Genomic DNA, 57,671 nt, shown 5'->3' with positions numbered 1-57,671 from the left:
CACCTCCGCCACCATGTCCACCAAGGGCACCCCCGCCGCCCGCCGCCGTGAGGTTGCCGAGGTCGCCTCCACCCTGTTCGACACGGAGATCTCCCCGGACCGGGTGGTGGGTGAGACCCTGGTCCGCGCGACCGGCGACACGCCCCCCACGCGTGCCGAACTCGCCGCCCACGTAAGGGAGAACACCCCTTCGCTGGAGTACGACGCACTCAAGGCCGACCCGTTGGCCCGCTGGGTCGAGACCGCCTTCGGCCTCACCGAGACCACCGACGAGGACGGCACCCGCCTGCTGGTGCGCGCTAAGCCCACCACCGTGGAACTCGCCGCGCGCGCCCTGCGCGAGGACGCCTTCGACATCCCGCGCGACGCACCCGAAGACGGGCCCTACACTGCCTGCGCCAAGGCAATCCGGTCCACTCTCCGGGCCGGCACACAGGTCCGCGACGCCGACGACCGTGCACTGTTCGCGTTCCGCCTCCACCAGTTCCTCTCCAAGGGCGGCTCGGCGTACGTCTCCCTGGAGCCGGCGGACAGCCGCCACATCACCCGCACCTACCAGCAGCGGGTGCCCGGAGAGCCGGAGAAGCTCCTGCTGCCGCTGTCCTTCTGCCGTGAGTGCGGCCAGGAGTACCTCACCGTGGCCCGAGAGCAGAGCGACGACGGCACGATCTCCTTCCGCACCAGGGAGGACGCGGACGACGAACAGGGCTACCTCTACCTCTCGGCCACCAACGCCTGGCCCGAGCGTGTCACGGACGCGATCGACCAGCGCCGCTTCCCCGACAGCTGGCTCACCCTCGACCCGAAGAAGGGCACGCCCGTCCTCACCGCGAGCCGCAAGAAGCGCGCCCCGCAGCCCGTGTGGGTGAGGCCCGACGGCACGGCGGTGAACAAGGACGGGGACGGCCTGTACGCCGCCTACCTGCCCGCCCCGTTCCTGTTTTGCCTGGAGTGCGGGGTCAGCTACGAGCAGGTCAGGGAACGCGACTTCGCCAAGCTGATGACGCTCGACCAGGAGGGCCGCTCCACCGCCACCTCCGTCGTCAGCGCTTCCATCGTCCGCCACCTCAAGAGTCTGCCCGCGAGTGAACTCGACGACGAGGCCCGCAAGTTGCTCACGTTTGTCGACAACCGACAGGACGCCAGCCTGCAGTCGGGGCACTTCAACGACTTCGTCATGGTCACCCAGCTGCGCGGCGCCCTCTACCGCGCCATGCTGAAGGCGGGAGAGGCGGGCCTGCGCTGGAAGCGGCTGGGCGAAGAGGTCGTGGCCGCCATGGGGCTGGCCCGTCACGAGTACGCCAACAACCCCACCGAGGTGGAGGCGCTCGCCGAGGAGACGCTGAACGCACTGGCCCAGGTGGCCGAGTACCGGCTCTTCCTCGACCTGGAGCGCGGCTGGCGGATCACCATGCCCAACCTGGAGCAGACCGGTCTGCTGGGCCTGGAGTACGCGGGGCTCGACCAGATCGCCCAGGACGAGGAGCGCTGGCAGCGCGCCGCCGGGCCGCTGCGCACCGCGACCCCTGCCACCCGGCTCGACCTAGCCCGCGTCCTCATGGACGAGCTGCGCCGCCAGCGCGCCGTGGACACCCCGTACTTCACCGAGGCCAAGTTCAACGAGCTGCGCAAGGAGTCCGCCAAGCTCAGCGACGCCTGGGCCATCGCCGAGACCGAGTCCGCGCCCCCCGCGCCCGGCGTCGCGGTGGCCCGCTCCGGCCAGCCGGGCCGCTCCGGGCGCACTCGCAGCGAGCTGAACCTCACCGGCCGCACCGCCTTCGGCCGCCACGTCCGCAAGCCGGAGACCTTCCCGGGCTGGGGGCACGACCTCTCCCTCGACGACGCCCAGAAGGTGATCCGCGACCTGCTGGAGGTTCTCGCCGACGGCGGTGTCCTGAGCCGGATCACCCAGGGTCGGGGCGAGGACCCCGGCTACCAGATTCACCACCCGGTGATCCGCTGGCACGCCCGCGACGACGAGCACGGCGCCGTGGACCGGCTGCGCCGCACCTACCGCACCGGCCGGGGCCCCCGCGTCAACGCCTTCTTCAAGGGTCTCTACAAGGAGGTCGCGTCCACCTTCGCCGGACTGCACGCCGCAGAGCACACCGCGCAGGTTCACCCGGACGTCCGCGAGGAGCGGGAGAAGCTGTTCAGCAAGGGCGTGCCGCTGCCCTTGCTGTACTGCTCGCCCACGATGGAACTCGGCGTCGACATCGCCAGCCTCAACGCCGTCAACCTCCGTAACGTCCCGCCGACCCCCGCGAACTACGCGCAGCGCTCGGGCCGCGCGGGCCGCTCGGGCCAGCCCGCACTGGTCACCACGTACTGCGCGACCGGCAACAGCCACGACCAGTACTACTTCACCCGCTCCGACCAGATGGTCGCGGGCACCGTCGCCGCGCCCCGCCTCGACCTGGCCAACGAGGACCTGCTCGCCTCGCACGTGCACGCCATCTGGCTCGCCGAGACCCGTTTGGAACTCGGCCGCACCATGACCAAGATCCTCGACACCGACGGGAAGACCCCCTCGCTGGAGCTGCTGCCCGGGGTGCGGGAGCAGATCGGCACGCCGGCCGCCCAGCAGCGCGCCCTGGCACGGGCTCGCGCCGTCCTCGCGGGCTGTGTCGACGCCCTGCGCGAGACGTCCTGGTGGCACGAGCAGTGGCTGGAGGACACCGTCGCCAAGGCCCCCGGGCGTTTCGACGAGAAGTGCGGACGCTGGCGGAACCTCTACCGCAAGGCCCTGGAGGAGCGGGAGATCCAGCATGACAACATCCGCAACCGCACGGCGACCGGCCGCTCCCAGGCCCAGGCCGTCCGCCGCCGCGCCCAGGCGGAGAACCAGATCGCGCTCCTGGAGAACAGGCAGGGAGGCGAGCGCACGGTGCTGTCCGACTTCTACCCGTACCGCTACTTCGCCTCCGAGGGCTTCCTGCCCGGCTACTCCTTCCCCCGGCTGCCGCTCGCCGCGTACATCCCCGGCACCGGCCGCACCAGCCGCGGCTACGACGGTGACTACCTCCAGCGCTCCCGGTTCATCGCGATCCGCGAGTTCGGGCCGGGCGCGCTGATCTACCACGAGGGCAGCCGGTTCAAGGTTGACCGGGTGCAGCTGCCGCCGGACACCAGCGGCGAACTGACCACAGAGAGTGCCAAGGTGTGCCAGGGCTGCGGCTATCTGTCCCCCGAGGAGCGGCGCGAGGACACCTGCCTGGGCTGCGGCAGCTCGTACGGCGACCCCCGCACCGGGCTGCTGCACCTGCACACCGTCTTCACCCACCGTCGTGACCGGATCTCCTCCGACGAGGAGGAGCGCCAGCGCACCGGCTACGCGGTGGAGATCTCCTACCGTTTCAAGCAGCACGAGGACGGCCGGGACGGTTCGCTGCGCGCCGAGGCCAAGGCCGCGGCCGGCCGCCTCCTCGCCGAACTGGTCTACGGCGACAGCGCCACCGTCCGGCTCACCAACCTGGGCTACCGCCGCTCGGTCGCCAAGGGCGAGATCGGCTTCTGGCTCGACCCCGTCACCGGCCAGTGGCTGGCCGGCTCGACCGGCAGGCAGAGCACGAGCGCGCCCGGCCGGGAAACTCCGGTGGAGGACGAGGGCCTCGTCGACGCGGAGAAGGTCGTGCGCAAGATCCCCGTCATCCCGTACGTCCAGGACACCCGCAACATCCTCGTCCTCAAGCTCGCGGCCCCCGTCGACAAGGACACCGCGATCACCCTCCAGTACGCGCTGGAGCGGGGCATCGAGGCCGAGTTCCAGCTGGAGGACTCCGAGCTGGACACCGAGGAGCTGCCGCCGCACGACGGTCCCCGCGAGCGGCTGCTGTTCATCGAGAGCGCCGAGGGCGGCGCGGGCGTCCTGCGCCGCCTCCAGGCCGAGCCCGACGCGCTCGCCCGCGCCGCCCGCCGGGCCCTGGAGATCGCGCACTTCGACCAGGTCGGGCGCGACCGGGGAGCCGAGAAGCGCAACGGTGACCCGTGCGAGAAGGGCTGCTACGACTGCCTGCTCTCCTTCGGCAACCAGCGCCACCACCGGATGATCGACCGCCACCTGGTGAAGCAGCTGCTGATGGATCTCGCGGGCGGTGAGGTCGGCTCCAGCCACGCCGGCCGCACCCGCGACGAGCAGGCCGACGCGCTCATCGAGGGCGCCGACTCCTCCCTGGAAGGGCGGTTCGTCGCCTACCTCAGGACCCACGGCCACCGCCTGCCCGACCACCAGCAGGTCAGGCTGAGCGCGGCCCTGTCCAAGCCGGACTTCGTCTACGACACCTCCTTCGGCCCCGTCGCGGTCTTCGTCGACGGCCCGCACCACGACCACGCGGAGACGACGCTGCGCGACGAGGAGGCCGCGGAGCGGCTGAAGGAGATCGGCTGGGAGGTCATCCGTATCCGCTACGACGACGACTGGTCGAAGGCCGTGGCCGACTACCCTTCGGTGTTCGGCGAGGCGCGCCGCTGATCTCAGGGCCCGGGGCGGACCCCCTTCGGTCCGCCCCGGGCCCACGGACTGCACGCGATCCGCCCGGCCACTGCCCCGGCTGACCCGCCCGAATCACCCCTACCGCCCCGACCCCGGAAGGCCCGCATGACCACCGCCGCCCAGCCGACCCGGCAGTACGCCGTCGGCTCCCTCGTCCACGCCCGGGGCCGTGAGTGGGTCGTGCTGCCCGACTCCACACCCGACCTGCTGGTCCTGCGCCCGCTCGGCGGCGCCGACGACGACATCGCGGGCGTCCTGCCCGGCCTGGAGACCGTCGTCCCCGCCACCTTCGCCCCGCCCACCCCCTCCGACCTCGGCGACCAGCAAGCCGCCGGGCTGCTGCGCACCGCCCTGCGCATCGGCTTCCGCTCCGGCGCGGGCCCCTTCCGGTCGCTCGCCTCGATCGCCGTCGACCCCCGCCCCTACCAGCTGGTCCCGCTGCTGATAGCGCTGCGTCAGGACACCGTCCGGCTGCTGATCGCCGACGACGTCGGTATCGGCAAGACCGTGGAGGCCGGGCTGATCGCCGCCGAGCTGCTGGCGCAGGGCGACGCCCGAGGCCTGGTCGTGCTGTGCTCGCCCGCCCTGGCCGAGCAGTGGCGGGCCGAGCTGTACGGCAAGTTCGGCATCGACGCCCGTCTCGTGCTGCCGTCCACGATCGGCCGTCTGGAGCGTGAGACCCCGTACGGCCAGTCGGTGTTCCGCCCGGACGGCGCGTACGTCGTCTCCACCGACTTCATCAAGTCCCCCCGCCACCGCGAGGACTTCCTGCGCCACTGCCCCGATCTGGTGATCGTCGATGAGGCGCACTCCTGCGTCTCCGACACCACGGTCGGCGCGTCCGCCCGTTCCTCCCAGCAGCGGTACGCGCTGCTGCGCGCCCTCGCCGACCGGACCGACCGCCACCTCCTGCTGGTCACGGCCACCCCGCACAGCGGCAAGGAGGAGCCCTTCCGCCGCCTGATCGGCCTGCTCGACGACCGTCTGGCCGCCGTCCCCCTCGACACCGACGCGGGCCGAAGGCTGCTCGCCGAGTTCTTCGTGCAGCGCCGCCGCGCCGACATCCGCGAAGACTTCCAGGACGGCGCGCACTTCCCGTCCTCCCGGGACACCGCCGAGACCGCCTACACCCTGCACCGCGACTACAAGAAGCTCCTCGACGAGGTCCTGTCGTACGCCCGCGAGACCGTACGCGCGGCCGACGGCGCCCTCCAGCAGCGCCAGCGCTGGTGGTCCACCCTCGCCCTGCTGCGCACCCTGTCCTCCTCTCCGGCCGCCGCCGTGCAGTCCCTGAACACGCGCGCCGGCGTCGAGGAGGCGGACACCCCCGCCGAGGCGGACCGCACCGGGGAGCGCACCGTCTCCGACCCGGCCGACAGCGAGGCCCCCGAATCCGCGGACGCCGTACCGGGCACCCGCCTCCCCAAGGCCCCCGGAGCCACGGCCACCGGCACCGACGCCACCAGCGCCGAGGCCGACGACGAGGAGAAGGCCCGCCTGGTCGCGATGGCCGAAGCGGCCAAGAAGCTTTACGGCCCGACCCGCGACGCCAAGCTGAAGAAGCTGATCGCCACCGTCTCCGACCTCCTCGACCAGGGCTACCGGCCCATCGTCTTCTGCCGCTATATCGCGACCGCCGACTACGTGGCCGACCACCTCAAGAAAATCCTCAACAAGAAGGGCACCGAACACCCGGTCGCGGTCGCCTCCGTCACCGGCGAACTCTCGCCCGACCAGCGGGTCACCCGCATCGCCGAGCTGACCGGCACCGACGAGGAGGGCAACCCCGCGCCCGAGCGTCGCGTCCTGGTCGCCACCGACTGCCTCTCCGAGGGCGTCAACCTCCAGGAGTCCTTCGACGCGGTCCTCCACTACGACCTCGCGTGGAATCCGACCCGCCACGAGCAGCGCGAGGGCCGCGTCGACCGTTTCGGCCAGCGCACCGACGTCGTCAAGGCGCTCACCCTGTACGGCGCCGACAACCCCGTCGACGGCATCGTCCTCAACGTCCTGCTCCGCAAGCACGAGCGCATCCGCCGCGTCACCGGCATCTCCGTGCCCGTGCCGCAGGAGTCCGAGAGCGCCATGCGGGCTGTCTTCGAGGGCCTGATCCTGCGCGGCGAGCGGGCGGCCTACGAGCAGGAAGGGCTGTTCGCACAGGAGGAGGTGGCCGAGCAGCTGGAGATCGCCTGGCAGTCCTCCGCCGAGAGGGAGAAGCGCTACCGCTCCCGCTACGCCCAGCTCACCATCAAGAAGGACGAGGTGGCCGCCGAGGTCGACGAGGTCCGTGCCGCGCTCGGCACCGGCGAGGAGGTACGGGACTTCACCCGCCGCGCCCTGGGCGCCCTGAGCGGTATGCCCGCCCCCACGAAGCAGGGCGGCTTCACCGCGCACACCGACGCCCTTCCGGAGGGCCTGCGCGACACCATTTCGCATGCGCTCGGCCCCCGCCACCCTCGCCCGGTCGTCTTCCACGACGCCCCCAGCGCCCCGCGCGGCGAGGCCGCCCTCACCCGCACCGACCCGGTGGTCGCCGCCGTCGCCCGCTTCGTCCTGGACGCGGCCCTCGACGACGCCGGCAAGGTCCCGCAGTCGCAGCGCCCGGCCCGCCGCTGCGGAGTCATCCGTACGAAGGCCGTGGAACGGAACACCACGCTCCTGCTCGTGCGCCACCGCTTCCAGCTGAACCTGCCCGCCCGCGACGGCTCGGTGCGCGAGCAGCTCGCCGAGGACGCCCGCGTGGTCGCCTACCGAGGCCGGCCCGACGCCCCCGAGTGGCTTCCGGAGGACGAGGCCGTGGCCCTCCTCGACGCCCGCGCCACACAGAACACCGACCCGAAGTTCGCCACCGAGCACATCGCCGAGATCCTGGCCGCCCTGCCCGCGATCATGCCCGAACTACGGGACCAGTCAGCCGAGTTGGGTCGCACCCTGGAGGCCTCGCACCGCAGGGTCCGCACCGCCTCCCGCGCCCGCCTCGCGGGCCTGAAGGTCGTCCCCCAGGGCGACCCGGACATCCTGGGCGTGTACCACTACCGCCCGGCCCCGACGTTCCCCCAGGGAGTGGGCGCATGAGTACCGCCAGGACCCTCGTCACCGACACCGTCGCCACCGTCGGCGGCCTCCTGCCGTACGACCTCCTGGTCCGGATCAAGGAGGGCAAGGAGCAGACCGGCTCCAAGCCCGCCGACTACCGCCTGTACGCCAAGGGCGACTCGGTACGGGACGCCGCCGAGCGCTCCTGGGGCTACCTGCGCGGCGTGTGGGCCGCCTACCAGGACGCCCTGGCCCGCGACGGCGCCGACGCCGACCCCGGCGTGCACGCGATCGGCGTCACCACCGAACGCTGGCTGCTGCCCCTCTTCGAGCAGCTCGGCTTCGGTGCCCTCACCCCCGTCCCCGCGCCCGGCCTGCCCTCCCACGACCGGGAGAAGGACTTCGAGGTCAGCCACCACTGGGCGCACGTCCCCGTCCACCTCACCGGCTGGAACGTCCCCCTCGACACACGCACCTCCGAACTGGCCAAGCAGGCCCCCCAGTCGATGGTGCAGGAATACCTCAACCGCTCGGCGGACTCCACCCTCTGGGGCGTCCTCTCCAACGGCCGCCAGCTGCGTCTGCTGCGCGAGTCCGCCTCCCTCACCGGCGCCGCCTTCATCGAGTTCGACCTCCAGGCGATCTTCGACGGCGACCGCTCCGACGACTTCGTCCTCCTGTGGCGGTTGCTGCACCGCACCCGCTTCGAGCCCCGCGCCGAGGGCGAGCCGGCCGCGACCTGCCCGCTGGAGAAGTGGCGCACCGAGGCCATCGACAGCGGCACCCGCGCGCTGAAGGAACTCCGCAAGGGCGTCGAGAAGGCCCTGACCGTGATCGGCACCGGCCTGATCACCCACCCCGACAACGCCGACCTGCGCGACGCCCTACGCACCCGCGACAAGAACGTCCGCGACGACCTCCACCCTGCCCTGCTCCGCCTCGCCTACCGCCTGCTGTTCCTCTTCGTCACCGAGGACCGCGACCTGCTCCTGCACCCCGACGCCACCGAGCAGGCCCGCGACACGTACGAGAAGTACTTCTCCACGGCCCGCCTGCGCCGCGTCGCCCGCCGCACCGGCACCCTCCACGGCGACCGGTGGCAGGCGCTGCGGCTGGTCATGGAAGGCCTCGGCACCCCCGGCGGCCGCCCCGAACTCGGACTCCCGGCGCTGGGCGGCCTGTTCGAGCCCACCGCCACGGACGCGATCCTGGACGGCCTCAGCCTGTCCAACCAGTCCCTGTACAAGGCCGTACGCGCCCTGTCCGAGGTGTACGACGCCAAGCTGGGCCGCCCCCGCAAGGTCGACTACCGCCACCTCGGCGCCGACGAGCTCGGCTCGGTCTACGAGTCCCTGCTCGAACTGGAGCCGCGCCTCGGCGAGGGCAACGAGTACGTCCTGGCCAAGCTGGACGGCAACGACCGCAAGACCTCCGGCTCCTACTACACCCCGTCCCCCCTCATCGACTGCCTCCTCGACTCCGCGCTTGACCCGGTGATCGAGCAGGCGGTCCGCTCCGGTACGACGCGGAAGGAGCGCGAGGACGCCCTGCTCGCCCTGACGGTGTGCGACCCCGCATGCGGCTCCGGTCACTTCCTCGTCGCCGCCGCCCGCCGTATCGCCCGCCGCCTCGCCGAGATCCGCACCGACGACCCCGAGCCGAGCGCCGAGGACGTACGGCACGCGCTGCGGGACGTCATCGCGCGGTGCGTGTACGGCGTCGACCTCAACAAGATGGCCGTGGAGCTGGCCAAGGTGTCCCTGTGGATCGAGGCGATGGAACCGGGCCGGCCGCTCACCTTCCTCGACGCCCACATCAAGCACGGCAACGGGTTGCTGGGCACGACGCCGAAGCTGCTGGCCGGGGGCCTGCCGGACGACACGTTCAAGCCGCTTGAGGGCGACGAGCCCAAGCACGTCACCGACCTGAAGAAGCGCAACGCGGCGGAGCGGACGGCGTGGAAGGTCGCGCTGCGCCACGGGGCGAAGCAGGACGCGCTGTTCGCGGAGGAGGAGGTGCTGGCCGAGTCCAACGCGGAGTTCGGTGAGAAGGTCTCGGCGATCACGGGGACGGACTCGCAGGAACTGGAGGACGTCCGGAACCAGGCCAAGGCATACCGCGAGCTGACCACCTCCCCGGACTACATCCGGGCACTGGAGCTGGCCGACGCGTGGTGCGCGGCGTTCGTCTGGAAGAAGACGAAGACGGCGACGCCGCCCGCGCTGACCACGAAGTCCTTGCTGACCCTGCACTCCGAGGACGGCGGCGCGAGCCTGCCGGGCGGCACGGTGGAGGAGGTCGTACGGCTGCGGGAGGAGTACCGGTTCTTCCACTGGCACCTGGAGTTCCCGGAGGTGTTCCGGGTTCCGGCGGATGCGGAGGCGCCGGGGGTGGACGAGCGGACCGGGTGGAAGGGCGGGTTCAGCTGTGTGCTGGGGAATCCGCCGTGGGAACGGGTCAAGCTCCAGGAACAGGAGTTCTTCGCCACCCGTGACGAGAAGATCGCGAACGCCGCGAACAAGGCGGCCCGTGAGCGCATGATCGACGCGCTGGCCGAGAGCGAGGAGGAGACGGACCGCACGCTGCACACCGAGTTCATCGACGCGCGCCGCCTCTCCGAGGGCGTCAGCCATCTGCTGCGAGACTCGGGCCGCTTCCCGCTGGCCGGACGGGGTGACGTCAACACGTACGCCGTCTTCGCCGAGGCCGCCTCCCTGGGCATCGCGCCGACCGGGCGGCTGGGCCTGGTCCTGCCGACCGGCATCGCCACCGACGCGACGACGGCGCCGTTCTTCTCGGACCTTGTGCGTACCGCGCGGCTCGCGTCGTTCCTGGATTTCGAGAACGAGGCGTTCATCCTCAGCCGGGACGTGCATCACTCGGTGCGCTTTTCCCTGTTCACCGTCACCGGCGTCGGCGCGCGCGTCGACGAGGCGTCCTTCGCCTTCGGCACCCGGTACATGGAGGACCTGGACGGCCGGCGGTTCGCCATGCCCCCGGAGGAGATCCTGCTGGTCAACCCCAACACGGGCACCCTTCCGGTGTTCCGTACCCGGCGGGACGCGGAAATTACCCTTGGGATCTACCGCCGAGCCCCGGTGCTGATGAAGGAGCCGGACGAGAACGGCTGGGGCGGGACTAATCCGTGGGGCCTGACGTTCATGCGCATGTTCGACATGTCCAACGACTCCCATCTGTTCCGGGGCAAGCAGGAACTGGAGGATGAGGGCTGGCAGCTGACCGGCAACGTCTTCACGCGCATCGATGAAGAGGGGAAGACACGCCGCTATCTCCCGCTGTACGAGGCGAAGATGCTCCACCACTTCGACCACCGTCTCGGCACGTACGAGGGCCAGACTCAGGCCCAGGCCAACGTCGGCACCCTCCCGCGTGTGACGCTGGAACAGCACGACGACCCCGACTTCGCTCCGATGCCCCGGTACTGGGTGCCCGAGTTCGACGTGGACTCGGGGAAGCGGGACAAGAAGCTGAACCCGATCATGTGGCCCGGAGTCAAGACGCGGCTGGCGGACCGGGAGTGGTGGAATGGGTGGCTGATGGGATGGCGGAACATCGCCCGGTCCACGGACTCGCGAACGATGGTGGCCACTGTGCTTCCCCCATTCGGGGTCGGTCATAGCTACCCGCTGATGTTTCCCCGGGATGCGGAATCTGCGGCTCTGCTCCAGGGATGCCTTTCCTCGTTCGCTTTCGACTACGTCATTCGGCAGAAGATCGCGGGCACGAACCTGACGTTCGGATATCTCTACCAGCTCCCAGTTCCGCGGCTCGCAGACTTCCAGGCGACCCTCGGAGGGACACGTTGGTTCATTGATCGCGTTGTAGAACTGGCCTACACCAGCACTGACATGGGGGGCTTTGCAAAGGACCTCGGCTACTCGGGAGCATCCTTCAGGTGGGATGAAGAACGCCGTGAGCTGCTGCGCGCGGAGTTGGATGCTGCGTTCTTCCAGCTCTACGGCGTCGCCCGTACTGACGTGGAGTACGTGATGGACACGTTCTCCAGGATCAAGAGCGATGACGAGGCCGCCCTTGGCGGCGCCTACCGCACCAAGAACCTCATCCTCGACCTCTACGACCGCATGGAAGAGGCCCGGGCAACCGGCGACGAGTACCGAACCGTGCTGGACCCGCCGCCGGGGAAGGGCCCGCGTCACGCGGCCTGAGCGCCGCAGTCTCGGGCGGGCGGGTCAGAACCCGTCCCGCCCGAGGTCCGCGACGAACCCGGCCCACGCGCCCCGCGTGAACGCGAGTTGCGGACCACCGCTCCGTTCCTTGGAGTCCCGCACGCGGACGGCGGTCCCGTCGGCGGCGACCTCGACGCACTCGCCGCCTTCGTCACCGCTGTAGCTGCTCTTGAACCAGCTGAGCCGTATGGGCTGTTCGGTGTTCATAGGTCTCCCAGCATCTTCTCGATCAGGCGCAGGGACTCGCGCGGAGTGAGCGCCTGTCCCCGGATGCTTCCATGCTTCGCGGCGAGAACACGTACCTCGTCCGGGTCGGTGATCAGACGGCTGATGTGCTGGACCTCCAGGTAGGCAACCTGTGGCTTGCCCTTCGGGGTGAGCAGAGTGAACGGGCCGCCCATTCCGGCGTGATCCTGACTGGTCGTCGGCATAACCTGGATTTCCACGTGGCGCAGATCGCCGGTCTCGAGCAGGTGCTCCAACTGCTCACGCTGAATGTCCAGTCCGCCGAACGGTTGGCGCAGCACACTCTCCTGGATGATGGCACTCACTGTCGGCGGTGGCCAGCGAGTCATCAGCTCCTGACGTGCCATCCTCGCGGTGACGCGCTGCTCGATCGTCTCCTCGTCGAAGAGCGGCTGTCGGCTGGCGAACACAGCCCGTGCGTACTCCTTGGTCTGCAACAGCCCCGGCACCGCCTGGTTGGCGAAGTAGCAGAGTTGGACCGCCTCCGCCTCCAACCGCGCATAATCACGAAACCACTCCGGATGCCGCACCCTCCTCCGCGCCCGCGCCCGCTCCACATCCTCCGCCGCAGACGCCAGCAGCCCCCCGCACTCCAGCAGCTCATCCACCGCGACCAGCAGTTCAGGTTGGGGCGTCCGCCGCCCCCGCTCCACGGACGAGATGGTCTCCTCGCCGTACCCGAGTCGGTCGCCCAGCTCCTTCTGGCTCATCCCGGCCCGTGCCCGCGCGACCTTGATCTGCCGCCCGAGCGCCCGGAACAGGTCGGCCACCTCGTCCGTACCGTCCGCCTCACCGCCGGTGGGGACCCCCGAACCGCCCGCCCGTGCCGCCATCCCGTACCACCGCCCACTTCCGTCGTACCAGGGGCGAACCGCCGAACGTCCGGCCAGGTCACTGCCGTACGCCCGGACATCCCGCCCTCCGCCCCGGGACAGTCACCCTGCGTACCGCCCCGCACCCTCCACACAGTAGAAGCACTCCGTCACTCTCGGTGAGGTGATCCAGCAAACCGTCACCGTCACCGGTGAACCGACCGCCACCACCACCACTTCCGCCTCACGTTCCCCACCAGCAGACACGGCGCCCATACCGCCCGCCACGCCGCCGAACGCTGGCTCGCCGACCATCGGGACTGCCCGGAGGCCGCGGCCGACGACGAGGACGCGGCCACGGCTTCACTCCTCATCGCGGAACTCACCGCCAACGCTGCCCTGCACGGCCGCGTGCGGGGCCGTCACGCCCGCCTCGCCCTGACCCTCACGGCCGGCACCCTGCGCATCGAGGTCACGGACACCCGGGGTGACCGCCTGCCCGAACCGGCACCAGGCAGAGACGGCGACGGGGATGGGGACGGCGAGTCGGGGCGCGGCCTGCTCCTCGTCGCCTCGCTTGCCGATGCCTGGGGATGCGAGCCCCATCATCCCGGCGGCAAGACAGTCTGGGCCGAGTGCGGCCGGCGTGAACCCGCGCTCAAGGGGGCGCGTGAACTCAACTATGCATCCAATGCGCGGAGTTGAGGATTGACGATGATCGTGAACGGCCTTCACGCTTAACAGGTAATCGTGAAGGCCGTTCACGGGGAGATGTCATGGCAGGCACGCCCGAGGCGGAAGACCAACTCGTCGGACTGTTCGAAGTGGCGGAGATGGCGGGGGTCGGCCGGACGGTTGTAGCGAATTGGCGCGCCCGTGACCAACACTTCCCCGCTCCCGTGGCGGACCTGCGGAGCGGTCCGGTTTTCCGGGCGAGTCAGATTCAGCGCTACCTCAAACGGAGGAAGAAGCACATGGCACCCACAGCTCATGTCATCTCGACCATCAATCTGAAGGGCGGCGTCGGGAAGACCACCACCACGGCCGGACTCGCGGAGTTCCTCTCCGCGGAGTTCCGCAAGCGGGTCCTGGTGGTCGATCTCGACCCGCAGACCAATCTGACCACGGTCCTGATCGGGGAGGAGAAGTGGGAGGAGCTCAACGACGAGGGATACACCCTGGCGACCCTGTTCAAGGATGCCCTCCGGCCCGAGGACGAGCCTCTGGAGTTCGACCTGGAGAAGACACTCCAGCGCAATGTCTCTTCGGTGGATGCGGTGACGAAGGTGGATCTCCTGCCTTCTTCGCTGGATCTCATCGACGTCCAGGATCGCCTGGCGTCCATGCCCAGGGGGCGTTTCCATGCTAACAACCCCACCGATCTCCTGCGCAAGGCGATCCGGAAGATCATTGACGACTATGACTACGTGCTCGTCGACTGCCCTCCCAATCTCGGCATCGTCACTCTGAACGGTCTGCGCATCTCCGAGGGATACATCATCCCGACCATCCCTGATGTCCTGTCCACCTACGGCATCCCTCAGATCCAGCGGCGTGTGCGGGCCTTCGCGGAAGACCTGGGGGAGACCATCAAAGAGATCGGCATCGTCATCACAAAATACAAGGCCAATTCGACGGTCCACTGGAACACCGTCAGGCGACTTCAGGGCGACAAGAAGCTCCCCGCCGTGCTGCCGACCTTCATCCCCGAGAAGAACGACATCGCCGGTTCTGCGGAGTTCGTCGGCCGCGGTACCCTGCGGCAGAAGTACGGCTACCAGGGCGGGTTCGACGCTTTCCGCGGCATGACGCAGGAGTTCATCGAACTGGTCGAGGAGAAGGCGTGACCGAGCAGAGCGACAGTCGGCCCGACGACAACGGTCTCCTGAATGCCCAGGTGCGGGAGGCCGAAGAAGCGCTGACCAAACTCGGCGCCTCCGACCCGGAGCTCGCGGCGACGCTCGCACGTGTCCTCGGCGTGGTGGCGTCCGAAGCCGCACGCACGACACGCTTCGCCCGAGCACTGGCCAAGGCGCTGACGCCTCCCGATGCGCAGACCGCACCTCGGCCGGCAGAACGCCCGAGGCGTAGCCGGCGAGCTCCGGGAGTGATCGACCCGTTCGCGGTGTTCGCCGAAACCGGCGAGACGGGACTCCGTTCGAGCCTGAGCGAGCTCGGCCTCGAACAACTGCGGGACATCGTCTCCGAACACGGGATGGACCACGACCGGCTGGCACTGAAGTGGAAGGACCCTCAACGGGTCATCGACCGCATCGTGGAACGCGTCGAATCGCGGACAGCCAAGGGAGCCGCCTTCCGGGGGCGGCCGGAGCAGCCCGCTCTGCAGCACGATGAGGGCGCCGGCCCGGCGGCCGAGGACTCGTCGACGTGAGGTGAGCCGGGCGCGACGAGCGGCTTCGCCCACGACGGAGCCGAGGGGGCGGGCGATGCGGTCAGAACCGGGAGCCGAACAGCCCGCCCGCCTCATACCGCGAACGCCGCCCTGCACGGCCGGCACCCTGCGGATCGAGGCCACGGAAGCCCGGGGTGACCGCCTGCCCGAACCCGGGCAGGGCGGGGATGACGAGTCCGGGCGCGGTCTGCTCCTCGTCGCCTTGCTCGCCGGTGCCTGGGGACGCGAGCCCCACCACCCTGGTGGCAGGACGGTCTGGGTCGAGTGCGTCTGGCGGCCGGCCGCGACTCGGCAGTAACATGCGTGAGAAGAATAGAACGCGCGAGCTATTTCCTGTTCGGGCCCCGAGGACCGCGCTGCCGGGTCATACTGAGGCAACGCGCCACGAGGCCGGAACCAGACGCCCTGCGTCCTTCGAACATGTACGACGGAGTAGAAGGATGAAGACGATGATCACGGACGAGCAGCACCGCCTGCTGCTGCTCTGCGCCCTCAGGCACGAGGGCGCGACACTCGACTGGAAGCTGCTGGCCAGAGTCGCGCAGCGGCCGGGCGGGCTCGACGAGCTGTACCGGGGACGGGTGCCCGAGAAGTCCAAGGCGGCCGCGAAGGCCGAGGAACTGCTCGGCGCGACGCTCGGCTCCCTCCAGGACGAGGAGGCGAGGGTGGCCGTCGAGGCAGAGGCCGCCGAGCGGGCCGGTGCCCGCCTGGTCACCGTCCTGGACGACGACTATCCGGCGAACCTCCGCCTGATCCCGGACCTGCCGCCCTTCCTGTGGGTCCGCGGGAAGCTGGAGGACCGGGACGCCCGGTCCGTGGCCGTCGTCGGGACGCGGGACGTGAGCGAGGACGGAAGCAGGCGGGCGGCACGGATGGCCCGCGGGCTGGCCGAGCACTCAGTCGTGGTGACCTCTGGTCTGGCCCGCGGCGTCGACACCGCGGCCCACACGGCGACCCTCGACGCGGGCGGTCGCACGGTCGCCGTGATCGGCACAGGGATCGCCGCGCCCATGTACCCGGCGGAGAACCGGGGCCTCGCCGAACGGATCGTCGCCGAGGGCGGCGCCGTCGTCTCCCAGTTCTGGCCGACGTCCGGTCCGGCCCGCTGGACCTTCCCCCGCCGCAACGTCACCATGAGCGGCTTCACCCAGGGCACGGTCGTCATCGAGGCCTCCCGCACCTCGGGGGCGAAGATGCAGGCGCGCATCGCCTCGGAGCACGGCAAGCGGGCGTTCCTGCTGCGCTCCCTGGTCGCCGCCCAGCCATGGGCGGCGAAGATGCTGGAGGAGGGGCGCGCGACCGTGGTCGACGAGCTGGCCGACGTACTGGACGGGCTGGCCGGAGCGGAACAGATGCGCAAGGCGGGTGAGCAGCGCCAGCAGCTCGCGCTGGCCATCCTGTGAGACACGTCGAGGGACTCGAACCCCTTGGCTTCCCGCACTGCGCCCGCTGCCCGTACTACCTGGGAGGCAGCGCCTCCATATGTGCCACGTGCGCGGCTCGCTCCTTGGAACCTGTTCCCGACGCCCACTGTCCCGTGTGCAGCCAGGCGCTCGGAGTGGCACGCCGGTGCACCAACGCGTTATGCGGACTGCCTACGCACGAACGTGGGTTCAGCCGAGTCGACGCCGTCGCGATGTTCTCGGGCGACCTGGAGAACGCTGTGCGGCGCCTGAAGTATGACGGGGCCTGGGGTTGGGCCACCATCTTCGGGCGCCTGGTCGTCGGGTGGATGGAGCGCAACCCGGACCGGATGGACGGCGTCGATTCAATCGTCGGCAACCCCACCTGGACGGGCCGCACTCCGATCCGGCACATCGAGGAGATCCTGAAGGCCGCCGCCGTCGAGGACGCAGCCGGCCGCTGGCCTTTTCCGGCCTCCCCGGTCCTGGTCAAGCCCGTGGACACCGACCGCTCGGCCGGGAAGAACCGTGAGGCCAAACGCCTCGCGGCCGCCGCCCACGCCAAGGCCATCCGCATCGAGCGGCGCGTACAGGACCGCACCGTCCTGCTCTTCGACGACCTGTTCACCACCGGCCAGCAAATGCAGGCCGTTGCCCGCCTGCTGCGCGAGGCGGGCGCGGCTGAGGTGAGAGGCCTCGTCCTTGCTCGCGCCCCGTGGCGAGGGGCGGACCGCCAGGGGGCACTCTTCGACTCGTGACCATCGACCGGTGCTCCCTGAGCCCTGTCTCAGCCCGCGTCCCGGCTCTCCCAACGGTCCCGAAGCCACATCAAAGCCTCGACGAGCAGCTCTCGGTTGCGGTCGTTCTCCAGCACGGACAGCAGGAAGCTGGGGTCCGGCCCCGGCTTTCTCTCCTGGAGGTCGACACCTTCAAGTTGGTTCAGGAGCCTGAGGAATTCGGCACGCAGGGCGTGGTCGGTGAAAGGCTCATGTACGGCCAGAGTCTGGAAGGGGACGTACGCAGTGCCGCCCCCGGGGCTCGGGAGCAGGCCCATTGGCGAGATCCCACTGCCCGGGGTGCCCGCCTCGCCCAGCGTGAGGTTCGCGCCGATGACGTGGTCGTTTCCCAGGTGGAGGATTGAGCCGCCGATTTCTTCCCAGAGGTCGAAGAGGGCGCGCACCGCCTCCACCGTCCCGAAGGAATTGTTTCTCGCGAGCTGACGGAAGAACCGCCTCTCGGGGGAGTTCTCCGCCACGAGCTGAAGGAAGAACGGGTCGGTGTGCGTCTGCTCAACCTGGCTTTCCGGGGTGGGCTGCGCTGCGTTCTCCTCGCCGTCGGCCTGGTCGTCTTCAGCTCCGCCGACCAGCAGAGCGAGGCCGTCTGCGGAGAGGCGCTGCGCCGGATCGGCGGCCCCGCCGGCCGTGAAGCGCACGCCGTCGGCGCTCAGCCGGGCCCGGACGTCTCCTCCCGCGTCCTGAGGCGTCCAGCGGAAGCCGTCGGAGACCTTGCCCTCGGCAGTGAGCACCCGGTAGGCGTTGGCCACCCCCGGCGTATTGGCCAGATGGTTGCCCACGGCCTGGGCGCCGGAGCCGATGAACGCCGCGAGATCGCCGTACGACGTCCAGGTGCCGTGGGGGAGCGCGGCGAGCACCTGGTGGGCCAGGTTCCAGTCCCGGCTCCGCTCTGCTCGGCCGACTCCGCGCAGCGGGGCCGGCCACAGCGCGATCGCGCGGTCGGCGAGTTCGTCGGCACGGGCGCGGATCTCGTCCGCGCCCCACCGCTCTGTGGCCGCGATGCGGCGGTTCATCTCCAGGTGGCTGCCCTGGAGCAGGCCCTGCTTGCGCTCGAAGGGGTGATTGGACAACTCCGCGTTGACCGCGGTGAGCGTCAGGTTCCCGAGCGTGTGCTGGAGTCGGGCGTGCAGGTCCTCCGCGCTCTCGCCGTCGACCACGTCCTCGCTCAGCATCCGGAGCCACTCGTCGCCCGGCGACTGCGGCATGACGTGCTCGATGGTGAGCTGCGCGGTGGCGAAGTCGACTGGTTCGGGATGCTCGTAGCTCTCCTCCAGTCGCTGAAGCACCATCTTCCGCTGGTGTCCGCGTCCGAACTTGTAGAAGGGCGCCGTCCGGACCTTCTCGCGCAGTTCGTCGTCGTCGGGCCAGAAGCGGTTCTCGGCGGAGAGGAGCTGGTGCAGTCCGTCGGCGACGGCCACGTCCAGCGGGAGCTGTCCGGGCACCGCCTGGAAGATCCTGTTGAGGTTGTTCGTCGGCACCCGGCACATCATCCGGCGCACCAGGAAGCTCTCGATGTACGACATCGCGCGCGCCGTGTCCGCGGAATCCAGCTCCCCTCGCTGGCGCCGGTCGAGCAGCAGCATCAGCGCGGGATAGGTGACCTGGGCCTGCCAGGTGTCCAGCCGGTGCAGATGGGCGCGGACCGCTCTGTTCGCCTCCTCCTCGGGGTGGAGCAGCCGGCGGAAGAGCGCGCCGCGCCGGTGCAACTCCTTGATGTACGCCTCGATCTCCGCCTCGCTGACCTCACCCCGCTCGAAGCGCTGCTGCTGAGCCGAGTACAGGGCCTGGCGGCGGACCCGGTCGTCCCCGTCGAGCACCAACTGAAGCCACATGAGCTGTTCCAGCTCGTCGTTGCTCAGACTCTCCTGCAGCGGAAGCCAGTAGGTCTCGTAGACGTGCTCACCGCGGGTGGGCAGCCGCATGAACAGGTAGTTGCGCAGCAGGTCGGCCTGGCTCAGCTTGAGGCCGGTGTTGTTGAGGGACTCGAAGATCCGATGCACGTTGTCCGCGCGCTCGGCTGTCACCGCCACCAGCGTGAGCCGGGAGGTGATGGCCTCCTCGATGCGGAGCACGTCCTGCGGGGCGGCCGGATCGGCGGCCTCGACGAGCTTGCGGCGGAAGAAGCCGTAGGCGGCGGCGACGGCTCCGCCGGCGGCCTGCTCCGAGAGCGGCCCGCGAACGTATGCCGCGAACTGCGCCCGGTCAGCCTGGGTCGGCAGCAGCCGGAGGCGATCGCTGCCGTTCTTGCGCTTGTTGATGAGGTATTCCTCGTCGATGCGCTCGGCCTCGTCCGGCTCGCCGTCCGCTATGTGGTCGCGGATCGCGGCCAGGGCGAGCGACAGCGTGGTCAGCCGCTGCTGTCCGTCGACAACGAGCCAGCGGGGGAACGTCGCCTCGTTCTGCGGCGACGGCGCGAGCACCACGGACCCCAGGAAGTGCGTGCTCGCCTTCTCCCCGGACTCCAGCAGCTCGGCCTGCTCCAGGATGTCGGTCCACAGCTGTCCGAGCTGCTTCTCCGTCCAGGAGTATGTCCGCTGGTAGAGCGGCACCTGGAACTGCTGGGCCCTGCCCTGGACGAGATCGGCGAACAGCGTCTCCTTCGCCTGCACGGCGTCCCCCTCGGTTATAGGTCCGGTCGTAGCGCGTGGGAAGTACCTAGGGCTTCCCGCTGACAGACAGGGGCGCTTCAGCCCTCGTCCAGGCACGCACACCACAGCGCGTGGGCCCGGTCCATCTCGTCCAGTGCCGCCCGGGTGAACCGGGCGTCCAGGAAGGCTCGGTCGACGATCCGTTCCGCGAGTGCGACCAAGTGCGCCGCTACCTGCTCCACTCGCTCCCCGCGCACCCGGACTTGAACCCGCTCCAGGCGCTCCTGACGTTCCCACAGGTCGGCTAGGCTCGCGCCCGGCTCCTCCTCGTCGTCGTACACGGACGGCACGCGGGGCAGCAGTTCGGCGGTGAGAGCGGGGACGGAGTCCAGGGCGGTCGACTCGTCCGGCCCACCGTTGCCGAGGATGCGGTTGGCGATCGTACGGACGGCCTCGGAGCGTTCGACGCGAGCCGCCTGGGCCCGCAGGGCGCCGAGCAGTGCCGGGACCTCGGCCCGGGCTCGGCGCCGCAGGGTCTCCGCGAGGGCGGTCGTCAGGTCCTCGCCCATCTCCGAGGCATCGTCCAGTACGTCGTTCGCCGCGCCAACCTCCTCGAAGGCGCGCTGCGCGGTGCGGGCCGCCTCGGCGAGCAGGGCGATGTCCTCGGCGGTCGGCTTCACGCCCGCCTTCAGCCGGGCCACGGCCGCGTCCAGAGGGTCACCGGCCAGATCGAAGAGGTCCGCGCAGTCGTCCTCCAGGGCGAGTTGGCCGTCCGTATCCGGTTCCAGCAGTGTCATCTCTCCAGCAACCCCCGCGCTCGCGATGCCCTTGTGTCGTACAGCGACTCCTGCGACGAATCATGGAGGTTTTCGTAAACTGAGTCAACAAATACTCTGTCGGTCGGTGTTGTCGAAGGGTGGGGAACATGCCGCAGATCGCGATCACCAACACGTTCTGGGAGGGCGTCGACCGGCTCGACAAGCCGGCCCGCGCCCGCGTCCACAAGGCGATGGCCAAGTTCCAGCAGCTGACGGTTCCGCAGCTCCACGCGGACAAGGGGCTGCACCTGGAGTCGGTGGTGAGCTCGCGGGACCCGCGGATGCGGACCATCCGCGTCGACGACGGCCTGCGCATAGTGCTGCTCGCGCCCGACGACGGCAGCGATCTCTTCGTCTTCGTCCACGTCGTCCCCCACGACAAGGCATACTCCTGGGCCCGCCGACGGCTCTACACGGTCAACTCCGTGACCCGCTGCCTCGAAGTACGCGACCTGACGGCCATGGAGCAGATCACCCCGCTCTTCGCGCAGGAAGCCGCCGCGGTCCCCCAACTCCTGTTCGCCCCCTGGTCGGACACCGTCCTGCGGCACCTCGGCGTCGATGACGTCACCCTGCGGGCGGCCCGCACCGTCACCAGTAAGGCGCAGCTTGAGGCGTTCGGGTCGCTCATGCCGGAGGACCAGTACGAGGCGCTGTGGTTGCTCGCCGAAGGCCTCGACCCCGACGACATCTACCGGGACCTCGTCGCCGTACGCCAGAAGACGACCGTCGCCGAGAGCGCGGCGAGGGAGGACACCGCCGGGGACGACCTGGCCGCCGCCGTCACCCGCACCCGCAGCCGCATCGCGCTCGTCACCGGCCCCGACGAACTCGCCGACATCCTGACCAAGCCCTTCGCCGCGTGGCGGATCTTCCTCCACCCCACCCAGCGGCGCATCGCCTACCGGCCCGCCTATGCCGGTCCCGCCCAGATCACCGGCGGCCCCGGCACCGGAAAGACGGTCGTCGCCCTGCACCGGGTCAAGCACCTCCTGGACCGGGCGCCCGACACGCGCGTCCTCCTCACCACCTACACCGGAGCCCTGGCCCGCTCCCTTCAGAGCAGCCTCGCCCTGCTGCTCGACCACGACCCGGCGCTGCTCGCCCGTGTCGACGTCACCACCGTCGACGCCGTCGCCCACCGCGTCGTACGGCAACTGCGCGGCAACCCGGGAACCGCGCTCGGCGACCGGGACGAGCGCACCCGCTGGCAGCGCGTGGCCCGCCGCCTCGAACTGCCGTGGAACGAGGCGTTCCTGTCCCAGGAGTACCGGCACGTGGTCCTCGCCCAGGACCTGCGGAGCGAGGAGGAGTACCTGGCGTGCGAGCGGCGTGGACGCGGCAGCGCGCTCGGGCAGGCCCAGCGGCGGCGCGTCTGGCAGGCAGTGACCCTGTTCGAGGATGGCCTGGCCCGTGACCGGGCGCACACCTGGCTCCAGGTCTGCGCCGAGGCCACTCGGCTGCTGCGCGACAAGCCGGGTGCGGGACCGTCGTACGACCATGTCGTCGTGGACGAGGCGCAGGACCTGCACCCGGCGCAGTGGCGCCTGCTGCGGGTCCTGGCCCCCGACGGACCCGACGACCTGTTCGTCACCGGCGACCCGCACCAGCGGATCTACGACGCCCGGGTCTCCCTGCGCTCCCTCGGCATCTCCGTCGCGGGACGCAGCGGACGACTGCGCGTCAACTACCGCTCCACCGAGGAGATCCTGCGCTGGGCCCGCGGCCTGCTCGACAGCGAGCCCGTCGCCGACCTGACCGGCGACGCCCACGACACCCTCACCGGATACCGCTCGCTGCTGCACGGCGCACAGCCCATGTGTGAGGGGCACGGAAGTGAGAACGAGGAGGCCGACGCGGTCGTGCGCCGAGTGCGCGACTGGATGGACGCCGGGGTCGCGCCCTCGGACATCGCCGTCTGCGCCCGCTTCAACACCCTGGCGGGCAAGCTCGGCGACCGCCTCGCCGCGGCCGGTATCCCCGTGGTGCGGGTGCGGGACGGGGAACCGGAGAGCGCGGTCGGGGTACGGGTGTCGACGCTGCACAGCATGAAGGGCCTGGAATACCGGTGCGTCGCCGTCGCCGGAGTCACCCGGTCCGCCTTCCCGTTCGCGCCGGCCGTCACCCCGGCCGAGGTGGACCGCATCCAGCACACCACCGAACTGGCCGCCGAGCGGTGCCTGCTGTTCGTCGCCTGCATGAGGGCGCGGGAGGCGTTGTATGTGTCGTACAGCGGGCGGGCCAGTGAGTTCCTCGCGGCGTGATGCCTATCGGGGGCTCCGTCACCGCCTCATTCCTGAGCCCCATGGACCTTGTCGACTCCCGTGCGGCGGCGACGCACAGTCGTGATCTCGCGCCCGTCGTGCACCACTCGGAACCATTCGTCCGCCACCTGGACGGTGACAGTCCTCGCGTGCCACTGCAGGCCCACGTGAATCGTCTGATGGCCGACCACGATGAATCCTCCGGGCCCATAGACCCTTCGGCGCACACAGGGGACGTCGGAGGCGAACTCGGTGGGAGGCCCGTCCACGCCGCTGGGATGCCCGTCCGTGTCACTCGGTACGGCCCGCGACGGCTCGCGGACCGGACGGGCGGCGCGGATGCGGTTCTCGTCGATCGCCCCCCGCAGCTTGCCCATGGCCTTGGACTCGATCTGGCGGATCCGCTCCCGGGTGAGATTCAGCTTCGCTCCGATTGCGTCGAGGGTGAGCTCGGGACCGTGGTCGAGCCCGAGCCGGAGGGTCATCACCTGGCGCTCTCGTTCGGAGAGGCAGCTGAGCAGGTCACGGACTTCTTCCGGGGACAGGTCACTGTAGTAGAAGTCCGGTTCGGTCCAATGTGGCCCCTGAATGCTCCGGTCCGCCTCCTCGTGCAAGGCGTCGTCACCGATGGACTCGGTCAGGTCTTCCAGGGGGAGGACTCGGCGGACCCGGGCCAGTAGGACGTGCGCCTCGTCAACGGTGACACCCGCGCGGGCGGCCACCGTGGGGAGAGCGTCGGTGGGTGACTCGTGCCCCAACTCCCGCGCCGCCTTCCGTAGCGCGGCCAGGGTTTCGCACGCGTGGACGGGGATCCGAATCGTGCGGCCTTTGTCCGCCAGGGCCCGTGTGATCGCCTGCCGGATCCACGGGACGGCGTACGTCGAGAACTTGTGCCCCTTGAGGTGGTCGAACTTCTCGACGGCGCGCAGCAGACCGAGGTTGCCCTCCTGGATCAGATCCATGAGGTCCAGCCCGCGGCCTGTGTACCAGGTCGCCATGCTGACAACCAGCCGGAGGTTCGCCTGGGCGAAGTCCGTGAACGCCATTTCCCCGAGCCGGACCAGCTGCTTCAGCTCACGCCGCAGCTTCGGGGCGATCTTCCGGCCGGCCTCGTCCAGCTGCTCGCGAGCCAGCAGTCCCGCCTCGATGGCCTGGGCCAGCTCCGCCTCCTGTCCCTGGGAGAGCAGCGGGAACCTGCCGATCTCCTTGCGGTAGTGCGTGAAAGAGTCGCCCACGGCCTGACGTGGGGGCGCATCCTCCTCCGGGGATTCGGCGACGGGCTCGGGGCGGGGGCGCGGCAAAGGCGGGGCGGTGAGTGCGGTGGTAGGACCGACGGGCGTCTCGTTCGGCTTCTCGGCCCGCAGGGGCGGCCGGGACGCGGAGGGAACGCTGGGACCGAGCGCTCGCACGGTCAACGCGGAAAGGTCCAGCCTGCTGTCCTGGTGCAGCTGAAGGGTGAAGCACGGTGGTCGGCGTGGTTCCGGCTCCGGCACCGCCGGAACGCTGCGTTCACCTTGGGTGTCGCTCAACAGCTTGGCCGTCGCGGGAAGCCCTGGCGCGGCCGGGGCCGCCGAACCGCCTCCCAGACCGAACGCGGCCACCGTGGCTGGAGGCAGTGCGACCCCCTCCGCCATCACCCGGCCCAGCACCTCGGCCACCACCGCGGTATCCACGCCGACCAGCAGTCCCCGCAAAGCCACCGGAGTCAGGGCTCGCTGTGGCCCCGCGGCAGTCACCAGCGCCTCATGCAGCACGACCGGCGTCCCGGCCTCGGTGTCCGTCGTCATCAGCGTGCCCCCCATGTGCCGTACTGCGGTGCGACGAGCCTTCTCGCATTGCACCACTGACCACTGACAATCAGTCATGCCACGGGTGCAACGCGCGGTTCACCTGCGGATTCCCCATGCTCCTTATGTGAAGGAATGGTAGAACGTACAACGTTGATCGGTCCCGGGCGAGATCGGTACGTCCGAGGCGGGGAGGGCGGGGCATGCTGGTTGATCCCACGCAGTTGCTGGACGACTGCGAGCGAGCCTGGCGCGAGGCGGGGGAGCCGTATGCCGGCGCGGTGGAGCCGGTCGCCGCCGTACGTACCGCGCTCGTCCTGGAAGCGTTGGTGGCGTACCGGCTGCTCGCGGACCATTCCGACCTCCCGCGCGACACGGTCTTCGCACGCTGGCCCGCCTGCGCGGTGCACACGGTGGCGTTGGCCGGCGGTCCAGAACTCCCGCGCCTGGTGGCACAAGCACACGCGCGTGTTCTCACGGCGCGGCCCGACCTGGAGTCACACGGAGCCGCACCGGACAGTGCCGGCGACTGGAGTCGCGCCGCGCACGAGGCCGCCCGCTGTCTGGGCTGGACATGGCGTCCCTCGACCACGGCGGACGGTTCGATCGCCCCTTCCCGCGGCGCCACCTCCGCGCCCGAGGTCCGTCTCGGCCCCGGCGCGGGCAGCGTGCTGCTGACTCTGCCCGGCGAGCCGGACGCGGGGGACTGGCAGCTGTCCGCCGACGGTGAGGTGTTCGCGGTCCTGCCGCCCTACTGGGTACTGCCCGGCCCCGTGCGCCGCGTCGAGGCGACAGATCCGACGGGAACCACGCACGTGTCGGCGATCGTGGACCCGCACGACGCCCTCCTGGCCTTCGGCGCCGGCGGCCACCGCGTCCCCCAGGGCGAGCCCCTGCCCGCCGCCGAGATCTGCCTTCTCCACGCCGGCACCCTGCAGACCGAGGGCGGCGACCCCGGCATCGTGGAACTGCCCACCCCGTACGGCTGGAACGGCTGGACGCTGAGCAGGGTGTCACTGACCGGGGTGACGCGGGTGCGGGCCGCCGCCGCGGTTCCGGGAAACTGGCTGGACGTGGCCGCCGGACGGCCGCTCGGGTGGGAGGGCGGTGCGACGCTGACCTGGATCACAGGCGACGACGGGGCACCCGTGTGGCACCGTCCACCCGCTCTCCGGCTTCCGCGGCGCGCCGGTGAGCCGGACGCACGACTCTGGCAGGCCGAAGTGCGGCGCCCCGGCCACGAGGAGCCTCTCGCCCGTCGGACCGGCGCTCCCGGGGCGCTCCTCGACCCCTGGAAGGACGTACCCCGCCCGCTTCTGGGACCGTACGAGATCCTCGTCCACCGCGTCGGCTCCCGGCGCAGCCGCCGACTGGCGGCCTTCCTCGCCGAGGGCATCACGGCCGAACCGACCGCCGAGTGGCGTCTGCTCGCCCCGCACGGAGGCCTGGCCCCCGCTCGGCTGACGCTCGGCGCCGACGGACCGGTCACCGCCTCCGCGCACGCCGTCGCTTTCTCTCCGTACGAGATCACCAAGAGGCTGCTCCTGGGCGACGGGGTCCGTCGGTTCGCCGTCGAGGCGTGCATCCCGCACTCCGAGGTCCGCCTCGAACTCGGCGGCCAATTCCTGACCTGGTCCATCCGGCCGCTCGACATCGACGCGGCTGACCTGGCCGGCGAGAGCGCCCTGACCGTCCGCCTGCCGGAACAGGCGGTGGCGGTGACACCCTTGCTGGCACTGGTCGTCGAAGGGACGACCCTGCTCACGCTGCGTCCAGAACGCCGCACTCGCACGCGCAGAGGAGACCTCCGGTACTCATTGGCGGCCCTGGCGGACACCGTGCGCGACTGCGTGAAAGCCGAGATACGGCTGCTGGTCGCGGGGGAGAGCATCCATGTCGCAACCGTGCGCACCCAGCCCATCGCGGAGGACGTCGTACCGGACGGCGGCGGACTGCTGCTCCGGGGCCTGCGGCACCCCGGTGAACTGACCGCCCGCCTGTACGCGGCCTTCGCCCCGTGGGAGCAGCCGCTGACGGCCACGGTCGACCAGGGCGGGCGTATACCGCTGCCCTCGGCCTGGCGGTCGCTCGGTCCCCTGATCGTGCACCTGAACGCGGGCGTCCCCACACCCACCACTCCCGCATGGCCCCGCCTCCGCGATCGCGACACCCTCGTGCTGCGCCGGTCGCCGTTCACCCCCGCCGCCGGCCACGGAACGGGCGCCCGGGTGTCGGAGTACCTGGCCGGACGCGGCACGCTGCCGCGCGGCGCCGACGCGCTCCCCTACCAATGGATCGTGGCCGCCCGTGGACGTGACCTGCAGGCGTGCGGAGCCAAGGAGACGGCACCCGCGGAATGCCGCAGCGCCCTCGGCGAAGCCGGGCCCACCGCCCTCACGGAAGCGGCCGACAGCGCGCTGCGCTCCGGCGAACTCGCCTCCGTGCTCGCGGGCAGCGGTCTTGCCGCTCTGCGGATACGGGAAGTGGCGGACCCGGCCGCGGTGCGTCAGGTCTGGCGGCAGGCTCCCCTGTGCGCGTTGCTGCTCACGGCCCCGTTGCTGCCGTATCTCTCCGGTGACCTCGCCTACGACATCGGTGAGTTGTACTCGGAGGAGGCGGAACTCCTTGGCGAGGTCGGTCAATTCCTGGGCGACGCCGCCATGACCGTGCTGGCCGGGCACGCGGATCCGAGCGGCTCGGTCGGCCGGTTCGACGCCCAGGCCCGTGCCCTCGACCAGCTCCCCGAACTCCAGCAGCAGGCCGTATGGCGCAGTGCCCGTGTCGTCCCTCGGGGCCTTCTGGACCCCGACACCCGTGCCGACGCCGCCTGGCAGGCATTCCGTGCCCGCAAGGACCTCCAGCACCGCGCCGCGCGTGAGGAGTTCTCCGAAGCATTGGACGCCGTATCGATCTTCCTGGACGACGGACACTCCGACCTGGCCCAGGCCTTCCGCGGCCGGGACCCCGGCCGGTTGCACGGGCCGGGCGAAGCCTGGATGCGGATTCCTCAGCTGTCTCTGGGATGCGCGCTGATCGCGAGGCTCGCCGCCGCCGGTGACGCTCGTGCCGCCGGCCTGGAACGGGGGCTTCGTCACCTGTGGACGCCCGTCGCCTCCCACGCACCGGATCTCACCGCCGTCGACATCGCTCTCGCGGAATGCCTCGTCACCGCAGGGGCCGTGCACAGCACCGGCTGACCACCGGTTCCCGTCCCTCCCACAAAGCGCTGCCCCACCGCTCGCCCGAAGCCAACCGCCACATCGGAGCCCACTCGTGCACAGCCTCGACCCGGTCGCCACCTCCACCATGATCAGCGACACCTACCGCCGCTATCTGCGGTCCCTGCTGCCCCTGCGCGAGCCCCGCCTGGCCGAGGCCCTTGCCCACGCCATCGACACCAGTCCACTGCTCACGAAGGGTCCGCTGCTGGAGGCCACCCCCGCCTACGCGCCGGGCGCCACCCTGAACGAGCTCGTCGCAGAAGGCGTACTCGGCCCCGCGTTCCAGCAGCTGACCGGCCCCGCGCTGCCCGCCGACCGTCCCCTGTACCGGCATCAGGAGCAAGCGCTGCGCAAGGCCGTCGCCGGACGTAACCTCGTCGTGGCCACCGGTACGGGCTCCGGCAAAACCGAGAGCTTCCTCCTGCCCGTCCTCAACGCCCTCGCCGCCGAACACGCCCGAGGCACCCTCGGGCCCGGCGTCCGCGCCCTGCTGCTCTACCCGATGAACGCCCTGGCCAACGACCAGATGAAGCGACTGCGCCGACTGCTCGCCGACGCTCCCCACATCACCTTCGGCCGCTACACCGGCGACACCAAGGACGATCCGCAGCGCGCCGCCGACACCTTCGAGCAGCTCAACCCCGGCGAACCGCGCCTGCCCAACGAACTGCTCAGCCGACGCGAGATGCGCGCCACACCACCCCACATCCTGCTCACCAACTACGCCATGCTGGAGTATCTGCTGCTCCGCCCCCAGGACATGGACCTCTTCGAGGGAGAGCAGGCGAGTTCCTGGCGGTTCGTCGTCGTCGACGAGGCCCACGTCTACGACGGAGCGCGCGGCGCGGAACTCGCCATGCTCCTGCGCCGCTTGAAGGACCGTGTGGGGCAAGGGCGGGAGATCCAGGCCATCGCCACCAGCGCCACCGTCGGAGCGGACGAGAATCCCGCCGCCGTCACTGCCTTCGCTCAGGCTCTCTTCGACGTCCCCTTCCGGTGGGACCCGAACGACCCAGCTGCCCAGGACCTGGTCACCGCCACCCGGGTCGCCACACCCGACGGCCCGCACTGGGGACCGCTGCCGACCACCGAGTACCTGCGCCTGGCCACGACCGCCGACCCCGAACCGGAGATCGTGCAGGCCGCGCGCATGCACGGCCTACACGCCGGCACGACCGCGGCCACCGCCCTCGCCGCCGAGGCCGGCACCGCGGCTCTGCGCCGGGCCCTCGCTGACGGACCCCGGCCCGTGACCGAGATCGCCCGCGACGTCTTCCCCGGCGACCCAGTCGGACCCGCGGCGGTCACCGCGCTCATCCAACTCGCCAGCCAGGTGACGGACACCGACGGCGCTCCCGTGCTCTCCGCCCGCTACCACCTCTTCGCACGCGCCACAGAAGGCGCCTTCACCTGCCTCGACCCGGCAGGCCCCCACCTCGACCTGGCCCGCCACGAGACCTGTGCGCAGTGTGCCCGCCCCTCCTTCGAGCTGGGGGCCTGCCGCCGCTGCGGTGCCGTACACCTGCACGGCACCCTCACCGGCAAGGGGGCACAGGCCTGCCTGGCACACCGAAAGTCTCCCGACAGCCCCCACACCTGGCTCCTCCTCGACGGGGACGGCTCGGACACCGGAGCCGACGAGGACGACGAGACACTCGGCGACAGTGCCAAGGGCGGCCTCAAGGAACGCCGGCTGTGCACCCGCTGCGCGGCCGTGCACCCCGCGGCCACGGCATCCTGCGCCGCTCCTGGATGCGGTGGCACCGAACTGCGCCGCGTCCACCAGCTCGACACCCACGAGGGCACCCCGGCCGCATGCCTCGCCTGCGGAGCGCGAGGTCACGGCATGATCCGCCTGTTCGAGGCGGGCAACGAGGCTTCGGCCGCCGTCCTCAGCACCGCCCTCTACCAGGCGCTGCCTCCGGCGACCGACGGCCCGGCCGCCGCACTGCCCGGACAGGGCCGCAAGCTGCTGTTCTTCAGCGACAGCCGACAGGCCGCCGCGTACTTCGCGCCCTACCTGGAGGACTCCTACACCCGCATCCAGCACCGACGCCTGATCACCCAGGCCGTCCGGCAGGGCTGCCCCGAGCCCGACGAGCCCCTGCACATCGACGACCTCGTCGCCCACACCATCCGCGCCGCCGACCGTGCCGGAGTCTTCCGCCGCAACGACTCCCGCCAGGCCAAGCAGCGCGAAGTGGCCCTGTGGGTGATGCAGGAAGTACTCAGCCTCGACGACCGACAGTCACTCGAAGGACTCGGCCTGCTCCGGGTCGACATCGACCGCGAGCCCTTCTGGCAGCCGCCCGCCGCTCTCACCTCACTCGGCCTCACGGACGACGAGGCATGGCTGCTGCTGCAGGAACTCCTGCGCACCCTGCGCAACCAGGGCGCGCTCACCATGCCCGAGGACGTCGATGCGGGCGACGAGGCGTTCGCCCCACGCAAGGGGCCCATCTGGGTCCGCTCCCAGGGCTCCGAGGCCAAGCGCAGGGTGATCAGCTGGCTGCCCAGTGCCGCGAGCGCCTCGAACCGACGCGTCGACTACCTCGTACGCGTACTCGAAGTCCTCGGCCACCAGGGCGAACGACGGGCCACCGCCCTCGATGTCCTGAACCGCCTGTGGACCGACCTCACGACAGGTCACCTCGCCGACTGGCTGCCGTCCGAAAGCCAACCGGGGATCGGCGTCGTCCGCCGACTCGACCACGCCTGGCTGCGGTTGCGCCCGGTGACGGCGGACAGCGATCCGCTGTACGCCTGCGACCGCTGCCGCCGCATCACCGCGGTCTCCGTGCGCGGTGTGTGCCCGACGCTGCGCTGCACAGGACGCCTGGAGGACTTCAAGCCGTCGCCCGAGACGGACGAGCACCTGCGGCGCCTCTACCTGACATTCGACCCCGTTCCACTGCGCGCTCAGGAGCACACCGCGCAGTGGACCGGGGAGAAGGCCGCCGAGATCCAGGGGGAGTTCGTCCGAGGGCAGGTCAACGCCCTGTCCTGCTCCACCACCTTCGAACTCGGCGTCGACGTCGGTGAACTACAGGCCGTCGTCCTGCGCAACATGCCGCCCTCCACCGCCAACTACGTCCAGCGCGCCGGCCGCGCCGGCCGCCGCGCCGACTCGGCCGCGCTGGTCCTCACCTACGCACAGCGGCGCCCCCACGACCTTTCCCGGTTCGCGGAGCCCGAGCGGATGATCGCCGGGGAGGTGAGGGCCCCGATCGTCCCCGTCGACAACGTCCGGATCGACCGCCGCCACGCCCACTCCATCGCGCTCGCCGCCTTCTTCCGTGCCATGAAGGACGAGCGGGGCCGGATCTGGCGCAAGGCGGGAGAGTTCTTCCTTCCCGACGACACCACCAGTGAGATCGCCGCCCACACGGTGCGCGACTGGCTGACGCCTGTCCCGGAGGGCGTCATGGCCTCCCTGCGCCGGGTTCTCCCCGACACGGTCCAAGCCGAGATCGGCATCGACTCCGGCGACTGGGTCGCCGAACTGGACCGACTCCTGCGGGCCGCACAGCGGATCCTCGACCAGGACGTCACCTCGTACAGCGAACGCCGCGACCAGGCCGCGTCCGCCCGCAGGTACCGGCAGGCGGAGATGTACGAGAAGGTCATCCGCAACCTCACCCAGCGCGAACTGCTCGGCGTCCTCGCCAACCGCAACGTGCTGCCCAAGTACGGCTTCCCCGTGGACACCGTCGAACTGCGCATCCCCCAGGAGGGCGGCGCCGTCTCGGGGCAACTCGAACTCACCCGTGACCTGAGCGCCGCCGTCCACGAATACGCCCCGGGCGCCGAGATCGTGGCGGGCGGCCACCTGTGGGCGTCCGCCGGCGTCTACCGGCTGCCGGACCGCGAACTGGTCAGCCGCCACTACGCCGTGTGCGCGGCCTGCGGCCGCTACCGGGATGCCACCGAACCCGTGGACCCCGTCTGCGCCGCCTGCGGCACGCAGTCCGCGGCCGCGCAACGCCGGTACGTCGAACCGGTCTACGGTTTCGTCGCCGCGCGCGGACCCCAGCGCCGCCCGGGGCAGACCCCGCCACGACGGTCCTGGTACGGCGACGTCCACATGTCCACCGACACCGCCGACCTCCAGGAGGGCGCGACCACCTTCGTCTCCGGCCACACCACAGCCTGGTCGGCGGGCACCCGGGGAGAGATGGTGGTCGTCTCCGAGGGACCGGCCGGCGCCGGATACCAGATCTGCGACTGGTGCGGCTGGGGCCGTCCGCACGCCCAGGCCGGGCCTCCGCGCGGCAGCCACCCGCACCTGCTGAAAGACACCCAGTGCACGGGCCCCCTCCGGGTCGTCTCCCTCGCGCACCGCTACCAGACCGACTTCCTCCAGATCCATCTGGACCCGCTCACGGCCCTGACCGCCGATGCGGCGCGTCTGCGCTCCGGGCTGTACGCACTGCTCGAAGGCGCCGCCGCGCACCTGGAGATCAGCCGCGACGACATCGACGGCACGGTTCACACCGGCACCGACGGCATGCCGTCCCTGCTGCTCTTCGACACCACTCCGGGGGGCGCGGGCAACGCCGCGTCCATGGGCGAGCGCCTCGAACCGGTTGTCTCTGCCGCGCTTGCCCGAGTGGCGGCCTGCGAGTGCGGCCCGGAGAGCAGCTGCTACGCGTGCCTGCGGAACTTCCGCAACGAGCGCTTCCACGAGCTGCTGAGCCGCCGCGAGGCCATCGCACTCCTCGATGCCCTGACTGGCCGTGGGCTTAAGGGATGAGACGCACAATCGAGGGGCGGTCCTCGTGAGACCGCCCCCGCACGATCGAAGCACCGCTCCACTCCCGCCACCCGGCAAAAAAACCAGGTCAGACAGCGAAATCCTGCTGGAGTACTAGCTGAGCGACGTTGGGCGAGCGTCTGCGTCGATGTCCCGGGCGAGGCGCTGCGCGCACTTGGTGAGAACGTGGCGCAGGTCGGCGTAGTGGCGCAGCGGATCGGGGCGGGACTGCGACCACCTTGGGGGGTTCGACGAGCTGGCCGCGTTGAAGTGGGCACCGCCCGGAGGAGGGCGACGAGGTGGGGTGCGTTCACGGCCCGCCACCGCTGCTGGGCGGACTCGACAAGCATGAAGACCATGGCCAGGGCGGCGGTGCGGGAGCCGGCGCCTCGGGTGACCTTGGTCCGCAGGCGGACTGGTGGAGAACATGGACTCGATGAGGTTCATGGTGCGCAGGTGAATCCTGCGCTCGGCGGGGAAGGCGAAGAACGCCGGCAGCTCGGCCTCGTCACCGGTGATCTTCTTGCCGGTCTTGGGGAACTACGCGCCGTAGAGCTGGGAACGTCTTGATCGCTGCCTGTGCGTGTTGCTTGTCCTCGGCGTTGTACATGTCCTGGGTGGCCCTCTTCGCGGCTGGCTGTTCGGACTTGGCATGGCGGCGAGCACATTTGCTCCAGAAGCCCAGGGCGCCGTCGCAGGACGGGTGCGCGCTTGACACGGCGGGCGCGGTCGCGCATCAGGTCGGCTCAAGACTCGGCGGATTCGCGGTAGCCGTCCGCGAGTGCGACCAGTTTCATGGAGCCGTCGGCACGCACGCCGATCAGGACGAGCACGCAGGCTTTGGCATCCTCCAGGTGGACGCTGAGATGGATGCCGTCGGCCCACACTTACACGTAGTCGACCTCCGCGAGGTCGCGGTCCATGAACGCGGTGTGGTCGGCCTGCCGCTGTTGGGTCAGCCGGGTGACCGTCGCAGGGGAGAGCCCGGCCAAGATGTGCCAACTAGCACTCTCCATGTGCCGACCAAAAGTCTCGGTCGCAGGCGGCGCGTATGTCCGTGCGAACGAGATTGCATAAACGTGCAGCGAAACGTATAGTCATGCCATTGCTGGAGGAGGATTCCATGACGGTACGTGCGGCAGTGGCCGGAGCGAGCGGATACGCGGGCGGTGAGGTCCTGCGTCTGCTCCTCGCGCACCCCGAGGTCGAGATCGGAGCCCTGACCGGCAACTCCAACGCGGGACAGAAGCTGGGCACGCTCCAGCCGCACCTGCTCCCGCTGGCCGACCGGGTCCTGGCGGAGACCACCGCCGAGAACCTCGCCGGCCACGACGTCGTCTTCCTCGCCCTTCCGCACGGCCAGTCCGCCGCCGTCGCCGAACAGCTCGGCCCGGACGTCCTCGTCGTCGACATGGGCGCCGACTTCCGGCTGAAGGACGCGGCCGACTGGGAGAGGTTCTACGGCTCCCCGCACGCCGGGACCTGGCCCTACGGCCTGCCCGAACTGCCGGGGGGCCGCGCCGCGCTGGAGGGGTCCAAGCGCATCGCGGTCCCCGGCTGCTACCCCACCGCCGTCTCCCTCGCCCTCTTCCCGGCCTACGCCGCCGGGCTCGCCGAGGCCGAGGCCGTGATCGTCGCCGCCTCCGGCACCTCCGGCGCGGGCAAGACGCCCAAGCCCCACCTCCTGGGCAGCGAGGTCATGGGCTCCATGACGCCCTACGGCGTCGGCGGCGGCCACCGGCACACCCCCGAGATGATCCAGAACCTCAGCGCGGCGGCGGGGGAGCGGATCTCCGTCTCCTTCACCCCGACCCTCGCGCCGATGCCCCGCGGCATCCTCGCCACGTGCAGCGCGAAGGCCGTCGCCGGCGTCACCGGCGAGTCGCTCCGCGCCGCCTACGACAAGGCCTTCGCCGACGAACCCTTCGTACACCTGCTGCCCGAGGGGCAGTGGCCCGCGACGGCGTCCGTCCACGGTTCCAACGCCGTTCAGGTGCAGGTCGCGTACGACGAGGCCGCGGGACGCATCATCGTCGTCAGCGCCATCGACAACCTCACCAAGGGCACCGCGGGCGGTGCCGTCCAGAGCATGAACATCGCCCTCGGGTTCCCCGAGGACACGGGACTTTCCACGATCGGAGTCGCACCTTGAGCGTCACGGCAGCCAAGGGATTCACGGCGGCGGGCGTCGCCGCCGGGATCAAGGAGAACGGCAACCCGGACCTGGCCCTCGTGGTCAACACCGGGCCGCGCCGCGCCGCCGCGGGCGTCTTCACCTCCAGCCGCGTCAAGGCCGCGCCGGTGCTGTGGTCCGAGCAGGTCCTCAAGAGCGGCGAGTTGACCGCCGTCGTCCTCAACTCCGGCGGCGCCAACGCCTGTACGGGACCGAAGGGCTTCCAGGACACGCACGCGACCGCCGAGAAGACCGCGGACGTGCTCGGCGTCGGCGCCGGCGAGGTGGCGGTGTGCTCCACCGGCCTCATCGGCGTCCTGCTCCCGATGGACAAACTGCTGCCGGGAGTCGAGACCGCGGCCCGGGCGCTGAGCGAACACGGCGGTGAGAAGGCCGCCATCGCCATCAAGACCACCGACACCGTCCACAAGACGTCCGTCGTCAGCCGCGACGGCTGGACCGTCGGCGGCATGGCCAAGGGCGCGGGCATGCTCGCCCCCGGCCTCGCCACCATGCTCGTCGTCCTCACCACCGACGCCAACCTCGACAGCGCGACCCTGGACAAGGCGCTCCGCGCGGCCACGAAGGTCACCTTCGACCGCGTCGACTCCGACGGCTGCATGTCCACCAACGACACCGTGCTGCTGCTCGCCTCCGGCGCCGCCGAGGTCACCCCCGGCTACGAGGAGTTCGCCGAGGCCGTCCGCGCCGTCTGCGACGACCTCGGCCAGCAGCTCATCCGCGACGCCGAGGGCGCCAGCAAGGACATCAAGGTCGAGGTGGTCAACGCCGCGACCGAGGACGACGCCGTCGAGGTGGGCCGCTCCATCGCCCGCAACAACCTCCTCAAGTGCGCCATCCACGGCGAGGACCCCAACTGGGGCCGCGTCCTGTCCGCGATCGGCACGACGTCCGCCGCCTTCGAGCCCGACCGGCTCAACGTCGCCATCAACGGCGTCTGGGTGTGCCGGAACGGCGGCGTCGGCGAGGACCGCGGACACGTCGACATGCGCTACCGCGAGGTGCACATCGTCGCCGACCTCGCCGCCGGCACGGAGACCGCCACCATCTGGACCAACGACCTCACCGCCGACTACGTCCACGAGAACAGCGCCTATTCGTCATGAGCCATCCCACGCGGAAACACACCGCTCTCCCCAAGGCCCAGATCCTCATCGAGGCGCTGCCGTGGCTGGTCCGTCACAACGGCAAGACCGTCGTCATCAAGTTCGGCGGCAACGCCATGGTCGACGAGGAACTGAAGGCCGCCTTCGCCCAGGACGTCGTCTTCCTGCACCACGCCGGCCTCAGGCCCGTCGTCGTGCACGGCGGCGGACCCCAGATCAGCGCCGCCCTCGACCAGCACGGCATCGTCAGCGAGTTCAAGGCCGGCCTGCGCGTCACCACCGAGGACGCCATGGACGTCGTACGGATGGTGCTCGCCGGGCAGGTGCAGCGCGAGCTGGTCGGACTGCTCAACGAGCACGGGCCGCTCGCCGTCGGCCTCACGGGCGAGGACGCCCACACCATCACCGCCACCAAGCACCGGCCCGAGATCGACGGCGAGTTGGTCGACATCGGGCGGGTGGGCGAGATCACCTCGATCGACACGGGCGCGATCGAGGCCCTGCTCGCCGACGGCCGCATCCCGGTCGTCTCGTCGATCGCCCGCTCCGAGGACGACGGGCATGTCTACAACGTCAATGCTGATACGGCGGCTGCGGCACTCGCTGCGGCACTGGGGGCCGAGACCCTCATGGTTCTCACGGACGTCGAGGGCCTCTACGAGGACTGGCCGAACTCCGACGAGGTGATCAGCCGCCTCACCGCCTCCCAGCTGGAGAAGCTGCTGCCGGACCTGTCCGCCGGCATGGTCCCCAAGATGGAGGGCTGTCTGCACGCCGTACGCGGCGGCGTCACCACCGCCCGGGTCATCGACGGACGGGTCCAGCACTCGATCCTGCTGGAGATCTTCACGGACGAAGGCATCGGCACGATGGTCGTGCCCGACGGACAAGAGGGGGAGCCGGCATGAGCAACCAGGAACTGGCCGCGCGGTGGCAGGGCGCGCTCATGAACAACTACGGCACCCCGAGGATCCCGCTCGTCCGCGGCGAGGGCTCGCGGCTGTGGGACGCCGACGGCAAGGAGTACCTCGACTTCGTCGGCGGCATCGCAGTCAACGCCCTCGGCCACGCCCACCCGGCGGTCGTCGAGGCCGTCAGCAGGCAGATCGCGTTGCTCGGGCACGTCTCCAACCTCTTCATCGCCGAGCCGCCCGTCGCGCTCGCCGAGCGGCTCCTGCGGCTCTTCGGCCGTGACGGCAAGGTCTTCTTCTGCAACTCCGGGGCCGAGGCCAACGAGGGCGCCTTCAAGATCGGCCGGCTGACCGGGCGCACCCACATGGTCGCCACCGACGGCGGCTTCCACGGCCGCACCATGGGCGCCCTCGCGCTCACCGGCCAGCCGTCGAAGCAGGAGCCGTTCCTTCCGCTGCCCGCAGACGTCACCCACGTCCCGTACGGCGACGCGCAGGCGCTGGCGGCTGCCGTCACCGAGGAGACGGCCCTCGTCATCATCGAGCCGGTCCAGGGCGAGAACGGGGTCGTCGTCCCGCCCGCCGGCTATCTCAAGGCGGCCCGCGCGATCACCGCCGCCACCGGCTCCCTGCTCGTCCTGGACGAGGTGCAGACCGGCATCGGCCGTACCGGGAACTGGTTCGAGTACCAGGCCCACGAGGGCGTCCTGCCCGACGTCGTGACGCTGGCCAAGGGGCTCGGCGGCGGGCTGCCGCTCGGCGCGACCGTCGCCTTCGGGCGCGCCGCCGAATTGCTCCGGCCCGGCCAGCACGGCACCACCTTCGGCGGCAACCCCGTCGCCTGCGCCGCCGGGATCGCCGTCCTCGACACCATCGAGAACGACGGGCTCCTGGAGAACGTCAAGCGCCAGGGCGAACGGCTGCGGGACGGAATCGACGCACTCGGTCACCCGTTGATCGATTATGTCCGGGGTGCGGGCCTGCTCCTGGGTATCGTGCTCACCGAGCCACTCGCGCCCCAGGTGCAGCAGGCGGCTCAGGAGGCCGGAATCCTCGTGAACGCGCCCGCCCCCGACGTCGTCCGGCTGATGCCGCCGCTGAACCTCGGAGACGACCAGGTGGACGCCTTCCTCGGGGCACTTCCCGGCATCCTCCAGGCAGTGGGCGGGGACGGACGATCCGGGGAATGAGACGACGATGAGCCAGGCGCAGGACCATGAGCAGCCGGGGGCGAACGGGCCTGCCGTACCGCAGACCCGCACCGCCCGTCACCGCCGGATCGTGGACATTCTCAACCGGCAACCGGTGCGCTCCCAGAGCCAGTTGGCGAAGCTCCTCGCCGACGACGGGCTGAGCGTCACCCAGGCGACGCTCTCCCGGGACCTCGACGAGCTGAACGCGGTGAAGATCCGCAACACCGACGGCGACCTCATCTACGCGGTGCCCAGCGAGGGCGGTTTCCGCACGCCGCGGGCTCCGCTCGGGGGGTCGGCGAAGGAGGAGCGGATGCGGCGGCTCTCCCAGGAGTTGCTGATCTCCGCGGAGGCGTCCGCGAACCTCGTGGTCCTGCGCACCCCGCCCGGTGCGGCCCAGTTCCTGGCCTCGGCGATCGACCAGGCGGAACTGCACGACATCCTCGGCACGATCGCCGGCGACGACACGCTGCTCCTGATCAGCCGAGACCCGACGGGAGGGCAGGCCTTGGCCGACCACCTCCTGAGGCTGGCCCAGAACGGCCAGTGAACGGCGCGGCGCGGGGTGTTTCGCCGACTGCGGGTGTGTGGGGGCTGGTCGCGCAGTTCCCCGCGCCCCTGGGGTGGGGTCGGCCGGCGATGCCGGCACAGTCCGCCCCAGCTGCGGGTGGTCGTGCCGCCGGGGCGGCACGGGCGGGCGCAGCGGCACCCCGCAGCGTGGGGGAGTAGCACCCCGGCCTGAGCAACAACTCCGCCCGGTTGGGCACCCCGTCCCGGTGGGGCCACCCCGTCCCGGTGGGGCAACCCCGTCCCGGTGGGGCCACTCAGCCCAGCCGTGAGGCCAAGCCCCCCGTGCACCGGACCTCGTCGCCCGCGGTGATCAGCAGCGCCTCCACGTCCGGCAGTGACTCCAGCCACGCCAGCCCCTCCCGCGACCCCATCGCGAACGCCGCCGTCGCCCAGCAGTCCGCCCACGTCAGCCGCGGCGCGACCACCGTCACGGCGACGAGATCCGTCACCGCGGACCGCCCCGTACGCGGGTCGACGATGTGCGCCCCCCGCTCCGCCGTACCGGACGTGGCCACCGCCAGCTCGTCCGCTCCCGCCGCCGAGACCACCGCCGCCAGCCCGCCGGGCCGCAGCGGATCGGACACGCCCACCCGCCACGGCCGCTCCGGCCCGGGCATGCCCAGCAACTGGACGTCCCCGCCGCCGTTCACACTCACCCCGGAAACCCCGGCCCCGGCGATCAGCCGGGCCGCCCGCTCGGCGGCCCACCCCTTCACGATTCCGGTCGGGTCGAGCCGGCCCTCGTAGCGCATGCTGAACCAGCCGTCGCTCACCCGCTCCGCCTCGGCGCCCAGCTCCAGCACCTCGGCGACCTCGGGATCGCACTCCTCGACGCTCAGCTCCCCGCGCGTCATCCGGGAGACCTGGCTGTCCTCGCGATAGGTGCTGAACACCTCGTTCACCCGGTGCAGCCCGGCGACGGCCTCGTCCAGCGCCGCCTGCACCGCTGCGGGGTCCCCGCCGCGGACGTCGAAGGAGAAGACGGTCCCCATGACCTCCTCCGCGTGACGCACCACGGCGGGAGCCTGTCCCGACTCGGTCACCGGCTCAGCCGCCGGCCTGGTCGAGGGCGGACTGCAGGGACTTCTTGTAGCCGCCGCTGGTGTAGGTGGCGCCGGAGACGGCGTCGATGTCGCCGTCGCCGGACGCGACCGCCGCCTGGTTGAGCTTGGGCACCGCGTCGCCGTTGATCTGGTCGCTCATCCCGCCCTTGGGCTGCTGGACGGCCTCGGCCTTGGTGATCTTGCCGCCCGCGACGGTGACCCGGACCTGCACGGGACCGTACTGCGTCTGCACCACGGAGCCCGTGAAGGTGCCGGACGCCTGAGCGCTGCCGGCCCCCTGCGAACCCGAGCCCTGAGCGGAGCCCGGAGCGGACCCCGAACCCTGGGACGAACCCGAGCCTTGGGACCCCGACCCCTGCGACCCCGACCCCTGCTGGCTCGCGCTCGCATTCGCCTTGTCGATCGCCGACTGGAGGGACTTCTTGTAGCCGGTGCTCGTGTACGTCGCCCCGGACACCATGTCCACGTTGGGGCTCTGCGCGGCGACGACGGCCTGGCCCAGCTTCGGGACCGCGTCGGCGGTGATCTGGTCGCTCCGCCCGCCCTTGGGCGCCTGCACGGCCTCAGACTTGGTGATCTTGTTGTTCTGGACGGTGATGCGGACCTGCACCACCCCGTACTGCGTCTCCTCCGCGTCACCGGTGAAGGTGCCCGAGACCTGCGCCGCGCCGGCACCCGACCCCTGCGCGGGCCCCGCGCCGGCCTTCATCTTGTCGATGGCGGACTGCAGCGACTTCTTGTAGCCCTCACTGGTGAAGGTCGCCCCGGACACCGCGTCGATCTGCGCGCTCTGCGCGGCGACGACGGCCTGGTTGAGCTTGGGCATCGCGTTGCCGTTGATCTGGTCGCTCTGCCCGCCCTTGGGCTGCTGCACGGCCTCCGCGACGGTGATCTTCCCGCCCGCGACGGTCAGCCGGACCTGCACCGGCCCGTACTGCGTCTGCTGCACGTCACCGGTGAACGAGCCGGTGCCGGCGGCCTGCGCGCCGCCCTGGACCGACGACTGCGGGGGCACCGCGCTCGCCGCGGCGCCCGCCGGGTCGGAGTCCGGCTTCAGCGACAGCAGCAGAACGATCCCGGACACGGTGGCGGCGCTGGCGAGCACAATGCGCCGCATGGGGTGGCTTTTCTTCATCGCTCCTGATTCCCGATTCCCGATTCCCGTAGTTTCCCGTGGATCCGTGGATTGGCGTCGCTCACATCTCGAACGACTCGTGGTGGATGCGGCGGGCGGGGACCCCGGCGCCGCGCAGTGCCTCGTACACGCCCTGGGCGAAGCCGTTCGGCCCGCACATGAAGACGTCGTGCTCCTCGATGTCCGGCAGCTTGCGCTGCAGGGACTCGGCCGAGATGTCGGGGCGCTCCCCGTCCGGGCTGTTCACCGCGTACATCAGCCGCGCCCCGCGCTCGTCGGCGATCTTCGACAGCTCGTCCCACAGGGCCAGGTCCTGCGTGCTGTTGGCCCGGTAGAGCAGCGTGATGTCACCGGCGCCGCCGGGCAGCGTCTCGAACAGCGCCCGCATCGGCGTGATGCCGACGCCGCCGGCCACCAGCAGCACCTTGCCGCGGCTGCGGCGGGACGCCGTCATGGCGCCGTAGGGGCCTTCGGCCCACACCTTGGTGCCGGGCGTCAGCTCGCGCAGCGCCTCGCTGTGGTCACCGATCGCCTTGACCGTGATCCGCAGCAGGTCGGGGCGGGGCGGGGCCGACAGGGAGTACGGGTGGGAGCTGAAGCGCATCCCCGGCGCCATGAACCGCCAGCGGAAGAACTGACCGGCCTCCGCGCCCATCCGGTGCAGCTTGTTGCCGCCGATCAGCACCGACACGATGCCGGGCGTCTCCTCGATGACCGCCTCGACGTACATGCGGTGGCGCAGGTTCAGCCGGAGCGGGGTGAGGATCCGGTACCAGACGACGAGCGCGGTGACCGAGCCGTACAGCGCGTACCAGACGGTCTTCGCGGTCGGCTCGACGGCGAAGTCGTTGCCGGTGGTGATCTGGTGCCAGAACGTCAGGAACACGGCGGCGTAGGTCAGCAGATGGATGTAATACCAGGTGTCGTACGGCATCTTGCGGCGCACGGGGCCGATCGAGACGACCCCGATCACCAGCAGCAGGCCCGTGCCGATGGCGGCCTTGCCCATGTCGGGCAGCTGGTTCACCGAGTCGACCGTCTGCTGCACGATGTCGCCGAGCGACTTGCCCGCCTGGAGCGCGTACCCCCACATGATGAGGAAGACGTGCGCGAAGGTGAGGCAGAGCGTGTAGCGGCCGCTCATCGCGTGCCAGCGGGCGACCCGGTCCGAGCCGACCCGCCGCTCCAGAGCCGGCACGCGTGCCATCTGGAGCACGACGAGCGCCATGAGGTACCCCGCCAGCAGGCCGGTGATCCGGCCCGCCTGGAGGATCTTTCCGTTGGTGTCCGCGATGGACGGGGTGTTGTTCCACCACAGCCACAGCACACCCGCGGCGCCCGCCCATACGGCGATCAACAGCGGGACGGCCGGGGAGCGGCGCGGACGGATGCGGCGCATCGTCTGGCGGCGGGCGGCACGGCCGCCGGCGATCGTCGTGGTCACGGTTCCTCCGTGGGTACTGACCCTTGGCCCACAGATACGGACCGCGAGCACGCTGTGTTCATCCGCCCGTCCACGACGGTGGTGAAGGGGGCGACGGAGGCAACGGGAGGGGGAGCCCGGGGAGGTCGTCCAGGCTCGTGGCGATGTGCGGCTTCTTCTCGAAGTACGCGCTGAGCGAGGCGTCGTCCTCGCGGGCGAACCGTCTGCCGTGGAGGTCGCGGTCCTCTTCGTACGTCATGTACGGCACCGCGTATCCGCAGCTGTCGCGGACGACCTCGGCGTGCACGACGACGATCGCGCGCAGGCCGTGCCGGGTGGCGTCGATGTCCGGGAAACGGGCGAGGAGTTCGCCGAAGCGGGCGTCGTCGCGGAAGACCGGCTCGCCGCGGCCGTGCAGGCGCACGATGTTCGGCGGCCCCTGGAACGCGCACCACATCAGGGTGATCCGGCCGTTCTCCCGCAGATGCGCGACCGTCTCCGCGGTGGACCCCGCGAAGTCGAGGTAGGCCACGGTGCGTTCGTCGAGCACGGCGAACGAGCCCTTGAGGCCCTTGGGGGAGAGGTTGACCGTGCCGTCGGCGGACAGGGGGGCGGTCGCGGTGAAGAAGAGGGGCTGCTCCTCGATGAACGTACGCAGCCTGCCGTCTATGCGCTCATAGGTCTTTCCCATGACCCATGACTGTCCGGCAACGCCACGCGCGATGCCGGGAGCCCGCATGGCGGAAGCCGCCCCTGGCCGACGTCTCGGCGGGGGGCGGCTTCCGTCAGGTCAGGTCACTTGTTGAGCGTGCAGGCCGCGAGGGCTTCCAGGCCCTGGGGCTTGGCGGCGGTGCGGCCGATCGCGGTGGCGATGCGGTTGACCGTCGAGACGCGCTTGTCCTTGAGCGGACCGAGGATGGCGTTGTTGACGAAGTTGGGGCCGCCCTGGCCGACGGTGTCGACGAGGCGCTTGTTGGCCTCGGCGATCTGGGTGTTGAGCAGTGCCAGGTTGCGGTCGACCTCGGCCTTGGCGGTGGCGGGGATCGCGGGCAGCTGCGAGGCCACGTCCGGGCAGGAGATCGTGCCGGCGGCACCGGCGTTGCCCGCGTTGCCGTTGTTGCCGGCGTTCCCGTTGCCGTTGTTCCCCGCGTTGCCGTTCCCGTTGTTGCCGGCGTTGCCCATGTTGCCCTGGTTCCCGGCGTTGCCCGCCGCGCCGCCGGCGTTCACGCCGCCCCCGTTCAGCGCGCAGGGCGCGAGGGCTTCCAGGCCCTGGGGCTTGGCGGCGGTGCGGCCGATCGCGGTGGCGATGCGGTTGACCGTCGAGACGCGCTTGTCCTTGAGCGGACCGAGGATGGCGTTGTTGACGAAGTTGGGGCCGCCCTGGCCGACGGTGTCGACGAGGCGCTTGTTGGCCTCGGCGATCTGGGTGTTGAGCAGTGCCAGGTTGCGGTCGACCTCGGCCTTGGCGGTGGCGGGGATCGCGGGCAGCTGCGAGGCCACGTCCGGGCAGGAGATCGTGCCGACGGAAGCGAGCGTGCTGGCGTTCGCGGTGCCGTTCTTGGAGGACTCCCCGGCGAGGGCGGAGTTCACGACCACGGCGCCGGTCAGCGCCAGCGCGGCGGCGCCGCCGATGACCGCAACGCGACGCTTGTTGTACTTCGGAAGTGCCCTGGACATGCGGATGCCTCACTTGGGTTCACGAGGGTCAGGAGTGGTGGTGCAACGCGGCGCCGGCGTTCGGTCGGAAGTACGGGTAAGCGGTTGCTGATGTTCAAAGCGACTTCAAGAAATTCTCAGAATCCCGTCCGGCAGCGGACCGGATTGACGAATCATGCGGACTCCTGCATACTCATGCATGTCAGCGAATGCAGTGTGAGGAGAAACCCGTGACCGAGCGCGTCGTACTCGCCTACTCAGGCGGTCTGGACACCTCCGTCGCCATCGGCTGGATCGCCGAGGAGACGGGCGCCGAGGTCATCGCCGTTGCGGTCGACGTCGGCCAGGGCGGCGAGGACCTGGACGTCATCCGCAAGCGCGCCCTCGCCTGCGGCGCCGTCGAGGCCGAAGTCGCCGACGCCCGCGACGAGTTCGCCGACGAGTACTGCCTCCCGGCGATCAAGGCCAACGCCCTCTACATGGACCGCTACCCGCTGGTCTCCGCGCTCTCCCGGCCGACGATCGTCAAGCACCTCGTCGCCGCCGCGCACAAGCACGGCGCCACCACCGTCGCCCACGGCTGCACCGGCAAGGGCAACGACCAGGTCCGCTTCGAGGCCGGCATCGTCGCCCTCGCCCCCGACCTCAAGTGCATCGCCCCGGTCCGCGACTACGCCATGACCCGGGACAAGGCCATCGCCTTCTGCGAGGCGAAGAACCTCCCCATCGCGACCACCAAGAAGTCCCCGTACTCCATCGACCAGAACGTCTTCGGCCGCGCCGTCGAAACCGGTTTCCTCGAGGACATCTGGAACGCCCCGATCGAGGACATCTACGAGTACACGCAGAACCCGGCGACCCCGCGCGAGGCCGACGAGGTGGTCATCTCCTTCAAGGAGGGCGTCCCGGTCGCCATCGACGGCAAGCCCGTCACCGTCCTGCAGGCCATCCAGCAGCTCAACGAGCGCGCCGGCGCCCAGGGCATCGGTCGGATCGACATGGTCGAGGACCGCCTCGTCGGCATCAAGTCCCGTGAGGTGTACGAGGCTCCCGGCGCGATCGCCCTGATCACCGCGCACCAGGAGCTGGAGAACGTCACCGTCGAGCGTGAACTCGCCCGCTACAAGCGGCAGGTGGAGCAGCGCTGGGGCGAACTGGTCTACGACGGCCAGTGGTTCTCCCCGCTCAAGCGCGCCCTGGAAGGCTTCATCAACGAGGCCAACCAGCACGTCTCCGGCGACATCCGGATGACCCTGCACGGCGGCCGCGCGGTCGTCACCGGCCGGCGCTCCGAGTCGTCCCTGTACGACTTCAACCTCGCCACCTACGACACCGGCGACACCTTCGACCAGGCCGCGGCCAAGGGCTTCATCGACATCTACAGCCTGTCCTCGAAGATCGCCGCCAAGCGGGACCTCGCGTAACCCCTCCGCCTGCCTCGCACGCACTAGCCTGACGACCGCCTCCTCACTCACGTCGTGGGGAGGCGGCGGCACATCCGGAACCGGAACCTCCCAAGGAGCACAGCAAGTGAGCAGCAACAGCGGTGACGTACGGCTCTGGGGCGGTCGTTTCGCCGACGGTCCCGCCGAGGCCCTGGCCAAGCTGTCCGCGTCCGTCCACTTCGACTGGCGGCTCGCGCCCTACGACATCGCCGGCTCCCGCGCCCACGCGCGCGTGCTCCACAAGGCGGGCCTGCTCACCGACGACGAGCTGGCCGGCATGCTCGCCGGCCTGGACCGGCTGGAGGCGGACGTGGCGTCCGGCGACTTCGTCGGCACCATCGCCGACGAGGACGTCCACACCGCCCTCGAACGCGGCCTCCTGGAGCGCCTCGGCCCCGACCTCGGCGGCAAGCTGCGCGCCGGCCGCTCCCGCAACGACCAGGTCGCCACCCTCTTCCGCATGTACCTGCGCGACCACGCCCGCATCCTCGGCGGCTTGATCGCCGAGCTCCAGGACGCGTTGATCGGCCTCGCGGAAGCCCACCCGGACGTGGCGATGCCCGGCCGCACCCACCTCCAGCACGCCCAGCCGGTGCTCTTCGCCCACCATGTCCTCGCCCATGTGCAGTCCCTGTCCCGGGACGCCGAGCGGCTGCGCCAGTGGGACGCGCGCACGGCCGTCTCGCCGTACGGCTCCGGCGCGCTCGCCGGCTCCTCCCTGGGCCTCGACCCCGAGGCGGTCGCCCAGGACCTCGGCTTCGAGCACGGCAGCGCCGGCAACTCCATCGACGGCACGGCGTCCCGTGACTTCGTCGCCGAGTTCGCCTTCATCACCGCGATGATCGGGGTGAACCTCTCCCGGATCGCCGAGGAGATCATCATCTGGAACACGAAGGAGTTCTCCTTCGTGACCCTGCACGACGCGTTCTCCACGGGCTCGTCGATCATGCCGCAGAAGAAGAACCCGGACATCGCGGAGCTGGCGCGCGGCAAGAGCGGCCGTCTGATCGGCAACCTGACCGGTCTGCTGGCCACGCTCAAGGCGCTGCCCCTCGCCTACAACCGCGACCTCCAGGAGGACAAGGAGCCCGTCTTCGACTCCTGCGACCAGCTGGAGGTCCTGCTGCCCGCCTTCACCGGCATGATCGCCACCCTCACCGTGCACCGCGAGCGCATGGAGGAGCTGGCCCCGGCCGGCTTCTCGCTCGCCACCGACATCGCCGAGTGGCTGGTCAAGCAGGGCGTGCCGTTCCGTGTCGCGCACGAGGTCGCCGGCAGTTGCGTGAAGGTCGCCGAGGCCGAGGGCAAGGAACTGGACGAGCTGACGGACGCCCAGTTCGCCGAGATCTCCGCCCACCTCACCCCCGAGGTCCGCACGGTCCTCAACGTCCCCGGCGCCCTGGCCTCCCGCAACGGCCGGGGCGGCACGGCCCCGAGCGCGGTGGCAGTGCAGCTGGCAGAGGTCAAGGCGGACGTGGCCGCCCAGCACGCCTGGGCGACGGCGAAGAAGTAGCGCTCGAAGCCGCGCGGCGACCGAGCTGCGAAGCGGAGGTCGTCGCGGGTTACGTTGGTCACGAGCCGAAAGCCGACCCACGGAGCCCGCGATGCCCTTCGCCCGCCTGGCCGCAGCGACAACCCCCACCTGCCACATCGGCTTCGGCCTGGCCGCAGTCGGCCGCCCCGGCTACATCACCCTCGACCGAGACCAGGACCTCGGTGAGAACCGCAGCGTGGAAGCCCTCCGCGCCCGCACTCACGAACTCCTCGACGCGGCCTACGCCCAGGGCGTCCGCTACTTCGACGCGGCCCGCTCCTACGGCCGCAGCGAGGAGTTCCTCGCGGACTGGCTGAACCGGAACCCCGGGCTGGACGACGTGGTCGTGGGAAGCAAATGGGGCTACACCTACACCGCGAACTGGACCACCGACGCGGAGAAGCACGAGGTCAAGGACCACGGCCTCGCCACCTACGAGCGTCAGCGCGCCGAGACCGCCGAACTGCTCGGCGACCGGCTCGACCTGTACCAGATCCACTCGGTGACCCCGGACAGCCCGGCCCTCGCCGACAAGGAACTCCACGCACGGCTCGCCGAGGCCGCCGCTCAGGGCGTGACCATCGGCTTCTCCACCAGTGGCCCCGCCCAGGCGGACGCGATCCGTGCCGCCCTCGCCGTGACCGTCGACGGCGAGCCCCTCTTCCGTGCCGTCCAGTCGACGTACAACGCCCTGGAGACCTCGGCCGGCCCGGCGCTCGCCGAGGCGCACGCCGCCGGGCTCACGGTGATCGTCAAGGAGGGGATGGCGAACGGCCGCCTCGCCGAGCCGCACGCACCGGACGCGCTCAGGGCGGTGGCGGAGGAGACCTCCCTCGGCTGCGACGCGGTCGCCCTCGCACTGGTCCTGCGGCAGCCCTGGGCCGGCGTCGTCCTCTCCGGCGCCGCGACCACCGCCCAGCTCGCCTCCAACCTGCACGCCGCCGCCGTCGACCTCGACGAGGCCCAGCTCACCCGCCTCGCCGCCCTCGCGGAGGAGCCCCACACCTACTGGGAACACCGCGGCCGGCTGCCCTGGCACTGAGCGACCGCGCGGTACATCCAACCTTCGAGCACACCCTCCGCTTGATACCTGCGAGCCCCGAATGAGACATCAACGTCTCACTTGGGGTATGGTTGTCTCATGGCTGTCGACCGTGACCACGTGCTGCGCAGTGCCGCCGCGCTGCTGACCCGCAAGTCCACCGCGACCATGGACGAGGTCGCCAGGGCCGCCGGGATCAGCCGGGCCACCCTGCACCGGCACTTCGCCGGGCGGGACGCGCTCGTACGGGCGCTGGAGGCGCTGGGCATCGCCGAGTGCGAGGCCGCCCTCGACGCGGCTCGCCTCGACGACGGGCCGGCTCGCGACGCCGTACGGCGACTCGTGCGCGAGCTGGAACCGGTCGCCGGACTGCTCGCCTTCCTCTACAGCGAGAACCAGCTCTACGAGGGCGAGGAGCAGAACGAGGGGTGGGCCAGGATCGACGCCCGCATCTCGGCGCTCTTCCGGCGCGGACAGCACGACGGCGAATTCCGCATCGACCTCACCCCGGCATGGCTCACCGAGGCCCTGTTCGGGCTGCTCGCCTCCGGGGCCTGGGTCGTGCTCTGCGGCAAGGTCGCCCCCAAGGACTTCCACCACATGATCGTCGAGCTGCTGCTCGGCGGCGCGCTACGGAGAGAGGAACCATGACCAGCACCCTGCAGCCGGTGATCGCGCCCGAGGCGGTGAAGCGCCCGGGCCGTTGGCTCGCGCTGTCCGTCCTCGTGCTCGCCGTGCTGCTGGTGGCCGTCGACGCGACCGTCCTCGGTCTCGCGACCCCCTACATCAGCGAGGACCTCGCGCCCTCGGGCACCCAGCTCCTGTGGATCGGCGACGTCTACTCCTTCGTCATCGCCGGCCTGCTGGTCTCCATGGGCAGCCTCGGCGACCGCGTCGGCCGCAAGCGGATCCTGCTCGGCGGCGCGACCGCCTTCGGCGCGATATCCGTCCTGAACGCCTACGCCACGACGCCCGAGGCGATGATCGCGGCCCGTGCCCTGCTCGGCGTCGCCGGCGCGACCCTCATGCCGGCCACGCTCGCCCTGATCCGCAACATCTTCCACGACCCGCGCGAGCGCAGCCTCGCCATCGGCATCTGGGGCGCGACGGCCTCCGCGGGCACCGCGGTCGGTCCGATCACCGGCGGCTTCCTGCTCGAACACTTCTGGTGGGGCTCGGTCTTCCTGATCAACCTGCCCGTCATGGCGGTCCTCGTCCTGGTCGGCGTCAGGACCCTGCCGGAGTCCCGCAACCCGAACCCGGGCCCCTGGGACCTGCCCAGTGTGGCGCTGTCCCTCGTCGGCATGATCGGCATCGTCTACGCCGTCAAGGAGGCCGCCTCCCACGGCCCGGCCTGGCCCACGCTCGCCGTCGGCCTGCTGGGCGCGGCCGCGCTGTACGGCTTCGTACGCCGCCAACTCACCCTGCCGGCCCCGCTGCTGGACATGCGCCTGTTCGGCAGCCGGGGCTTCAGCGGCGCGGTCCTGGCCGACCTGCTGACCGTCCTGGGCATGTCCGGCCTGGTCTTCTTCCTCTCCCAGTTTCTGCAACTCGTCCAGGGCAGGCCTCCGTTGCAGGCGGGGCTTGCCGAACTGCCGGCCGCCGTCGGCGCGGTGGCGGCCGGCCTGCTCGCGGGGCGCGCGGCCCGCCGCTTCTCCGTCCGGACGGTGGTCTCCGGCGGCCTCGCGGCGATCGGCCTCGCCCTGGCGGCCCTGACCGTCGTCGACCGGTCCACCGGCTACCCCCTTCTGGGAGCGGCCCTCCTCGTGGTCGGCGTCGGCGCCGGCCTCTCCTTCACCGTCACCTCCGACGTGATCCTCTCCTCCGTCCCCAAGGAACAGGCGGGAGCGGCGTCGGCCGTCTCGGAGACGGCGTACGAACTGGGCGCGGCCCTGGGCATCGCGGTTCTCGGCTCGATCGTGACCGGCGTCTACCGAGACTTCCCCGCCCCGCCGGGCACACCCGAGGGCGCCCACGAATCCCTGGGCGGCGCGACGCAAGCAGCAAGCACAATGCCGACGGCACAGGCGGAAACAATGCTGAACTCAGCGAGGGACGCGTTCGTCAGCGGCCTGAGCGTCGCCTCAGGCGTGGGCGCGGCGGTCCTTCTGGCTACAGCGGCGACGGCATGGCTACTGCTGAAGGGACAACGCCTCGGAAACACCGGGTGAGCGCCGCAACCAAAGGGGCGAGTCGTCGCCGACTTGGAATCGCCGGGTCGGCGACGCAGCCAAAGGGGCGCGGGGCTGTTTCGATGTGCGGCTCCGCCGCGGGGGGCGCGACCTGCCACCACGCACCCTCACATACGACCGCTCACCAGCCGTCAACGATGTGCGGCTGCGCCGCAGGGGGCGCGACCACTCACCGCACCCCCGCAAGGCACCCTGCACAACCGCCGGAGGCCTACGCCGCTTTGGCCTTGGTCGCGTACATGTCCACATACTCCTGCCCCGACAGCCGCATCACCTCGGCCATCACGGAGTCCGTCACCGCCCGCAGCACATAGCGGTCCCGGTCCATCCCCTCGTAGCGGGAGAACTCCAGCGCCTCGCCGAAGCGGACGGTGACCCGGCTGGGGCGGGGCATCCCCGAGCCGCCCGGCTGGATCTTGTCGGTGCCGATCATCGCGAACGGCACCACCGGCGCGCCGGTCATCAGGGTGAGCCGGGCGATGCCCGTACGCCCCCGGTACAGCCGGCCGTCGGGCGAGCGCGTGCCCTCGGGGTAGATGCCGAAGACCCGGCCCTCCTCCAGGATCCGCCGCCCGGTCATCAGCGCCGCGACCCCGCCCTTGCCGCCGTCGCGGTCCACGGGGATCATGCCGACGCCGGTGAAGAACCAGGCCATCAGCCGGCCCTTGAAGCCCTTGCCGGTGACGTACTCGTCCTTGCCGATGAAGAAGACCTGCCGGTCGCACACCAGCGGGAGGATCATCGAGTCGATGAAGGTGAGGTGATTCCCGGCCAGGATCACCGGGCCCTCCCCCGGGATGTGCTCCACGCCCTCCACCCGGGGGCGGAACATCAGGCGCATGATCGGTCCGAGCACTGCCTTGATGAGCGCGAAGCGGGACAACGAACCCTCCGATGTCAAGGGAAACGGTATGTGTATGTGCAGGTGAGGACGATACTCGCGGCTGCCCCGTTCCTGCACACCGGGTTCACCGACGCCTTACGCACTGTTGACGCAGGTTTACCTCCACCGGCCCAACAGTCGCGGCCCGTCACCGGCCCGTCACACGGACGGTACCGCCCGGCTACCCGGGTCCGTGACACCGAATCCGACGCAACGTCATGTTCCGTCGAATACGCGCCATCAGGCGTCACCCACCCGTTCGCACCAGGGTCTCCCACCGGTCACGTCCGCGCCCCTACGATCGGCGCGCACCGGACGATCCGACGGCAGGAGGACCCACATGGGCGGGCACGATTCGCAGCGGGCTCAGGGCGAGCGCGAGCCGGAGCGGCGGTCGGGCGGCACCGCGCGGCGTGCGTTCCTCGGCGCGGCGGCCGCCTTGGGGGCCGGTGGGGCGACCCTCGGACTGAGCGGCACGGCGGGAGCCGCCGACGCCGGGTACGGCGGCAAGGGCAATGGCGGCGACGGCAACCGCGGCAAGGGGCTCAAGAGCCTCCCCGTGCCCACGATCATCGGTCACCGCGGCGCGAGCGGCTACCGCCCCGAGCACACCTTCGGCTCGTACGAACTCGCTCTCGACCTCGGCGCGGACATCGTCGAGGCCGGCGACCTCGTCCCCACCAAGGACGGTCACCTCGTCTGCCGTCACGAGCCGGAGATCGGCGGCACGACCGACGTCGCCGACCATCCCGAGTTCGCCGCCCGCAAGACGACCAAGACCCTCGACGGCGTCCCCACCACCGGCTGGTTCACCGAGGACTTCACCCTCGCCGAACTGAAGACCCTGCGAGCCGTCGAGCGCGTCCCTGCCAACCGCCCGCACAACACCCTGTACAACGGGCGCTGGCAGATCCCCACCTTCGAGGAAGTCCTGAAGTGGCAGGACCGGCAGACCCGTGAGCGCGGCAAGCAGGTCTGGATCTACCCCGAGATCAAGCACCCCACCTACTTCCGGGCCCTCGGCCTCGGCGTGGAGGAGCGGGTCGCCGCGCTGCTGCGCCGGCACGGGAAGGACGGCAAGAACGCCCCGGTCGTCATCCAGTCCTTCGAGCCGACCAGCATCCAGCGCCTGAACAAGCTGGTCGACAACCCCCTGGTGGTGCTCCTCTCCGGCGCTTCCACCCGGCCCTGGGACTTCGTCGCGACCGGCGACCCGCGCACCGTCGCCGACCTGGTCACCCGCAAGGGACTCCGCGAGATCGCCGGCTACGCCCAGGGCATCGGGCCCACCCTCGACCTCGTCATCCCCAAGGACGCGGCCGGCCGCCTCACCACTCCCACCACCCTGGTGCGGGACGCCCACGCCGTCGGCCTGATCCTGCACCCGTACACGATGCGCAACGAGAACCCCTTCCTGCCCGCGGACTTCCGCAAGGGCGCCGACCCGGACGGCTACGGAGACGTCTTCGGCGCCTACCGGACCTACTTCGCGACCGGTATCGACGGCGTGTTCACCGACCAGCCCGACACCGGCGTGCTGGCCCGCGAGGACCACGTCGGCCGCTGAGGCCCCCAGCGCTCACGTACCGGAAGATCGCGGGGGAGTTGGGTATCTCACAGGGAAGTCTCGGACCGTAACGTTCCAGATGTCCGCGATGTCTTCGACGTCTCCTGACGCCGGTGGTTGCGGCTCGCGAAGTGCGGGGATAGGAGTGAAGGACCACAGGCGATCAGGTGAGCGGGAGGCGTGCGCACATGGGCATGAGCGTGACCATCTCGGTGGCGACCGAGCAGGATGCCGAGCAGATCTTCAGGCTGCAGTACCTGTGCTTCCAGAGGGAGGCGGCGCTGTACGGCAACTACCGCATCGCCCCGCTCGTCCAGTCCCTCGACTCGGTGCGCGAGGAACTGGCCACCGACTGCGTCTTCGTGGCGCGGCTGGGCGACGAGGTCGTCGGCTCGGTCCGGGGCTCCATCACGGAGGACGGCGCGGCCGCCATCGGCAAGCTCTGCGTCCACCCCCGCCTCCAGGGGCACGGCATCGGCGCGCGGCTGCTCCGCGCCGCCGAGGCCGCCCTCACCGAGGAGCGCGGCGCCAAGAGGTTCCGCCTCCAGGCCGGCCACCGCAGCGAGGGCAACCTCCGCCTCTACCGCCGGGTCGGCTACGAGACCGTGGGCACCTCCCAGGGCGCGGACGGTGTCCCGATGATCGTCCTGGAGAAGGCGGCGGGAGCGTACGCGGCTACGGCGTGACCGTGCGGGACCGGCGCAGCCAGTACAGCGCGGTCAGCGGCAGCAGCACGGGGATGAACACGTAGCCCATCCCGTAGTCCGACCAAACGGTCGCGTCCGGGAAGGCGGACGGCTCGATCAGCGTCCAGGTGCCGACGGTCAGCACGCCCGCGAGTTCGGCGGCGCAGCACACCTGTGCCGCCCTGCGCGCCGTCTCGCCTCCCCGCACCAGCGAGTACGTGATGAACCCGTACACCACGCCCGCCACCGCCGACAGCGTGTAGGCGAGCGGCGCCCGGTCGAACTCCGTGGCGATCTGGTATGCCGAGCGCGACACCGCCCCGACCACCATCACGCCGTAGAACCACACCAGCACCAGGCCCGGCCCGCCGATCAGGCGTCGCGGCCTCTCCTGCGCGGCCGTCATGTCAGCCTCCCCAGATGTCGTAGAGCCGCACCTCGAGGACGGCGAGGACGACCGCCGCGGCCGCGACCGTCACCGAGCCCCACCGCGTCCGCTCGGCCAGCGACATGAACCCCGCCGCCGGCAGGCACGCCAGCGCCCCCAGCAGATACGCCACGAAGATCGTCGTGCCCTGAGCCGGCTTCTCGCCCCGTGCCAGCTGCACGATCCCGATCACCAGCTGGGCCAGGGCCAGCACCGAGACCACGGCCATCCCGATGAAGTGCCAGTCCTTGGTGGGCTGGTCGCGGTAGGCCGCCCAGCCGCACCACGCGGCGAGCAGCAGCGCGGCGACACCGGTCGCCAGCGTCAGGGCATCAAGCATGCAGTGACCCTATTACGCCCTTGACGGGCCCCTCGCGTCCGGTCCCGCGAGGCCCCGCGGCGGCCTCGGAAGGGGCACGGCGGGGGGCCTTCTGCGAGGGTGCGCGGGCCGGATCGACCCGTGGCCTTGGTCACCACCGTCCCTGCCGCCGACTCCGGCCCTTGAGGGCGCTCGCAGCCGGACCGGACCGTTCGCGCTGGTCAACGGCGAGGGAGCAGAGCGGGTGCGAAGGCCCCGGGGTGCACCCGAGGGCTGTCCATGACTGTCCAGCATGCGGACAGCCGAGGCCTGTCAGGACCGTACGTCTGGTTTACTGATCGCATGACCACGACGAGCGACCGCACCCCTGCGACCGAGGCGACCATGACGCCCGGTGCTCGTTGTATGTGTCGAATGTGCGCCTTCTAGAGGGCCCCCGCACCACCCTGAGCTCGCGCCCCGAAGCGAGACGCGGTGGCATGTGCGTACGCAGTGAGCCGATGAGCCGTGCGTGACGCACAGCCGCCCCGCGCACATGTTCTCCCCGATCCAGCGTCACAGCGAGAACCGTGTCGCGTCCTTGAACGAACGCATCCGTGCCCGGGCACACCCACGCCCGCGCACTCGACAGTGACGGAAACCCACGTGATCACCACCACGGGCCTCACCAAGGTCTACCGCGCACGCGGCCGGGAGGTCACCGCCCTCGACGGCGTCGACCTGCACGTCCGTGAAGGCGAGGTGTACGGCGTCATCGGCCAGTCCGGCGCCGGCAAGTCCTCGCTGATCCGCTGCATCAACCTCCTGGAACGCCCCACCTCCGGCACGGTCACCGTGGCCGGCCAGGACCTCACCGCCCTCGCCGGCCGCGGCCCGCGCGCCGGCCGTGAGCTGCGCCGCGCCCGCAGCCGTATCGGCATGGTCTTCCAGCACTTCAACCTGCTGTCCTCGCGGACCGTGCAGGACAACGTCGAGCTGCCGCTGGAGATCCTCGGCACCTCCGGGAAGGAACGTTCCCGCAAGGCGCTGGAACTGCTCGACCTCGTCGGCCTCGCCGACAAGGCGAAGGCCTACCCCGCCCAGCTCTCCGGCGGCCAGAAGCAGCGCGTCGGCATCGCCCGCGCCCTCGCAGGCGACCCCAAGGTGCTGCTCTCCGACGAGGCCACCAGCGCCCTCGACCCGGAGACCACCCGCTCCATCCTCCAGCTGCTGCGCGACCTCAACCGCCGGCTGGGCCTGACCGTCCTGCTCATCACCCACGAGATGGACGTCGTCAAGTCGATCTGCGACTCCGCCGCGCTCATGGAACAGGGCCGCGTCGTCGAGTCCGGCACGGTCAGCGAACTGCTCGCCACCCCCGGCTCCGAACTCGCATCCGCACTCTTCCCGGTGAGCGGCGAGGCCGAGGGCGACGGCCGCACCGTCGTCGACGTCACCTTCCACGGCGAGGCCGCCACCCAGCCGGTCATCTCCCAGCTCTCGCGCACCTACAACATCGACATCTCGATCCTCGGCGCAGCCGTCGACACCGTCGGCGGTCTCCAGGTCGGCCGGATGCGCATCGAACTGCCCGGTCGCTACGAGGACAACGTCGTGCCGATCGGCTTCCTGCGCGAACAGGGCCTGCAGATAGACGTGCTGGGCGCTTTTGCCGAGAAGCCCCTGCTGGTGAAGGGCGGTGCCAAGTGACCTGGGCGGAACTCTCCGAGCGGTGGCCCTTGTTGGAGCAGGCGTGTGGTGACACCCTCTACATGGTGGGCTGGTCCACCCTCATCGCGGTCGTCGGCGGCCTCCCGCTGGGCGTCCTGCTGGTCCTGACCGACCGCGGCGGCCTGCTCCAGAACGTCGTCGCCAACAAGGTGATCGGGCAGGTCGTGAACGTCGCCCGCTCGATGCCGTTCATCATCCTCATGGTCGCGCTGATGGGCTTCACCCGGTCCATCACCGGGACGACCATCGGCCGCGAGGCCGCCATCGTGCCCCTCGCCGTCGGCGCCATCCCGTTCTTCGCCCGCCTCGTCGAGACGGCTGTCCGCGAGGTGGACGGCGGACTCGTCGAGGCCGTGCAGTCCATGGGCGGCAACACCTGGACCATCGTGCGCAAGGTGCTCGTGCCCGAGTCCCTGCCCTCGCTGATCGCCGGCACCACCACCACGATCGTCGCCCTCATCGGTTACTCCGCGATGGCCGGCACCGTCGGCGCCGGCGGCCTCGGCGACATCGCCATCCGCTACGGCTACCAGCGCTTCGAGACCGACCTGATGTGGATCACCGTCGCGATCCTCGCCGTCGTCATCTCGCTCATACAGTTCGCCGGCGACTTCGCGGCCCGCTCACTGCACCGGCGCGGCGGCCGCTCCGGACCCGCCCCGAAGCTCCGCCTGCTGAAGGCCGAGGAGCCGGCCACGGCCGACGTCGGCAAAGTCGCCTGAACAACCCACCCCCCCATGACTCCCCGTACCACCCACCACGGGGTCGCACCATCCTCAGGAAAGGCACTTTTCGTGCGTAACACCGCCAAGTTCACCACCGCCGCCCTCGTCACCGGAGCCCTCACCCTCGGGCTCTCCGCCTGCGGCTCCGGCAACGCCGCCAACGACACCAGCGGCCCGCTGATCGTCGCCGCGAGCCCGGTCCCGCACGGCGAGATCCTCACCTACGTCAAGGACCACCTCGCGAAGAAGGCGGGCCTCGACCTGGAGGTCAAGGAGTTCAGCGACTACACCACGCAGAACCCCGCGACCGCCGACGGCTCGGTGGACGCCAACTACTTCCAGAACAAGCCGTACCTCGACGACTTCAACAAGAAGAACGGCACCGACATCGTGCCCGTCGTGACGGTCCACCTGGAGCCGCTCGGCCTCTACTCCAACAAGGCCAAGAGCCTCGGCGACCTCAAGAGCGGCGCCACCGTGGCCGTCCCCAACGACACCGTCAACGAGGCCCGGGCGCTGAAGCTGCTCGCCGCGAACGGCCTGATCACCCTCAAGGACGGCGCCGACAACTCGGCCACCCCCGCCGACATCGCCAAGAACCCCAAGAACCTCAAGTTCAAGGAGCTGGAGGCGGCCCAGACCCCGCGTTCCCTGAACGACGTGGACGCCGCCGTCGTCAACGGCAACTACGCCCTTTCCGCCGGCCTCAAGCCCGCCCAGCAGGCCCTCGCCCTGGAGAAGGCCGAGAACAACCCGTACGGCAACTTCCTCGCCGTGAAGAAGGGCAACGAGGACGACCCGCGCGTCCAGAAGCTCGCGAAGCTCCTCACCTCCCCCGAGGTCAAGAAGTTCATCGCGGACAAGTACGCCGGCTCCGTCGTCGCCTCCTTCTGACCCGCACACGCCTTCGGGGTCCGCACCGTTCGCCCGGTGCGGACCCCGTGGTGCGACAGGGTGCTTTCATGCTGCATGCTGGGCAGTTCAGCGGGTCTGACGGTCAGGCAGGTCGGACGCCGACGGTCTCGAAGGTTACGGAGCGACCCATGACGAGCAC

The 57,671-nt window shown here is 70.6% G+C and carries 39 protein-coding genes and 2 pseudogenes (2 of these 41 only partly in view); 27 read left to right on the top strand and 14 right to left on the bottom strand.

Features of this window, described 5'->3' with window-relative positions:
- The 3 genes from ACIOC0_RS23960 to ACIOC0_RS23950 all read left to right on the top strand — a co-directional run.
- Positions 1 to 4,471, top strand: the 3' portion of a protein-coding gene (locus ACIOC0_RS23960; RefSeq protein WP_402157396.1) for a DEAD/DEAH box helicase. The gene continues 809 nt to the left of window position 1, outside the view; only the last 4,471 of its 5,280 coding nucleotides appear in the window; the start codon falls outside the window, past its left edge; its stop codon occupies positions 4,469 to 4,471.
- Positions 4,472 to 4,597: 126 nt separating this feature from the next.
- Entirely contained in the window at positions 4,598 to 7,567 is a 2,970-nt protein-coding gene (locus tag ACIOC0_RS23955; protein WP_402157395.1) for a helicase-related protein, read from the top strand.
- Complete coding sequence (locus ACIOC0_RS23950) at positions 7,564 to 11,715, top strand: Eco57I restriction-modification methylase domain-containing protein (RefSeq protein WP_402157394.1); 4,152 nt, start codon at positions 7,564 to 7,566, stop codon at positions 11,713 to 11,715. Before ACIOC0_RS23955 ends, ACIOC0_RS23950 begins: the two co-directional genes overlap by 4 nt.
- A gap of 24 nt (positions 11,716 to 11,739) precedes the next feature.
- Here the strand turns inward: ACIOC0_RS23950 and ACIOC0_RS23945 are convergent, their stop codons facing one another.
- Positions 11,740 to 11,943, bottom strand: coding sequence for a DUF397 domain-containing protein (locus ACIOC0_RS23945; protein WP_402157391.1), 204 nt, complete (start codon positions 11,941 to 11,943; stop codon positions 11,740 to 11,742).
- A complete protein-coding gene (locus tag ACIOC0_RS23940; RefSeq protein WP_402157389.1) occupies positions 11,940 to 12,815 on the bottom strand; it encodes a Scr1 family TA system antitoxin-like transcriptional regulator in 876 nt (291 codons plus the stop codon). The genes ACIOC0_RS23945 and ACIOC0_RS23940 overlap by 4 nt, the downstream gene beginning before the upstream one ends.
- A gap of 309 nt (positions 12,816 to 13,124) precedes the next feature.
- Between ACIOC0_RS23940 and ACIOC0_RS23935 the strand changes: the two are divergent.
- The 5 genes and pseudogenes from ACIOC0_RS23935 to ACIOC0_RS23915 form a co-directional block, all read left to right on the top strand.
- Positions 13,125 to 13,499, top strand: a pseudogene (locus tag ACIOC0_RS23935) (ATP-binding protein); the annotation flags it as partial.
- Between the two features lie 71 nt (positions 13,500 to 13,570).
- Positions 13,571 to 14,641: a ParA family protein gene (locus ACIOC0_RS23930; protein WP_402157388.1), complete on the top strand. Its 1,071-nt coding sequence runs from the start codon at positions 13,571 to 13,573 to the stop codon at positions 14,639 to 14,641.
- On the top strand, positions 14,638 to 15,186 hold the full coding sequence (locus ACIOC0_RS23925; protein WP_402157386.1) for a hypothetical protein: 549 nt from the start codon (positions 14,638 to 14,640) through the stop codon (positions 15,184 to 15,186). Before ACIOC0_RS23930 ends, ACIOC0_RS23925 begins: the two co-directional genes overlap by 4 nt.
- 461 nt (positions 15,187 to 15,647) lie before the next feature.
- Positions 15,648 to 16,610, top strand: coding sequence for a DNA-processing protein DprA (locus ACIOC0_RS23920; RefSeq protein WP_402157384.1), 963 nt, complete (start codon positions 15,648 to 15,650; stop codon positions 16,608 to 16,610).
- 233 nt (positions 16,611 to 16,843) lie between these two features.
- Positions 16,844 to 17,368, top strand: coding sequence for a ComF family protein (locus tag ACIOC0_RS23915; protein WP_402157381.1), 525 nt, complete (start codon positions 16,844 to 16,846; stop codon positions 17,366 to 17,368).
- 29 nt (positions 17,369 to 17,397) lie between these two features.
- Here the strand turns inward: ACIOC0_RS23915 and ACIOC0_RS23910 are convergent, their stop codons facing one another.
- The gene (locus ACIOC0_RS23910) at positions 17,398 to 20,013 is read right to left on the bottom strand and encodes a DUF262 domain-containing protein (RefSeq protein WP_402157380.1); all 2,616 of its coding nucleotides are present in this window, start codon (positions 20,011 to 20,013) and stop codon (positions 17,398 to 17,400) included.
- Positions 20,014 to 20,090: 77 nt separating this feature from the next.
- Positions 20,091 to 20,789: a hypothetical protein gene (locus ACIOC0_RS23905; protein ID WP_402157379.1), complete on the bottom strand. Its 699-nt coding sequence runs from the start codon at positions 20,787 to 20,789 to the stop codon at positions 20,091 to 20,093.
- Positions 20,790 to 20,917: 128 nt separating this feature from the next.
- Between ACIOC0_RS23905 and ACIOC0_RS23900 the strand changes: the two genes are divergently transcribed.
- Positions 20,918 to 23,074, top strand: coding sequence for a UvrD-helicase domain-containing protein (locus tag ACIOC0_RS23900; protein WP_402157378.1), 2,157 nt, complete (start codon positions 20,918 to 20,920; stop codon positions 23,072 to 23,074).
- A 26-nt stretch (positions 23,075 to 23,100) separates the two neighbouring features.
- Here the strand turns inward: ACIOC0_RS23900 and ACIOC0_RS23895 are convergent, their stop codons facing one another.
- The gene (locus ACIOC0_RS23895) at positions 23,101 to 24,861 is read right to left on the bottom strand and encodes an RNA polymerase sigma factor RpoD/SigA (protein WP_402157377.1); all 1,761 of its coding nucleotides are present in this window, start codon (positions 24,859 to 24,861) and stop codon (positions 23,101 to 23,103) included.
- Positions 24,862 to 25,064: 203 nt separating this feature from the next.
- Between ACIOC0_RS23895 and ACIOC0_RS23890 the strand changes: the two genes are divergently transcribed.
- Both ACIOC0_RS23890 and ACIOC0_RS23885 read left to right on the top strand, forming a co-directional pair.
- Positions 25,065 to 28,058: a hypothetical protein gene (locus ACIOC0_RS23890; protein WP_402157376.1), complete on the top strand. Its 2,994-nt coding sequence runs from the start codon at positions 25,065 to 25,067 to the stop codon at positions 28,056 to 28,058.
- Positions 28,059 to 28,134: 76 nt separating this feature from the next.
- Positions 28,135 to 32,835 (top strand): DEAD/DEAH box helicase, encoded by a 4,701-nt coding sequence (locus tag ACIOC0_RS23885; RefSeq protein WP_402157375.1) that lies wholly within the window; start codon positions 28,135 to 28,137, stop codon positions 32,833 to 32,835.
- A 278-nt stretch (positions 32,836 to 33,113) separates the two neighbouring features.
- On the opposite strand, the pseudogene ACIOC0_RS23880 reads toward ACIOC0_RS23885, so the two are convergent.
- Positions 33,114 to 33,824 (bottom strand): annotated as a pseudogene (locus ACIOC0_RS23880) (transposase); the annotation flags it as partial.
- A gap of 134 nt (positions 33,825 to 33,958) precedes the next feature.
- Between ACIOC0_RS23880 and argC the strand changes: the two are divergent.
- Genes argC through ACIOC0_RS23855 form a run of 5 tightly spaced genes read left to right on the top strand, consistent with a single transcriptional unit; the run spans position 33,959 to position 38,789 of the window.
- A complete protein-coding gene (argC, locus tag ACIOC0_RS23875; protein ID WP_402157374.1) occupies positions 33,959 to 34,987 on the top strand; it encodes an N-acetyl-gamma-glutamyl-phosphate reductase in 1,029 nt (342 codons plus the stop codon).
- Positions 34,984 to 36,135, top strand: coding sequence for a bifunctional glutamate N-acetyltransferase/amino-acid acetyltransferase ArgJ (gene argJ, locus ACIOC0_RS23870; RefSeq protein WP_402157373.1), 1,152 nt, complete (start codon positions 34,984 to 34,986; stop codon positions 36,133 to 36,135). Before argC ends, argJ begins: the two co-directional genes overlap by 4 nt.
- Complete coding sequence (gene argB, locus ACIOC0_RS23865) at positions 36,132 to 37,043, top strand: acetylglutamate kinase (RefSeq protein ID WP_130444364.1); 912 nt, start codon at positions 36,132 to 36,134, stop codon at positions 37,041 to 37,043. The genes argJ and argB overlap by 4 nt, the downstream gene beginning before the upstream one ends.
- Complete coding sequence (locus ACIOC0_RS23860) at positions 37,040 to 38,236, top strand: acetylornithine transaminase (RefSeq protein WP_402157372.1); 1,197 nt, start codon at positions 37,040 to 37,042, stop codon at positions 38,234 to 38,236. Before argB ends, ACIOC0_RS23860 begins: the two co-directional genes overlap by 4 nt.
- Positions 38,237 to 38,243: 7 nt before the next feature.
- Positions 38,244 to 38,789, top strand: coding sequence for an arginine repressor (locus ACIOC0_RS23855; protein ID WP_130444368.1), 546 nt, complete (start codon positions 38,244 to 38,246; stop codon positions 38,787 to 38,789).
- Positions 38,790 to 39,063: 274 nt separating this feature from the next.
- On the opposite strand, the gene ACIOC0_RS23850 is transcribed toward ACIOC0_RS23855, so the two are convergent.
- The 5 genes from ACIOC0_RS23850 to ACIOC0_RS23830 form a co-directional block, all read right to left on the bottom strand.
- Positions 39,064 to 39,801, bottom strand: a complete 738-nt coding sequence (locus ACIOC0_RS23850; protein ID WP_402157665.1) for an FAD:protein FMN transferase — start codon at positions 39,799 to 39,801, stop codon at positions 39,064 to 39,066.
- 55 nt (positions 39,802 to 39,856) lie between these two features.
- Positions 39,857 to 41,008, bottom strand: a complete 1,152-nt coding sequence (locus ACIOC0_RS23845) for an FMN-binding protein (protein ID WP_402157371.1) — start codon at positions 41,006 to 41,008, stop codon at positions 39,857 to 39,859.
- A gap of 61 nt (positions 41,009 to 41,069) precedes the next feature.
- Positions 41,070 to 42,452 carry a ferric reductase-like transmembrane domain-containing protein gene (locus tag ACIOC0_RS23840; RefSeq protein ID WP_402157369.1) on the bottom strand — a complete coding sequence of 461 codons (1,383 nt, stop codon included), beginning with the start codon at positions 42,450 to 42,452 and terminating at the stop codon, positions 41,070 to 41,072.
- A gap of 58 nt (positions 42,453 to 42,510) precedes the next feature.
- Positions 42,511 to 43,122 carry a pyridoxamine 5'-phosphate oxidase family protein gene (locus ACIOC0_RS23835; protein WP_402157366.1) on the bottom strand — a complete coding sequence of 204 codons (612 nt, stop codon included), beginning with the start codon at positions 43,120 to 43,122 and terminating at the stop codon, positions 42,511 to 42,513.
- Positions 43,123 to 43,226: 104 nt separating this feature from the next.
- Positions 43,227 to 44,108 (bottom strand): hypothetical protein, encoded by an 882-nt coding sequence (locus ACIOC0_RS23830; RefSeq protein ID WP_402157365.1) that lies wholly within the window; start codon positions 44,106 to 44,108, stop codon positions 43,227 to 43,229.
- 209 nt (positions 44,109 to 44,317) lie between these two features.
- Between ACIOC0_RS23830 and ACIOC0_RS23825 the strand changes: the two genes are divergently transcribed.
- The 5 genes from ACIOC0_RS23825 (at position 44,318) to ACIOC0_RS23805 (ending at position 50,279) form a co-directional block, all read left to right on the top strand.
- The gene (locus ACIOC0_RS23825; protein ID WP_351098262.1) at positions 44,318 to 45,511 is read left to right on the top strand and encodes an argininosuccinate synthase; all 1,194 of its coding nucleotides are present in this window, start codon (positions 44,318 to 44,320) and stop codon (positions 45,509 to 45,511) included.
- A 106-nt stretch (positions 45,512 to 45,617) separates the two neighbouring features.
- Positions 45,618 to 47,045, top strand: a complete 1,428-nt coding sequence (gene argH / locus ACIOC0_RS23820) for an argininosuccinate lyase (RefSeq protein ID WP_402157363.1) — start codon at positions 45,618 to 45,620, stop codon at positions 47,043 to 47,045.
- Positions 47,046 to 47,136: 91 nt separating this feature from the next.
- A complete protein-coding gene (locus ACIOC0_RS23815; protein WP_402157362.1) occupies positions 47,137 to 48,108 on the top strand; it encodes an aldo/keto reductase in 972 nt (323 codons plus the stop codon).
- A 99-nt stretch (positions 48,109 to 48,207) separates the two neighbouring features.
- Entirely contained in the window at positions 48,208 to 48,759 is a 552-nt protein-coding gene (locus ACIOC0_RS23810) for a TetR/AcrR family transcriptional regulator (RefSeq protein WP_402157359.1), read from the top strand.
- Positions 48,756 to 50,279, top strand: coding sequence for an MFS transporter (locus ACIOC0_RS23805; protein ID WP_402157358.1), 1,524 nt, complete (start codon positions 48,756 to 48,758; stop codon positions 50,277 to 50,279). Before ACIOC0_RS23810 ends, ACIOC0_RS23805 begins: the two co-directional genes overlap by 4 nt.
- 232 nt (positions 50,280 to 50,511) lie before the next feature.
- Here the strand turns inward: ACIOC0_RS23805 and ACIOC0_RS23800 are convergent, their stop codons facing one another.
- The gene (locus ACIOC0_RS23800) at positions 50,512 to 51,183 is read right to left on the bottom strand and encodes a 1-acyl-sn-glycerol-3-phosphate acyltransferase (protein ID WP_130444386.1); all 672 of its coding nucleotides are present in this window, start codon (positions 51,181 to 51,183) and stop codon (positions 50,512 to 50,514) included.
- A 340-nt stretch (positions 51,184 to 51,523) separates the two neighbouring features.
- Between ACIOC0_RS23800 and ACIOC0_RS23795 the strand changes: the two genes are divergently transcribed.
- Together ACIOC0_RS23795 and ACIOC0_RS23790 are read left to right on the top strand one after the other, a co-directional pair.
- Complete coding sequence (locus tag ACIOC0_RS23795; protein WP_402157356.1) at positions 51,524 to 52,750, top strand: glycerophosphodiester phosphodiesterase; 1,227 nt, start codon at positions 51,524 to 51,526, stop codon at positions 52,748 to 52,750.
- Between the two features lie 188 nt (positions 52,751 to 52,938).
- Positions 52,939 to 53,436, top strand: a complete 498-nt coding sequence (locus ACIOC0_RS23790) for a GNAT family N-acetyltransferase (RefSeq protein WP_402157355.1) — start codon at positions 52,939 to 52,941, stop codon at positions 53,434 to 53,436.
- On the opposite strand, the gene ACIOC0_RS23785 is transcribed toward ACIOC0_RS23790, so the two are convergent.
- Both ACIOC0_RS23785 and ACIOC0_RS23780 read right to left on the bottom strand, forming a co-directional pair.
- Positions 53,426 to 53,842, bottom strand: a complete 417-nt coding sequence (locus tag ACIOC0_RS23785) for a hypothetical protein (protein ID WP_130444392.1) — start codon at positions 53,840 to 53,842, stop codon at positions 53,426 to 53,428. The two genes, ACIOC0_RS23790 and ACIOC0_RS23785, sit on opposite strands and share 11 nt — an antisense overlap.
- Before the next feature lies 1 nt (position 53,843).
- Positions 53,844 to 54,203: a hypothetical protein gene (locus ACIOC0_RS23780; RefSeq protein WP_352250717.1), complete on the bottom strand. Its 360-nt coding sequence runs from the start codon at positions 54,201 to 54,203 to the stop codon at positions 53,844 to 53,846.
- 624 nt (positions 54,204 to 54,827) lie between these two features.
- On the opposite strand from ACIOC0_RS23780, the gene ACIOC0_RS23775 reads away from it, so the two are divergent.
- From ACIOC0_RS23775 to ACIOC0_RS23760, 4 genes are all read left to right on the top strand, one after another.
- Positions 54,828 to 55,871: a methionine ABC transporter ATP-binding protein gene (locus ACIOC0_RS23775; RefSeq protein ID WP_402157352.1), complete on the top strand. Its 1,044-nt coding sequence runs from the start codon at positions 54,828 to 54,830 to the stop codon at positions 55,869 to 55,871.
- 62 nt (positions 55,872 to 55,933) lie between these two features.
- On the top strand, positions 55,934 to 56,614 hold the full coding sequence (locus tag ACIOC0_RS23770) for a methionine ABC transporter permease (protein WP_402157664.1): 681 nt from the start codon (positions 55,934 to 55,936) through the stop codon (positions 56,612 to 56,614).
- Between the two features lie 72 nt (positions 56,615 to 56,686).
- Positions 56,687 to 57,511, top strand: coding sequence for a MetQ/NlpA family ABC transporter substrate-binding protein (locus ACIOC0_RS23765; protein WP_352250723.1), 825 nt, complete (start codon positions 56,687 to 56,689; stop codon positions 57,509 to 57,511).
- A gap of 149 nt (positions 57,512 to 57,660) precedes the next feature.
- Positions 57,661 to 57,671, top strand: the 5' end (the start) of a protein-coding gene (locus tag ACIOC0_RS23760; RefSeq protein WP_402157351.1) for a GNAT family N-acetyltransferase. The gene runs 628 nt beyond the window's last position; 11 of the gene's 639 nt are visible here — the first part of the coding sequence; the start codon lies at positions 57,661 to 57,663; its stop codon lies beyond the right edge, outside the window.

The sequence above is a fragment of the Streptomyces sp. NPDC088254 genome (assembly GCF_044740925.1).
Lineage (GTDB): Bacteria > Actinomycetota > Actinomycetes > Streptomycetales > Streptomycetaceae > Streptomyces.
Note: the sequence above shows the minus strand (reverse complement) of the source record. Positions and strands in the feature narration are given on the sequence as shown.

Coding starts and splice junctions, on each gene's coding strand:
- ACIOC0_RS23835 (WP_402157366.1), bottom strand. CDS start 43,122: ATGGGAAAGACCTATGAGCGCATAGACGGCAGGCTGCGTACGTTCATC.
- ACIOC0_RS23900 (WP_402157378.1), top strand. CDS start 20,918: ATGCCGCAGATCGCGATCACCAACACGTTCTGGGAGGGCGTCGACCGG.
- ACIOC0_RS23930 (WP_402157388.1), top strand. CDS start 13,571: ATGGCAGGCACGCCCGAGGCGGAAGACCAACTCGTCGGACTGTTCGAA.
- ACIOC0_RS23890 (WP_402157376.1), top strand. CDS start 25,065: ATGCTGGTTGATCCCACGCAGTTGCTGGACGACTGCGAGCGAGCCTGG.
- ACIOC0_RS23940 (WP_402157389.1), bottom strand. CDS start 12,815: ATGGCGGCACGGGCGGGCGGTTCGGGGGTCCCCACCGGCGGTGAGGCG.
- ACIOC0_RS23950 (WP_402157394.1), top strand. CDS start 7,564: ATGAGTACCGCCAGGACCCTCGTCACCGACACCGTCGCCACCGTCGGC.
- ACIOC0_RS23845 (WP_402157371.1), bottom strand. CDS start 41,008: ATGAAGAAAAGCCACCCCATGCGGCGCATTGTGCTCGCCAGCGCCGCC.
- ACIOC0_RS23830 (WP_402157365.1), bottom strand. CDS start 44,108: ATGTCCAGGGCACTTCCGAAGTACAACAAGCGTCGCGTTGCGGTCATC.
- ACIOC0_RS23920 (WP_402157384.1), top strand. CDS start 15,648: ATGAAGACGATGATCACGGACGAGCAGCACCGCCTGCTGCTGCTCTGC.
- ACIOC0_RS23815 (WP_402157362.1), top strand. CDS start 47,137: ATGCCCTTCGCCCGCCTGGCCGCAGCGACAACCCCCACCTGCCACATC.
- ACIOC0_RS23805 (WP_402157358.1), top strand. CDS start 48,756: ATGACCAGCACCCTGCAGCCGGTGATCGCGCCCGAGGCGGTGAAGCGC.
- ACIOC0_RS23785 (WP_130444392.1), bottom strand. CDS start 53,842: ATGACGGCCGCGCAGGAGAGGCCGCGACGCCTGATCGGCGGGCCGGGC.
- argB (WP_130444364.1), top strand. CDS start 36,132: ATGAGCCATCCCACGCGGAAACACACCGCTCTCCCCAAGGCCCAGATC.
- ACIOC0_RS23790 (WP_402157355.1), top strand. CDS start 52,939: ATGGGCATGAGCGTGACCATCTCGGTGGCGACCGAGCAGGATGCCGAG.
- ACIOC0_RS23850 (WP_402157665.1), bottom strand. CDS start 39,801: ATGGGGACCGTCTTCTCCTTCGACGTCCGCGGCGGGGACCCCGCAGCG.
- ACIOC0_RS23795 (WP_402157356.1), top strand. CDS start 51,524: ATGGGCGGGCACGATTCGCAGCGGGCTCAGGGCGAGCGCGAGCCGGAG.
- ACIOC0_RS23770 (WP_402157664.1), top strand. CDS start 55,934: ATGGTGGGCTGGTCCACCCTCATCGCGGTCGTCGGCGGCCTCCCGCTG.
- ACIOC0_RS23955 (WP_402157395.1), top strand. CDS start 4,598: ATGACCACCGCCGCCCAGCCGACCCGGCAGTACGCCGTCGGCTCCCTC.
- ACIOC0_RS23855 (WP_130444368.1), top strand. CDS start 38,244: ATGAGCCAGGCGCAGGACCATGAGCAGCCGGGGGCGAACGGGCCTGCC.
- ACIOC0_RS23905 (WP_402157379.1), bottom strand. CDS start 20,789: ATGACACTGCTGGAACCGGATACGGACGGCCAACTCGCCCTGGAGGAC.
- ACIOC0_RS23810 (WP_402157359.1), top strand. CDS start 48,208: ATGGCTGTCGACCGTGACCACGTGCTGCGCAGTGCCGCCGCGCTGCTG.
- ACIOC0_RS23780 (WP_352250717.1), bottom strand. CDS start 54,203: ATGCTTGATGCCCTGACGCTGGCGACCGGTGTCGCCGCGCTGCTGCTC.
- ACIOC0_RS23915 (WP_402157381.1), top strand. CDS start 16,844: ATGTTCTCGGGCGACCTGGAGAACGCTGTGCGGCGCCTGAAGTATGAC.
- argC (WP_402157374.1), top strand. CDS start 33,959: ATGACGGTACGTGCGGCAGTGGCCGGAGCGAGCGGATACGCGGGCGGT.
- ACIOC0_RS23895 (WP_402157377.1), bottom strand. CDS start 24,861: ATGACGACGGACACCGAGGCCGGGACGCCGGTCGTGCTGCATGAGGCG.
- ACIOC0_RS23945 (WP_402157391.1), bottom strand. CDS start 11,943: ATGAACACCGAACAGCCCATACGGCTCAGCTGGTTCAAGAGCAGCTAC.
- ACIOC0_RS23860 (WP_402157372.1), top strand. CDS start 37,040: ATGAGCAACCAGGAACTGGCCGCGCGGTGGCAGGGCGCGCTCATGAAC.